The 57,671-nt window shown below is 72.7% G+C and carries 45 protein-coding genes (2 of these 45 only partly in view); 29 read left to right on the top strand and 16 right to left on the bottom strand.

Annotation, left to right across the window (positions count from 1 at the left end):
• Positions 1-1,188 carry the 5' portion of a protein kinase gene (locus FOF48_RS15595; protein ID WP_143902396.1) on the bottom strand. It extends 1,278 nt beyond the left edge of the window, so 1,188 of the gene's 2,466 nt are visible here — the first part of the coding sequence; the start codon lies at positions 1,186-1,188; the stop codon falls past the left edge of the window.
• A 157-nt stretch (positions 1,189-1,345) separates the two neighbouring features.
• On the opposite strand from FOF48_RS15595, the gene FOF48_RS15590 reads away from it, so the two are divergent.
• The 14 genes from FOF48_RS15590 (at position 1,346) to FOF48_RS15525 (ending at position 24,018) form a co-directional block, all read left to right on the top strand.
• A complete protein-coding gene (locus FOF48_RS15590; RefSeq protein WP_143902394.1) occupies positions 1,346-10,885 on the top strand; it encodes a flagellar hook-length control protein FliK in 9,540 nt (3,179 codons plus the stop codon).
• A 13-nt stretch (positions 10,886-10,898) separates the two neighbouring features.
• Entirely contained in the window at positions 10,899-11,507 is a 609-nt protein-coding gene (locus tag FOF48_RS15585) for a hypothetical protein (RefSeq protein ID WP_143902392.1), read from the top strand.
• Between the two features lie 57 nt (positions 11,508-11,564).
• Positions 11,565-12,260: a 7-cyano-7-deazaguanine synthase QueC gene (gene queC, locus FOF48_RS15580; protein WP_143902390.1), complete on the top strand. Its 696-nt coding sequence runs from the start codon at positions 11,565-11,567 to the stop codon at positions 12,258-12,260.
• Positions 12,260-12,931, top strand: coding sequence for a D-alanyl-D-alanine dipeptidase (gene ddpX, locus FOF48_RS15575; RefSeq protein ID WP_186001928.1), 672 nt, complete (start codon positions 12,260-12,262; stop codon positions 12,929-12,931). Before queC ends, ddpX begins: the two co-directional genes overlap by 1 nt.
• Positions 12,932-13,029: 98 nt before the next feature.
• Complete coding sequence (locus FOF48_RS15570) at positions 13,030-14,265, top strand: serine/threonine-protein kinase (protein WP_143902388.1); 1,236 nt, start codon at positions 13,030-13,032, stop codon at positions 14,263-14,265.
• A 71-nt stretch (positions 14,266-14,336) separates the two neighbouring features.
• Positions 14,337-15,167: a dienelactone hydrolase family protein gene (locus FOF48_RS15565; RefSeq protein ID WP_143902386.1), complete on the top strand. Its 831-nt coding sequence runs from the start codon at positions 14,337-14,339 to the stop codon at positions 15,165-15,167.
• A 12-nt stretch (positions 15,168-15,179) separates the two neighbouring features.
• On the top strand, positions 15,180-15,992 hold the full coding sequence (locus tag FOF48_RS15560) for an alpha/beta hydrolase (protein ID WP_255442231.1): 813 nt from the start codon (positions 15,180-15,182) through the stop codon (positions 15,990-15,992).
• A gap of 124 nt (positions 15,993-16,116) precedes the next feature.
• Positions 16,117-16,746 (top strand): methylthioribulose 1-phosphate dehydratase, encoded by a 630-nt coding sequence (locus FOF48_RS15555; RefSeq protein ID WP_143902384.1) that lies wholly within the window; start codon positions 16,117-16,119, stop codon positions 16,744-16,746.
• Positions 16,743-17,288 (top strand): acireductone dioxygenase, encoded by a 546-nt coding sequence (locus FOF48_RS15550; protein ID WP_143902382.1) that lies wholly within the window; start codon positions 16,743-16,745, stop codon positions 17,286-17,288. The genes FOF48_RS15555 and FOF48_RS15550 overlap by 4 nt, the downstream gene beginning before the upstream one ends.
• Entirely contained in the window at positions 17,285-17,986 is a 702-nt protein-coding gene (mtnC, locus tag FOF48_RS15545) for an acireductone synthase (protein ID WP_143902380.1), read from the top strand. Before FOF48_RS15550 ends, mtnC begins: the two co-directional genes overlap by 4 nt.
• Positions 17,987-18,020: 34 nt before the next feature.
• Complete coding sequence (locus FOF48_RS15540; protein ID WP_143902378.1) at positions 18,021-18,905, top strand: S-methyl-5'-thioadenosine phosphorylase; 885 nt, start codon at positions 18,021-18,023, stop codon at positions 18,903-18,905.
• Positions 18,906-18,923: 18 nt separating this feature from the next.
• Positions 18,924-20,039, top strand: coding sequence for an S-methyl-5-thioribose-1-phosphate isomerase (gene mtnA / locus FOF48_RS15535; protein ID WP_143902375.1), 1,116 nt, complete (start codon positions 18,924-18,926; stop codon positions 20,037-20,039).
• Positions 20,036-20,680 carry a class II aldolase/adducin family protein gene (locus FOF48_RS15530; protein ID WP_143902373.1) on the top strand — a complete coding sequence of 215 codons (645 nt, stop codon included), beginning with the start codon at positions 20,036-20,038 and terminating at the stop codon, positions 20,678-20,680. The genes mtnA and FOF48_RS15530 overlap by 4 nt, the downstream gene beginning before the upstream one ends.
• Before the next feature lie 104 nt (positions 20,681-20,784).
• Entirely contained in the window at positions 20,785-24,018 is a 3,234-nt protein-coding gene (locus FOF48_RS15525; RefSeq protein WP_143902371.1) for a CHAT domain-containing tetratricopeptide repeat protein, read from the top strand.
• A gap of 114 nt (positions 24,019-24,132) precedes the next feature.
• Here the strand turns inward: FOF48_RS15525 and FOF48_RS37080 are convergent, their stop codons facing one another.
• The 5 genes from FOF48_RS37080 to FOF48_RS15500 all read right to left on the bottom strand — a co-directional run bounded on the left by FOF48_RS37080 (position 24,133) and on the right by FOF48_RS15500 (position 29,949).
• Positions 24,133-25,128: a hypothetical protein gene (locus tag FOF48_RS37080; protein ID WP_255442230.1), complete on the bottom strand. Its 996-nt coding sequence runs from the start codon at positions 25,126-25,128 to the stop codon at positions 24,133-24,135.
• A gap of 134 nt (positions 25,129-25,262) precedes the next feature.
• Positions 25,263-26,435: a metallophosphoesterase gene (locus FOF48_RS15515; protein ID WP_143902369.1), complete on the bottom strand. Its 1,173-nt coding sequence runs from the start codon at positions 26,433-26,435 to the stop codon at positions 25,263-25,265.
• 127 nt (positions 26,436-26,562) lie between these two features.
• Entirely contained in the window at positions 26,563-27,099 is a 537-nt protein-coding gene (locus tag FOF48_RS15510) for an FHA domain-containing protein (RefSeq protein WP_143902367.1), read from the bottom strand.
• 72 nt (positions 27,100-27,171) lie between these two features.
• A complete protein-coding gene (locus FOF48_RS15505; protein WP_143902365.1) occupies positions 27,172-28,806 on the bottom strand; it encodes a long-chain fatty acid--CoA ligase in 1,635 nt (544 codons plus the stop codon).
• Between the two features lie 105 nt (positions 28,807-28,911).
• The gene (locus FOF48_RS15500) at positions 28,912-29,949 is read right to left on the bottom strand and encodes a 6-phosphofructokinase (RefSeq protein ID WP_143902363.1); all 1,038 of its coding nucleotides are present in this window, start codon (positions 29,947-29,949) and stop codon (positions 28,912-28,914) included.
• A 229-nt stretch (positions 29,950-30,178) separates the two neighbouring features.
• On the opposite strand from FOF48_RS15500, the gene FOF48_RS15495 reads away from it, so the two are divergent.
• Positions 30,179-30,925, top strand: coding sequence for a glucosamine-6-phosphate deaminase (locus FOF48_RS15495; protein WP_143902361.1), 747 nt, complete (start codon positions 30,179-30,181; stop codon positions 30,923-30,925).
• Positions 30,926-30,988: 63 nt separating this feature from the next.
• Here the strand turns inward: FOF48_RS15495 and FOF48_RS15490 are convergent, their stop codons facing one another.
• Positions 30,989-31,870, bottom strand: coding sequence for a lytic transglycosylase domain-containing protein (locus tag FOF48_RS15490; RefSeq protein WP_255442229.1), 882 nt, complete (start codon positions 31,868-31,870; stop codon positions 30,989-30,991).
• A 202-nt stretch (positions 31,871-32,072) separates the two neighbouring features.
• On the opposite strand from FOF48_RS15490, the gene FOF48_RS15485 reads away from it, so the two are divergent.
• A complete protein-coding gene (locus FOF48_RS15485) occupies positions 32,073-32,537 on the top strand; it encodes a hypothetical protein (RefSeq protein ID WP_143902360.1) in 465 nt (154 codons plus the stop codon).
• Between the two features lie 23 nt (positions 32,538-32,560).
• Here FOF48_RS15485 and FOF48_RS15480 read toward each other — a convergent pair whose 3' ends face one another.
• A complete protein-coding gene (locus FOF48_RS15480) occupies positions 32,561-33,112 on the bottom strand; it encodes a hypothetical protein (RefSeq protein ID WP_143902358.1) in 552 nt (183 codons plus the stop codon).
• An 18-nt stretch (positions 33,113-33,130) separates the two neighbouring features.
• Complete coding sequence (locus FOF48_RS15475) at positions 33,131-33,730, bottom strand: hypothetical protein (protein WP_255442228.1); 600 nt, start codon at positions 33,728-33,730, stop codon at positions 33,131-33,133.
• 326 nt (positions 33,731-34,056) lie between these two features.
• On the opposite strand from FOF48_RS15475, the gene FOF48_RS15470 reads away from it, so the two are divergent.
• From FOF48_RS15470 to FOF48_RS15450, 5 genes are all read left to right on the top strand, one after another.
• Entirely contained in the window at positions 34,057-34,734 is a 678-nt protein-coding gene (locus FOF48_RS15470; RefSeq protein ID WP_143902355.1) for a carboxypeptidase-like regulatory domain-containing protein, read from the top strand.
• Positions 34,735-34,736: 2 nt separating this feature from the next.
• Positions 34,737-35,522, top strand: coding sequence for a hypothetical protein (locus FOF48_RS15465; RefSeq protein ID WP_143902353.1), 786 nt, complete (start codon positions 34,737-34,739; stop codon positions 35,520-35,522).
• Between the two features lie 72 nt (positions 35,523-35,594).
• Positions 35,595-36,896, top strand: coding sequence for a hypothetical protein (locus FOF48_RS15460; RefSeq protein ID WP_143902351.1), 1,302 nt, complete (start codon positions 35,595-35,597; stop codon positions 36,894-36,896).
• A 122-nt stretch (positions 36,897-37,018) separates the two neighbouring features.
• The gene (locus tag FOF48_RS15455; RefSeq protein ID WP_143902349.1) at positions 37,019-37,894 is read left to right on the top strand and encodes an alpha/beta fold hydrolase; all 876 of its coding nucleotides are present in this window, start codon (positions 37,019-37,021) and stop codon (positions 37,892-37,894) included.
• Positions 37,895-37,954: 60 nt separating this feature from the next.
• Positions 37,955-39,358, top strand: a complete 1,404-nt coding sequence (locus FOF48_RS15450; protein WP_143902347.1) for an FAD-binding oxidoreductase — start codon at positions 37,955-37,957, stop codon at positions 39,356-39,358.
• Between the two features lie 21 nt (positions 39,359-39,379).
• Here the strand turns inward: FOF48_RS15450 and dapB are convergent, their stop codons facing one another.
• The 5 genes from dapB to FOF48_RS15425 all read right to left on the bottom strand — a co-directional run bounded on the left by dapB (position 39,380) and on the right by FOF48_RS15425 (position 45,465).
• Entirely contained in the window at positions 39,380-40,183 is an 804-nt protein-coding gene (dapB, locus tag FOF48_RS15445) for a 4-hydroxy-tetrahydrodipicolinate reductase (protein WP_143902345.1), read from the bottom strand.
• A 35-nt stretch (positions 40,184-40,218) separates the two neighbouring features.
• Positions 40,219-41,472, bottom strand: coding sequence for a phosphoglycerate dehydrogenase (serA, locus tag FOF48_RS15440; RefSeq protein WP_143902343.1), 1,254 nt, complete (start codon positions 41,470-41,472; stop codon positions 40,219-40,221).
• An 11-nt stretch (positions 41,473-41,483) separates the two neighbouring features.
• Positions 41,484-43,136, bottom strand: a complete 1,653-nt coding sequence (locus FOF48_RS15435; RefSeq protein ID WP_143902341.1) for a HAMP domain-containing sensor histidine kinase — start codon at positions 43,134-43,136, stop codon at positions 41,484-41,486.
• A gap of 195 nt (positions 43,137-43,331) precedes the next feature.
• Positions 43,332-44,966, bottom strand: a complete 1,635-nt coding sequence (locus FOF48_RS15430; protein ID WP_143902339.1) for a serine protease — start codon at positions 44,964-44,966, stop codon at positions 43,332-43,334.
• Between the two features lie 121 nt (positions 44,967-45,087).
• Positions 45,088-45,465: an STAS/SEC14 domain-containing protein gene (locus FOF48_RS15425; RefSeq protein ID WP_143902337.1), complete on the bottom strand. Its 378-nt coding sequence runs from the start codon at positions 45,463-45,465 to the stop codon at positions 45,088-45,090.
• A gap of 202 nt (positions 45,466-45,667) precedes the next feature.
• On the opposite strand from FOF48_RS15425, the gene FOF48_RS15420 reads away from it, so the two are divergent.
• Together FOF48_RS15420 and FOF48_RS15415 are read left to right on the top strand one after the other, a co-directional pair.
• Complete coding sequence (locus tag FOF48_RS15420; RefSeq protein WP_143902335.1) at positions 45,668-45,970, top strand: hypothetical protein; 303 nt, start codon at positions 45,668-45,670, stop codon at positions 45,968-45,970.
• 129 nt (positions 45,971-46,099) lie between these two features.
• The gene (locus FOF48_RS15415; RefSeq protein ID WP_143902333.1) at positions 46,100-47,128 is read left to right on the top strand and encodes a class I SAM-dependent methyltransferase; all 1,029 of its coding nucleotides are present in this window, start codon (positions 46,100-46,102) and stop codon (positions 47,126-47,128) included.
• A 7-nt stretch (positions 47,129-47,135) separates the two neighbouring features.
• Here the strand turns inward: FOF48_RS15415 and FOF48_RS15410 are convergent, their stop codons facing one another.
• The gene (locus FOF48_RS15410) at positions 47,136-52,097 is read right to left on the bottom strand and encodes an ATP-binding protein (protein ID WP_143902331.1); all 4,962 of its coding nucleotides are present in this window, start codon (positions 52,095-52,097) and stop codon (positions 47,136-47,138) included.
• A 486-nt stretch (positions 52,098-52,583) separates the two neighbouring features.
• Between FOF48_RS15410 and FOF48_RS15405 the strand changes: the two genes are divergently transcribed.
• The 6 genes from FOF48_RS15405 (at position 52,584) to FOF48_RS15380 (ending at position 56,702) form a co-directional block, all read left to right on the top strand.
• Positions 52,584-53,564 carry a fumarylacetoacetate hydrolase family protein gene (locus tag FOF48_RS15405; protein WP_143902329.1) on the top strand — a complete coding sequence of 327 codons (981 nt, stop codon included), beginning with the start codon at positions 52,584-52,586 and terminating at the stop codon, positions 53,562-53,564.
• The gene (gene maiA, locus FOF48_RS15400) at positions 53,561-54,220 is read left to right on the top strand and encodes a maleylacetoacetate isomerase (protein ID WP_143902326.1); all 660 of its coding nucleotides are present in this window, start codon (positions 53,561-53,563) and stop codon (positions 54,218-54,220) included. The genes FOF48_RS15405 and maiA overlap by 4 nt, the downstream gene beginning before the upstream one ends.
• Positions 54,221-54,256: 36 nt before the next feature.
• Positions 54,257-55,420, top strand: coding sequence for a 4-hydroxyphenylpyruvate dioxygenase (hppD, locus tag FOF48_RS15395; RefSeq protein WP_143902324.1), 1,164 nt, complete (start codon positions 54,257-54,259; stop codon positions 55,418-55,420).
• Between the two features lie 211 nt (positions 55,421-55,631).
• On the top strand, positions 55,632-55,916 hold the full coding sequence (locus FOF48_RS15390) for a hypothetical protein (protein WP_143902322.1): 285 nt from the start codon (positions 55,632-55,634) through the stop codon (positions 55,914-55,916).
• On the top strand, positions 55,913-56,143 hold the full coding sequence (locus FOF48_RS15385; protein ID WP_143902320.1) for a hypothetical protein: 231 nt from the start codon (positions 55,913-55,915) through the stop codon (positions 56,141-56,143). The genes FOF48_RS15390 and FOF48_RS15385 overlap by 4 nt, the downstream gene beginning before the upstream one ends.
• A 286-nt stretch (positions 56,144-56,429) precedes the next feature.
• On the top strand, positions 56,430-56,702 hold the full coding sequence (locus tag FOF48_RS15380; RefSeq protein ID WP_143902318.1) for a hypothetical protein: 273 nt from the start codon (positions 56,430-56,432) through the stop codon (positions 56,700-56,702).
• A gap of 431 nt (positions 56,703-57,133) precedes the next feature.
• Here the strand turns inward: FOF48_RS15380 and FOF48_RS15375 are convergent, their stop codons facing one another.
• Positions 57,134-57,671, bottom strand: partial view of an aminomethyltransferase family protein gene (locus FOF48_RS15375; RefSeq protein ID WP_143902316.1) — the end only. The gene runs 542 nt beyond the window's last position; only the last 538 of its 1,080 coding nucleotides appear in the window; its start codon lies beyond the right edge, outside the window; the stop codon is at positions 57,134-57,136.

Below are 57,671 nucleotides of genomic sequence, written 5' to 3'. Positions count from 1 at the left end.
GTCCGTGAGCATCACCGTCACGTTCTGCGCCTTCGCCACCGCCGCGCCACCCGTCACCGTCCCCAGCGGGCCCGTCACCCGGGCCGCCGTGCCGAACGCCGCCGTGCCCGTGCGGGGCTGCGCCGGAGGGGCCATCGCCGCGGGCGCTCCTCCCTGCGCCGGGGTCACGCCGAACGCGGACGTCCCCGAGCCGGAGACCGCTGGCGCCGGGGCCACGCCGAACGCGGACGTCCCCGAGCCGGAGACCGCTGGCGCCGTGTTCACCCCGAAGGCCGCCGTCCCACTGGAGGGCGTCGCCGCGTGGACGATGGGCGTGCCCTGGCTCGGCGTGAACGCCATCAGCGCCGCGTGCGCCAGCCCCAGCGCGTCCGCCAGCTCGTTCGCCGACTGGGGCCGCTTCGCCGGGTCCTTGTCCAGCAGCCGCATCACCAGCGACAACAGCCCCACGTAGCGAGACAGCTGCGGGGCCGCGCGCTCCAGCGGCAGCGGCGCGGACGAGGCGTGCTGGGACAGGAAGTGGCGCGGCGACGGCCCGTCGAACGGCAGCCTCCCGGAGAGGACGCGGTAGGCCAGCACTCCGAAGGAGTACAGGTCGCTGCGCGTGTCCACCTTCGCGCCCAGGGCCTGCTCCGGGGACAGGTACTCCGGCGTGCCCAGCACCACGCCCACCTGGCTGAGGGCGCTGTTCGCGTCCGGCTCCACCAGCCGCGCGATGCCGAAGTCCAACAGGCGCGCCTGCTCGCCCCGGACGGATGGTGAAATGAGGACGTTCTCCGGCTTCAGGTCGCGGTGGATGATCCCCTTGTCGTGGATGGCCGCCAGCCCTTCCGCCAGCTGCTGGAGCAGCGCCAGCGCCCGGGGCGCGACCAGCGGGCCGTGCTGGAGCGCGTCGTGGAGGCTCTGCCCCTCCACGAACTCCATCACCAGACACGCGGCGTCACCGGACTGGCCGAAGTCCACGATGCGCACCACCGCCGGGTGCTCCACGGCCGACAGCAGGCGGGCTTCGCGCTTGAAGCGCTCGGCCATGCCGGCCTGCGTGTGCAGGTCGTGGTGCAGGACCTTGATGGCGACCTTGCGGCCCAGGGAGACCTGCTCACCCAGGTACACCTCGCCCATGCCCCCAGAGCCCAAGGGCCCGAGGACCCGGAAACGACCGTCGAGGACCAGTGCGTCGGGGGCCAGCACGACGCGGCATCTTGCACGGCTTCCGCTCGGGGCGCATGACGTTCCTCCAAGACAGAATGCCCTGGGTACATCCCGCCCCGCCGCTTGCCTGCCAAGCGGGGGATTGCCCAAAAATTCCAGGGCTTAGGGGTCATGGTAGCCTCCCCACCCTTCGACGATGGCCACCGATAGCGAGTCCCCCAAGCCCGTCGCGCCCGCCGCGGGCGCAGCCCCCGAGCTTCGCCTGTTGGATCGGCGCGCGTTCGTGGGCTTTCCGGCCTTGGAGGTCCAGCCCGGGCTGCGCATCTCCGACTTCGCGCTCCAGATTCCGGACGTCAGCTTCCCGTTCAACGTCAGCGCGGGGGCCACGCGCTACCAGCGCAAGAAGCTGCTCTTCGGCTTCCTGGAGCTGGCGGTCGACGCGGACCTCGTCACGCGCAAGGTGGCGGAGCTGGCCGGGCGGCTCGCGGGCGTGGAGGAGCTGCGGCTGCACTTCCGCCCCGGCTACCTGGAGGGCCAGGGCCGGCTGCCCGCGCCGGAGCGCACGCCGTTCACGTTCAAGATCGCCTTCGACGCGGACGGGGACCGGCTGGCCGTCTACGTCTACGACGTGCGCCTGTATGGCTTCTCCGCCACGCCGTCGGTGCAGCTGCCGGGGCTCCTGTCGGAGGCGGTGGGCGCGCTGGGCCTGTTGCCGGACGTGGAGGTGCGCGGCGCCACCGGCTTCTCCACGCGCGTGCTGCCCGCGCTGTGCGAGCGCGCCGCGCTGAGCCGTGGCTACAAGGTGCCCACGCTGGACACCGCGCGCCTGTCCGCGGCGGAGGTGTCCAGCACGGGCCTGCGCCTGCGCTTCGCCGCCGGGGGGCTGCCGCCGCCCGCCGCGCCGGACGAGGAGCTGATGCTGGCGCTGGAGGGTGCCCGGGCCTTCGCGGACGCGGAAGGGCTGGTCGCGCAGGGACGGCTGGCCGAGGCGCGGCAGGCCTACCTCCAGGCCGGGGACGCGCAGGACGCGCACCCCTTCGCCGCGGAGCGGCTGCTGGCGCTGCTGGTGGCGGATCCGCAGGCGCATGATCTGGCCCTGGACGTGGCGGCCACGCTGTCGCGCCGTCGCGACCGCAGCCCCGCGGCGCTGTGGGGCGAGGCCGTGGTGCGCGAGCGGCGAGGCGAGGGGGCCCGCGCGGCGGAGCGCTACCTGGCGCTGTGCGCGCTGGCCCGCCGCACGTCGGAGGAGGCCGCCGCGTTCTTCGCCGCCGAGGCCGCCGCGCGCTCCTCGCGCGACACCGCGCCGCAGGTGGCGGTGAAGGCGCTGCACGAGCTGCTGGGCCTCAAGCCGGACCACCTGCCGTCGCTGAAGGCCCTGGCGCGCGCGTCGGATCAGGCGCGGGATCGGGCGGGCGCGGTGCGGGCGTACCGTCGGCTCGCGGCCCTGGCGCGCGACCCGCTGGAGGCCGCGGACGCGCACGTGCACCTGGCGCGGTTGTGCGCGCAGACGGAGGACGACATCGCGGGGGCCCGGCTGCACTGCGAGGCCGCGCTGCGCCTGTCGCCGGACCAGCCGGACGCGCTGCTGCTGCTGGGCGAGCTGTGCCACCGCGGCGGCGAGCATCTGCGCGCGCTGAAGGCGCTGGACCGGCTGCGCGAAGTGTCCATGGCGCGCCACGAGCTGGACCGCGTGGGACAGGCGGACCTGCTCGCGGGCCGGGTGTGGGAAGAGGGCCTGAAGCAGCCGGAGAATGCGCTGCTGCGCTACCGCGAGGCGGTGTCGCTGCTGCCCGGCGAGCCCGAGCCGCTGTTCGCCTCCGCGCGCGTGGCGGAGGGGCTGGGCCGGTTGCAGGAGGCCCTGAGCGGCTACCAGCAGGCGCTGGAGCTGGCGGGGCCGGCGCCCCGCTCGGAGGGCGTCCGCCACGCCGCGCACGAGAGCCACCACGCGCTGGCGCGGCTGTCGCGCACGAAGCTGGGCGACCCGGCGCGCGCTCGCGAGCACCTGGAGGCCGCGCTCGCGTTGGATCCCCGCGACGCGGTGGCGCTGGACGAGCTGCTTCCGTACTTCCGCGTCACCGGCCGCTCGCAGGAGCTGGCCGAGGCGCTGGAGAAGGCCGCGGCCCTCAAGGAGGAGCCGAAGGCCCGCGCGGCGCTGTGGGCGGAGGCGGGCGAGCTGTACCGCGGCAAGCTCCAGCAGGCGGACAAGGCCGACAAGCTGCTCACGCTGGCGCTGGAGGCGGATGGCGACCACCGCCCCGCGCTGGAGTCGCTGCTCGCGCTGGCCGAGGCCCGCCGCGACGGCGCGCAGCTCACGCGGTGCCTCGCGTCGCTGGCGCGGCTGACGTCGGAGCCCAAGGAGCGCGCGCAGAAGTACCGCCGCCTCGCGGTGGCCGCGCGCGACCTCGCCTTCGACCTGGACCTGGCCGTGCACGCGCTGCAGGAGGTGCTGCGCGCGGAGCCGGACGACCTGCCCGCGCTGGGTGAGCTGTGCGCCTTGCAGCGCAAGCGCTCGGATATGGCGGGGCTCGCGACCGCGCTGGAGGACCGCGCGCGCGTGGCCGAGGCGCAGGGCGACAAGCGGCTGGCGGCGGCGGCGCTGCGAGAGCTGGCGGGCGTGCTGGAGGCCCGGCTGGGGCGGGTGGGCGACGCGCTGGTGGCGCTGGAGAAGGCGGCGCGGCTCGCTCCCGACGCGGCGGTGCTGTTGGACCTCGCGGACCTGAGCCTGCGCTGCGAGCGGCCCGAACACGCGCGGCGCGCGCTGGAGTCGCTGCTGGCGATGCTGCCGCGCACCGCGGCGCCGGAGAAGCTGGCGGACGTGCGCGCGCGGCTGGGACGGGCATGTGAGCTCTTGGGGGACCGCGAGGGCGCCATCGCCGCCTATGCGCAGGCCTTCCCGCTGCGCCGGCTGGATGACGCGCTGGCCACGCGGCTGGAGGCCCTCTACACGGAGGCCGGCGAGACGCAGGCGCTGGCGGAGCTGTGGGCCACGCGCGCGCAGGCCCTGGCGGGCGCGGACCGGGCGGAGGAAGCCGCGCCGCTGTTCCTCCAGAGCGCGCGCGCGCTGCTGGAGCGCGGGGAGCGGTCCGCCGCCCTGATGCGGCTGGCCTCCGCGCTGGAGGCGAGCCCCGAGGGCCCGCTCGCCGCGGAGGTGCTGGAGGCGCTGGCCGAGCTGGAGCTGGAGCGCGGCGAGAAGCTGGAGGCGGCGCGGCTGTACGCGCGGCGGGCCACGCTGGTGCCGGAGGCGCGCGCCGGCGCGAAGCTGCTCTTCCGCGCGTCGCTGCTGGCCGCGGGCACGAGCCGCGAGGAGGCCTTCCTCGCGGACGCGCTGGAGCGCGACGCGACGTTCGCGCCCGCGCGCATCCGCCGGGGTGAGCTGCGGCTGACCCTGGATGCCCGCGCCGCCCTGGAGGACTTCGAGGCGGTGCTGGCGCTGCCGCCCGCGGACGTGGACGCGCCTCGCGAGGCGGAGCGCGTGGCCCTCACGCGCAAGGCCGCCACCGCCGCCGTGCGCGCGAACCGCACGGACGCGGCCCGGCGCCTGCTCGCGGAGTTCTGCGCGCGCACGCCGGAGGACCTGGACGCGCGGCTGGAGCTGGCCGCGCTGCACCGCAAGGCCGGCGCACGCGAGGCCCTGGCGGACCTGCTGGTGGAGCTGTGGCCGCGCCTGTCGGGCGACGCCCGCCGTCAGGCCCGCCGCGAGCTGGCGGAGCTGTGCCTCTCCCTGGGCCGCGCGAGCGCGGCGGCGGATTCGCTGCGCAGCCTGTTGGCGGAGGAGTCGCAGGACGCCTGGGCGGCGCAGGCGCTGCTGGAGCTGCTGCCCCCGCCCGGCACGGGCACCACCGAGGAGGAGGCCGAGCGGCTGGAGCTGCTGGGCACGCTGGTGTCCGCCGCGTCGGGTGAGGCTCGCGCCGAGCTGCTCGCGCGCCGGGCCGCGCTGCACCGGAGCGCCGGCCGCATGGGCCCCGCGCGGGACGACTGCGCCCAGGCCGCGAAGCTGTCGCGCCGGCCCGCGCCGCTGCTGCTGATGCTGGCGGAGCTGGCGCGCGAGGCGTCGGATGCCCCCGCGGAGCTGGATGCGTGGCGACGCGCGGTGGCCGCGGATGCCACCCTGGGCGCCCGCGCCCGCGAGCGGCTGTTGGCCCTGGCCACCGTGCTCCTGGAGAAGGACGAGCGCGAGTCCGCCGGGGATGCGCTGCGCGCTGGTATCGCGCTGGAGCCGCCCGCCGACGCGCGGTGCGACGCCTTCTTCGCGCTCGCCGAGCTGGCCCGCCGCGACGGCAAGCCCGCGGACGAAGCCGCCGCGCTCGCGGAGGCCGCGCGCCAGGGCCCCATCCCCCGCCGCGTGGAGGCGCTCCTCCTGCGCGCCGCGCTGCTGGAAGGCGGGGGCGAGCGCGAGGCCGCCGCGAACGACCTGGAGGCCGCGCTCCTGCTGGCGCCGCGCCACGAGGAGGCCACGCTCGCGTTGCAGCGCGTGCTGCGCGACCTGGAGGACTGGGCCCGGCTCGCGGAGCTGCTCGCCGCCGAAGCACCCCATGCCGCGCCCGCCGTCGCGGCGTCGCTGTACTCGGAGCTCGCGGGGCTCTACCTGGACCGGCTGGGCCAGAGCGCGCCCGCGGAGGCCGCGCTGCGACAGGCGCTGCGGCTGACCCCGGCTGACGCGGCGGTGCGCCGCCGGCTGGTGTCGCTGGTGGCCGGCCGCGGGGAGCTGCTGGAGGCCGCGGGGCTGCTGGAGGCCGCGGCGGAAGACGCGGACGCCTCCGAGGCCGCGGCGCTGCTGCGCGAAGGCGTCGCGTACGCCCGGCAGGCCCAGGAGCTGGATCGCGCGCTGGCCCTGGCCCGTCGCGCCCATGCGCGGGTGCCCGCGAAGGGCGAGGACCTGGCCACGCTGGCGGACCTGCTCTACCTGCGCGGCGCGGTGCGCGAAGCCCTGCCGCTGCAGGAGGCCCTGGTCCAGGCGGCGGACTTCCGCGCGGCCCCGGAGGAGGCGGAGGCCACGTCGCTGCGCCTGGGCGACCTGGCGGAGCAGGCCGGCGAGGTGAAGCGCGCGGTGGCCGCGTACCGGCACCTGCTCGCGGAGCGTCCGCTGTGCGAGCGCGCGGTGGACCGGCTCGCCGCGCTGCTGGAGCGCGAGGATCCGCGCGGCGCCTTCGAGGTGCGCGTCACCCACGCGCGCGCGCTGGCGCCGTCCGAGGCCACCGTGACGCGGCTGGTGTCGCTGGCGGAGCGGGCGCGCGAGGCGCTGGCGGACGCGGCCATCGCGGCGTCGCTGCTGTCGCACGCGGCGAGGATGGCGAAGGAGCCCCTGCCGCTGCGCCGCCGGCTCGTCGCGCTGTACCGTGAAACAGGCCGCACGTCGGAGCTGCTGGCGGAGCTCCAGCCGGTGGCCGCGCTCAGCCTCCAGGCGGGGGACGTGGACGCGGCGCTCGCGGCCTACGACGAGGAGGCCCGGCTCGCGGAGGTGCTGGGCCGCGCGGACGACGCGCTGCGCTCGCTGGCGAACGCCCGCGACCTCCTGGCCGAAGAGGACCGGCTCGCGGAGGCCGCCGCGTGCGAGCGCCGCCGCGCGGAGCTGCTGCGCGACGTGAAGCTGGACCTGAACGCGGCGGAGGCCTCGCTGGAGCGCGCCTTCGAGTTCGCCGCGGAGCTGGACACCGCCCGCATGGGCGCGGCCCTGGCCGAGCGCCGCGACGACGCCGCCGCCGAGGCGCGCTGGTGGGAGCGCGGGCTGCCCCGGATGACGGGCACGCGGGAGGGCGCGGCGGTGCTGCTGCGGCTCGCGCGCCTGAACCTGGGCGAGCTGGCGGACGCGCCGAAGGCCGAGGGCTTCCTGCGTCAGGCGCTGCGCCAGGACCGCGGGCTCGCGGACGCCGAGCGCCTGCTGGCGGAGCTGCTGGAGCGCGACGGGCGGCTGGCGGAGCTGGCCGCCTGGTACGAGGAGTGCGCGGAAGCGGAGACGGACGTCGACCGTCACGCGGCGCTGCTCTACCGGGCCGCGGTCCTCTACCGCGACCGCGCGAACAAGCCGGAGGCCGCCGCCGCCGCGCTCATCGCCGCGCGCGCCGCGAAGCCGGACGACCTGGACCTGACCGCGCAGGCGGCGGAGCTGCTCCATCAGGTGCGCCGCCCCGCGGACGCCGCGGAGTTCGACGCCATCCTCCTGGAGGCGGATCCCTTCCGGGAGCCCGTCTTCACGCGCCACCGCGCCTTCCTGGAGGAGACCGGCGAGCGGCAGTCCCTGGCCGAGCTGATGCTCCGCCGCGCCGAGCGCCAGACGCCCGCCGAGGCCGCCGTCAGCTACCTCGCCGCCGCGAGCGCCTTCCGCGATGGCGGTGCCCGCGAGCGCGCCATCCTGTGCGAGGACCGCGCGTTCGAGCTGGACCCCGCGAACGCGGAGGCCTTCCTCCACGTGCGCGAGCGCGCGGCCGGAGACGTGCGCCGGCTGGCGGACCTGCTGGGCCAGCGCGCGGAGGCCGTGGCCCCCGCGGAGGCGCTGCCCTTGCTGCGGGAGCGGGCCCAGCGCCTGCTGGACGCGGGCGAGGCCCTGAAGGCCGCGGAGGCCTTCGACGACTACCTGGGCCGCGCGAACGGGGACGTGGAGGCGCTCTGCGCCCGCGCCGAGCTCGCCGCCCAGGGCGGAGGCCCCGCGGCCGCGCAGCCCTACGACCGCCGGGTGCTGGCGCTGGGCGGAGACACGCTGCCGGTCCCGGTGCGCGTGCGCACGTGGCTGCGCCTGGGCCACGCGTCGCTCGCGTCGGGGGCGTTCCACGACGCGGCGGACGCCTTCGAGGCGGTGGTGTCGCTGGAGCCGGAGGGCGAGCGCGGCGGTGAGGCGCTGTCGCTGCTCGCGGAGGTCCATGCGCGCACGGGCAATGGCCCGGGCCTGTACCGGGCCTCGCTGCAGCTCGCACGGCGCGCGCGGGACACGGCGACGGAGGAGGTGCTGCTGCGCCGCGCGGCCGACCTCTTCGAGGACCCGCGAGAATCCATCGACGCGCTGGTGCCCCTGGCGCGGCTGCGTCCCGCGGACGCGGGCGTCATCGACCGGGCGGTGGAGGGCCTGCGCGCCCTGGGCCGCCATGGGGACCTGCTGGACATCTACGAAGCGGGCGCGGAGGCCGCGGGCGGTGCGCGCGCCGCCGAGCTGCTGCTCGCCGCCGCGTCCCTGGCCCACGAGTCGCTGTCGGACGCGGACACGGCGTGGTCCCTCACGCGGCGCGCGGCGGAGGCGGATCCAGGCAACCCTGCGGCCCTGCGCGCGCTGGTGGACGGCCTGCGCGCGCGCAAGGAGCTGGAAGGGCTGCTCGCCGCGCTGGAGCGGCTGATCCCCCTCACGGAGGACGCGGACGACGCGGCCGTGCTGCGGCTGGAGTTCGCGGGGCTGGCGAAGGACGCGGGCCGCGAGGAGGCCGCCCGCGACGCGCTGGAGGCCGTGGTGGCGCGAGGCGCTTCCGGCGCGGGTTACGCCGACGCGCTGGAGACGCTGGAGCCGCTGCTGGGGGATGCGCACGCGCGCCGCGCGGAGGTGCGCGTGGCCCGCGCAGAGCTCGCGTCCGGCGAACAGCGGGTGTCGCTGCTGGTGGCCGCCGCGCGCGCCTTCGAGAAGGCCGGCCTGCTGGAGGATGCGCTCAAGGCCGCGAAGGCCGCCGTCTCCACCGAGCCGGACCTGCGCGCCGCGCTGCTGGTCGCGCACCTGCACCGCGCCTCGGGAGACGCGCCTCGCGCGGCCCGCGCGCTGCTGCAGGCGGCGCGGCTCGCCGCCCCGGAGGAGCGTCCGCCGCTGCTGCTGGAGGCCGCGGGCCTCTGGGAGAAGGCGGGCGAGATGGGCGAGGCGCTGGAGGTCATCGAGCGCATCGCCACCGACGCGCCGGACATGCTCTCCCCGGCGGAGCTGGCCGAGCGCTTCGGCCGCCTGGGCGCCTTCGCGCGCGCCCTGGACGTGGGCTTCGCGCCCGCCATGGCCGCGGGGGAGTACACCGACGCGCTGGCTATGGCCGCGCAGGCGGGGGACGCCCCCCGTGAGCGCGTGGCCCTCTGGGCCCTGGTCGCGATGCCGGACGCGGATCCGGCGCACGCGGCCGCGCTGGCGGACGGCCTGCGCGAGGACGCGGAATGGGAAGGCCTGCTGGAGCTGGCGGCCCTGTCCCAGGATCGCGACGCGGCCTTCGCCATGTCCCTGCGCGACGAGGTGCTGCGCGCCCGCCCGGCCACCGCCATCGCGCGCCTGCGCGCCCTGGAGGAGCTGAGCCCGGAGCCCGGCCTCGCCGCGCGCCTGATGCTGCTGTTGCCGGAGCTGGGGCTGGAGCCCGAGTCGGTGGCCGAGGCGGTGCTCGTCCGGGTGCGCGCGCTGCCAGAGCCCGCGCGCCTGGAGTCGCTGGCCTTCGCGGCGGACGGCTGGCCCGCGCGCCGCGCGGAGCTGCTGCGCGAGCGGTATGCCCTGGAGCGCAAGCTGGAGCACCTGGAGGCCGCGGAGCGCACGCTGGCGCTCATCGCGCAGGACACGGCGGACGCGAAGGCGCGCGCGCTGCTGCACCTGGAGCGCGGGGAGCTCCTCCAGGGCCCCCTGGCGCAGCCCGCCGAGGCGCGCGAGGCCTTCGAGGAGGCCCTCTCCGACGACGCGGACAGCCTCGCCGCCGTGCGCGCCCTGCTCGCGCTGGTGGACGAGGCGCGCGAGTCCACGGTGTTCCTCGCGCTGGCGGACACCCTCGCGAAGCTCGCGGGCCCCGACGCGTGGACGCCGTACCGCGAGCGGCTGTCGGACGCCTACGAAGCCCAGCGGCGCTGGGCCGACGCCGCCGCGCAGCTGGAGCAGCTCCCGGACACGGACGAGCGGCTCGCCCGCCGCGTGCGCTTCGCCGAGGCGCGGGGCCTGGTGGGCGAAGCGCTGCGGCTGCGCGAGCGCCTCACGAACGAACCCGCGGAGCTGGAAGTCATCCTGCGCGGCTACCTGGACGCGCAGCTGGTGGGCCCCGCGGTGCGCCTGGCCGAACGGCTCGCGGACGGTGCCCAGCTCACGCCCGCGCTGACGCGGTGGGTGACCGAGCGCTTCTCCGCGACCCCGGACGGCGCCGTGCTCGCGGTCCGCTTCTGGCCCGCGCTCCTGCGCGAGAAGTGGCCGGACGTGGACGGCTGGACGCTGTACGCGGAGGCGCTGCGCGCCCTGGGCCGCGCGGAGGCCGAGCGCACGGACGGCATCGGCGCCGCGCTGGTGGGGAGCGACGCCCCCGCGCCGCGCGCGCCGGTGTCCCGGCTGGAGCGTCCCACGCAGGACTTCCAGCACCCGGAGCCGGAGGGCCTGGTGCCGGTGACGGACCAGAGCCTGGCGCGGGTGTACGTCGCGCTGAAGCCGGTGCTCACGTCGCTGGGCGCGGAGCACGTGCGCCTGGCCGTGGATCCGCGGGGCGGCGTGGAGGCGTACCTCACGTCGCGGGACGCGCTGGTGCTGGGCGCGGGCGCGCTGGGCTGCTTCGGCGCGGTGGAGCTGGGCTGGCTGTGCGCGCTGGCGCTGGCGCTGGGCGACCAGGGCGTGGAGCTCACCCGCCCCGGCGCGGCGCTGGCATGGGAGTCCGCGGCGGTGGCGGCCTGGCGCGCGATGCCGGCGTCGCTGGCGGCGGGGCGCGTGCTGGCGCAGCTGGACGCGGACTCGCGCGGCGGGGACCCGGGGGCGGTGGATGTGGGCGCGGTGCTGGCCCGCAGCGAGGCCTTCCGCCAATTGGCCCTGGCGTCGCTGGACGTCTAACCTGGAGCGCGTCATGCACTGGAAGCGACTGGCAGCGGCGCTCTTCCCCGCGGCGGCCCTGGCCGTGGCGGTGGGTTGTTTCTCCGACCCCGTGTACCCGGGCAACCAGGTGCTGGGGACCTTCCGCTTCCAGGCGAAGCTGGACGCGGCGCGCACCACGTGCGACGCGGGCTCGCGCGACTTCGCGCAGCTCGACGACGCGGGCACCTTCATCTTCGAGGGGACCTTCTCGCGAGACACCGACGCGGGCACGGGCTTCCTCACCGTGCAGGGCTTCTCCCGCGACGCGGGCTACAACGGCCAGAGCGTGTCCTCCACCCACCGCGCCACCGCGCGCCGCGACTCGTGCGGCACCGGCTGCGAGGACTCCGAAATCGAGGAAGCGCTGAACGTCGTGCTCTTGAGCGACAGCCAGGCGCGCAACGTGGCGCGCGACTGCAAGGCGCTGGATGGCGGCATCCCGGACGGCTCCGTCCCGGCGCCCACGGAGAACGGCTACGACGTGTCGCTCGCGTGCGGCACGCTCACGGACGTGTTCCTGCCGGGCAAGGGGGCGAGCTGCAATTGCAAGCCGTCCACGTGCACCACCGTGTACACGGTGAGCGGCGACCGCGTGGACTGAAACACCCCGGGCTTCTTCCCGTCGTGTAACGTGCGCCGCCCCGAAGTGGAGGATGGAATGGCGAAGCGTGCGGTGGTGCTCCTGTCCGGAGGTCTGGATTCAACGACGTGTCTGGCGATGGCGAAGGCGGACGGCTTCGAGCCGGTGTGCCTGTGCATCGCCTACGGACAGCGCCACGCGGTGGAGCTGGACCGCGCGCGCAAGGTGGCCGCGGCCATGGGCGTGCGCGACGTGCGCGTGGTGTCGGTGGACCTGAGGCAGGTGGGCGGCTCGGCCCTCACGGATGACATCCCGGTGCCCAAGGACCGCTCGGAGGACGCCATGTCCCACGACGTCCCGGTGACGTACGTGCCCGCGCGCAACGCGCTGTTCCTCTCCCTGGCGCTGGGGCTGGCGGAGGTGGTGGACGCCACGGACCTCTACATCGGCGTCAACGCGGTGGACTACAGCGGCTATCCCGACTGCCGTCCGGAGTTCATCCGCTCCTTCGAGGCGATGGCCCAGCTGGCCACCAAGGCCGGCGTGGAGGGCGCGCGCTTCCAGGTGCACGCGCCGCTCTCCGGGCTCACCAAGGCGCAGATCATCCAGGCCGGCGTGAAGCTGGGCGTGGACTACGGGATGACGCACTCCTGCTACGACCCGGACGCCCAGGGCCGCGCGTGTGGCCGCTGCGACAGCTGCGTGCTCCGCGCGAAGGGCTTCCAGGAGGCGGGCGTGCCGGACCCCACGCCGTACACGGACGGGGTGCGCTGATGCGCGCGGCGGCGGGCCTCACGCTGACCCTGGCGCTCCTGGGAGGCGCCCCGGCCCTGTCGGAGGACGCGAAGGCCGCGAAGCCGTCCCCGAAGCCCGAGGCGAAGGCCCCCGCCCCGAAGGTGGAGCTGGTGGACGCGGCCACCGTCATCCCGGACCTGGTGCTGGACCTGCGCTACGCGACGAAGGACAACTTCCTCAAGCGGCAGGTGTATCCGGACGGCGCGCGGTGTCTGTTGTTGCCGGACTCGGTGAAGCGCCTGACGCAGGCCGCGGACGCGCTGCGCCCCCAGGGCTACCGGCTGAAGGTGTATGACTGCTACCGGCCGCGCGCGGTGCAGTACGAGATGTGGAAGATCCTCCCCAAGCCCGGCTACGTGGCGGACCCCCACAAGGGCTCCAACCACAACCGGGGCGGGGCGGTGGACCTGACCCTGGTGACGGCGGCGGGGGCGGAGGTGGAGATGCCCACCCCCTTCGATGACTTCACCCCCGCGGCGCACCACGGCTACACGGGCGGCACGCCCGCCTCGCGCGAACACCGGGAGGTGCTGCGCAAGGCCATGGAGGGCGCCGGCTTCCAGCGCAACCGGATGGAGTGGTGGCACTACGACCTGCCCGGCGCTACGAAATTGCCGGTGCTGGACGTGCCCTTCACCCCGGCCGGCTGACGCCAGGCGGGCCGCCAGCCCTGTGGTTTCGCGCGGTTGCGTCATGGACTGCGCGTAGGTGGGCGCGCGCGCGGAGTGCCTGCTATTCCTGGCCTCCCATGAGTCAATCGCTGGCGGCCGGCCTGGAAAACACGCTCATCACTCCCTCCACGGGGGCGCAGCTGGCGCCCACGCTCGTGCCCGCCGGCGCGGCGACCCAGCGGCGCAACACCGTGCTCCCACGGGTGGAGTGGACGGGCCAGCAGCCCAGCGTGGTGCCCCTGCAGCGCGAGCGCTTCGAGGAAGTGCGCCCGCTGGGCCAGGGCGGCATGGGCGAGGTGGTGCTCATCCGCGACCACGACATCGAGCGGGAGGTGGCGCTCAAGCGGCTCCCCCCGGGCGCGGAGCTGGACCGGGTGCTGCGCTTCGTGGAGGAGATTCGCACCGTGGGCACGCTGGACCACCCGAACATCGTGCCGGTGCACGACGTGGGCGTGGATGACCAGGGCCGCTACTTCTTCATGATGAAGCACCTGAAGGGCGAGACGCTGGAGTCCATCATCGCCCGGCTGCGCCGCTCGGAGCTGGATGCGCTGGTGCGCTACCCGTTCCAGGTGCGGGTGCAGATCTTCCTGGGCGTGCTGCACGCGCTGTCGTACGCGCACGGCAAGGGCTTCATCCACCGCGACCTCAAGCCCGCGAACATCATGGTGGGCCCCTTCGGAGAGGTGACGGTGCTGGACTGGGGGCTCGCGCGCCGCGTGGGTTCACCGACCGCCCCGGTGCTCCCGGGCACCCCGACGGAGGCCATCGTCCCGGCCCGGCCGCTCCAGACGGAGCTGGGCTCCGTGGTGGGCACGCCGCTCTACATGTCCCCGGAGCAGGCGCGCGGCGAGCACGACGCGATGGACGCGCGCAGCGACATCTACAGCCTGTCGGTGCTCTTCCACGAGCTGCTGTCCCTGACGCACTACCTGGACGGCCTCCAGTCCGTGCCGGACATCATGAAGGCGGTGCAGACGCGCACGCTGGACATGGCCTCCATGCACGTGAACAGCGCGCAGGGCCCGGTGCCCGCGGAGCTGATGTGGTTCGTGAAGATGGGCATGAGCAAGGACCCCCAGGAGCGCTTCGCCTCCGTGGATGAGATGGTGTCGCAGCTGCACGCCGCGCTGGAGGGCCGCATCCACGTGCACTGCCAGCGCACGCTCCTGAAGCGGACCTTCCATCAGGGCCTGCGCGCCGCGGACCGCCACCCCATGGCCCTGACGTTGGCGGGGCTGGTGGGCGTGGGGCTGGTGGTCGCGTCGGCGGTGCACCTGGGCCTGTCGTTCCTCGCTTCGATGCCGCACTGACGGCCGCGCGGGGCGTGGCGCGGGGCGCTACGCTGCCGCGTGCACACGCGACACGCTCCGGAGGACGACCGATGAAACTTCAATCCGAATGGGTGGACTTCGACGCGGGGGGCAAGCCCGCGCAGGGCTACTCCACGCGCCCGGCGATGGCGAAGGGGCCGCTGCCCGGCCTCGTGGTCATCCAGGAGGTCTTCGGCGTGGATCCGCACATCCAGGACATCGCGAACCGGCTGGCGATGGCGGGCTACGCCGTCTTCGCGCCGGACCTCTACACCTACGGCGGGCGTCGCCCGGAGCTGGCCCCCCAGCGCATCGAGGACGTGAAGGCCTTCCTGGACACGATGCCCACGCCCTCGTGGTTCGACAACGCGAAGCTGGAGGAGGGGCTCGCGAGGTACCCCGAAGCCCAGGCCCGGAGCTTCCGCGAGACCCTGGGCACGCTGCTCGACCCGAACCGCCCCTGGCCGGACTACCTGGCCACCGTGAAGGGCGGCCGTGAGTGGCTGTCCCATGGCCCGGCGAAGGGCCGCGAGGTGGGCGCCCTGGGCTTCTGCATGGGGGGCTCGCTGGCCCTGCGGCTCGCGAGCGCGGATGCACAGGTCGCGGCCGTCGCGACCTGCTACGGCTTCACGCCTCCCCAGGAGACGCTGACGCACCTGAAGGCCCCGGTGCTCGGCCTCTACGCGGAGGATGACGCGCGCGTCAACGGAAGCGTCCCGGCGCTGGTGGACCTCACGAAAGAGAAGGGCGTGCCCTATGAGCGGCACACCTTCGCGGGCGCGAAGCACGCCTTCCTCAACGACACGCGCTCCAACTACGATGCGGAGGCCGCGCGCGGCGCCTGGGCGAAGCTGCTCACGTTCTTCGACGCGCGGCTGTCGCCCCGGGAGCGAGCGGTGTGATGGAGTGGCGGCGTGCACCGCTTCCGCCGCCAGCTCATGGCCCTCCTCCTCGTCACCGGCATGCTGTACCTCGCGCTGTGCGCACTCGCCTTCGCCGCGCAGCGCTCCCTCATCTACCCCGCGCCGCGCTCGTCGCCGGAGGCGCTGCGGGCGCGGCCTGGGTTCGGCACGGTGCCGCTGGCGACGGGCCTCCAGGTGGATCGCTTCTACCTGCCCGCGCCGCCGGGAGCGCCCACGGTGGTGCACTTCCACGGCAACGGTGAACAGCTCCTGGGACAGCAGGGGATGGGCCAGATGCTGGGGGACGCGGGCCTGGGCTTCCTCGCGGTGGAGTACCCGGGCTACGGCGCGTCGCCGGGCAGTCCGTCGGAGGCGGGCCTGTACGCCTCCGCGGAGGCCGCGCTCCAGCTCCTGCGCGACGAGGGCGTGAAGCCGGAGGACATCGTGCTCAGCGGGCGCAGCCTGGGCACGGGCGTCGCGGTGGAGATGGCGCGGCGCGGGTACGGGGCCCGCATGGTGCTGGTGTCGCCGTACACGTCCATGGTGGCCATGGGCCAGCGCACGGTGCCCTTCCTTCCGGCCACGCTGCTCATGCGCGACCGCTACCAGTCCCAGGACAAGGCCCCCGGCATTCCCATCCCCGTGCTCATCATCCATGGCGAGGACGACGACGTCGTGCCCGTGGCCATGGGCCGGGAGCTGGGGCAGCGCTTCCCCCACGCCACGGTGGTCACGGTGCCGGGCGCGGGCCACAACGACGTGCTGGAGCAAGACGGGCAGAAGGAGTTCGCGCGGCTGGCCACCTTCGCGCTGGAGGGCGGCTGAGCCGTCCCCAGGGATGGGTGACGTCCTGCGTCGCGTTCCCTTGCGCCTACCGGTCAGCGCCGGATTATGCTCCGTGTCATCAGCGCGATGTTTCATCGCGTCCTCACGCCCCCCCGAGGGATGGATGAGCATCAGCCCGGCCCCCGCCGCCACGCTGTCCGAAGCGGCCCGTGAAATCGTCGAAGTGGGCCGCTTCCTCAGCGTGCGCAACTTCGTGCCCGCCACCAGCGGCAACTTCTCCCGCAGGCTGGATGCCCGCACGGCCGCCGTCACGCGCTCCGGCGTGGACAAGGGGGAGCTGGTGGAGGCGGACGTGCTGGTGGCGGACATCCACGCGCCGCCGCCGAAGGGCTCCTCCGCGGAGACGCCCCTGCACCTCCAGCTCTACCGCGACCGGCCGGAGGCCCAGGCCGTGCTGCACACGCACTCCGTGGTGGCCGCGCTCCTGTCCAACCTGCGGCTGCCCGAGGGCGAGCTGGTGCTCCAGGACTTCGAGCTGCTCAAGGCCCTGGGCGACACCCGCACGCACGAGGCGGCGGTGTCCATCCCCATCTTCCCCAACGACCAGGACATCCCCCGGCTGGCCGGGAAGGTGACCGCGCTGCTGGAGAAGCGCACGGACCTGGTCGCGTATCTCATCGCCGGCCACGGGCTCTACACCTGGGGCCGGAGCATGGCCGAGGCGCGGCGCCACGTGGTGGCGCTGGAACACCTGCTGACGTACGAACTCGAGAAGATGAAGGTGCGGCGATGAGCAACCTGATTGTCTACAAGGACCACCAGCCGGAGGCACCGCTGGGCGTCTTCACCGACGTGGCGGACATCGGCCGGGAGCTGAAGACCATTGGCGTGCGCTTCGAGCGCGTGGACGCGTCCGTGGAGCTGCCGGACAACGCGGGCCAGGAGGAAGTGCTCGCGGCCTACCAGCACGTGGTGGACGCGGAGAAGAAGGCCCACGGGTACAACACCGTGGACGTGGCGCGCATCAAGCCGGACGCGCCCAACGTGGAGGCGGCCCGCCAGAAGTTCCTCTCCGAGCACTCCCACACGGAGGACGAGGCGCGCATCATGGTGGAGGGCAGCGGCTGCTTCTACCTGCACGCCGGCGACAAGGTGTTCCAGGTGGAGTGCACCCGGGGCGACCTCATCAGCGTGCCGGAGGGCATGAAGCACTGGTTCGACATGGGGCCCCGGCCCCGCTTCGCCGCCATCCGCTTCTTCATCCGCCCCGACGGCTGGGTGGGCCACTTCACCGGCGAGACCATCGCCGACCGCTTCCCGAAGTACGCGCCGTGAGCGCCCCGGTCGCCATCGTCACCGACATCGAAGGCACCACCAGCTCCATCGCCTTCGTGAAGGACGTGCTCTTCCCCTTCGCCCGGAGGCACCTGGCGGAGTACGTCGCGACGCACGGCCAGGACGCCGCCGTGCGCCAGTGCCTGTCCGACGCGCGCACGCTCGCGGGCGAGCCCGGGCTGGACGACGTGGGCACCGTCGCGCTGCTCCAGCGCTGGCTGGACGAGGACCGCAAGGCCACGCCGCTCAAGACGCTCCAGGGCCTCCTCTGGGCGGATGGCTACGCGCGCGGCGAGCTGAAGGGCCACGTGCACGCGGACGCGGCCCGGGCGCTGCGCGAGTGGCACGGCGCGGGCCTGCGCCTGTATGTCTATTCCTCCGGCAGCATCGCCGCGCAGAAGCTGATCTTCGGCTACAGCGTGGAGGGGGACCTGTCGCCGCTGTTCTCCGGCTACTTCGACACCACCACCGGGCCCAAGGTGGAGGCCGCGTCGTACACGCGAATCGCCCAGGCGCTGGCGCTGCCGCCGAAGGACCTCCTGTTCCTCTCCGACAACGTGTTGGAGCTGGACGCGGCCCGGCAGGCGGGCTTCTGCACGGCGTGCCTGGACCGGGGCGAGGTGGCCATCCCCCCGGGCCACGGGCACCCGGTGTTCCACGACTTCACGTCGCTCGACCCGTTCGCGCGCGTGTCCTGAAGCGTTCGTCCCTCCGGAGCGGAGCCTTTCCACCATGTCGAGTTCCAACAAGCCCGTGCTGGGCATCATCGGCGGCAGCGGCCTGTATCAGATTGATGGCCTGACGGATGTCTCGTGGCGCCGGGTGTCGTCGCCCTTCGGTGAGACGTCGGACGAGTTCTGCTTCGGGCGCATCGGCGACCAGCCGGTGGTGTTCCTGCCGCGCCACGGCCGGGGGCACCGCATCCCGCCGTCGGAGCTGAACTTCCGGGCCAACATCGACGCGCTCAAGCGCAGCGGCGTGACGGACATCCTGTCCGTCTCCGCGGTGGGCAGCCTGCGCGAGGACCTGCCCCCGGGCACCTTCGTGGTGGTGGATCAGTTCGTGGACCGGACCTTCGCGCGCGTGAAGAGCTTCTTCTCCGCGGGGCTGGTGGCGCACGTGTCGATGGCCAGGCCCGTGTGCTCGCGCCTGGGCGACGCGGTGATGGCGGCGTGCGAGGGCCTGGACCTCAAGGTCGTGCGCGGCGGCACGTACCTGGTGATGGAGGGGCCGCAGTTCTCCACGCTGGCGGAGAGCAAGCTGTACCGGCAGTGGGGCTGTGATGTGATTGGCATGACGAACATGCCGGAGGCCAAGCTCGCCCGGGAAGCGGAGATCTGCTACGCGAGCGTGTCGATGGTCACGGACTACGACTGCTGGCATCCGGACCACGACGCGGTGACGGTGGACCAGGTGGTGGCGGTGCTCCTGGGCAACGCGGGCAAGGCGCGCGGGCTGGTGAAGAACATCGCGCCGCTCGTGGGCCAGCATGCGGGCCCGTGCCGGAGCGGCTGCCAGACGGCGCTGGACCACGCCATCATGACCTCGCCCGACGTGCGCGACCCGGCCCTGGTGGACAAGCTCTCCGCGGTGGCGGGCCGCGTCCTCAAGCGCTGAACAAGGAAAGACACGGCGATGAAAGTCCAAGGCGAGCCGATGCGCTCCATCTGGGTCGAGCCCGACGGCTGGAGCGTCGGCGTCATCGACCAGACGCGCCTGCCGCATGCGTTCGTGAAGGTGAAGCTGACCACGGCGGACGCGGCGGGCCACGCCATCCGCAGCATGCTGGTGCGGGGCGCGCCGCTCATCGGCGCCACGGCGGCCTATGGCGTGTGTCTGGCCATGCGGGGGGATGCGTCCGACGCTGCGCTGGAGCAGGCGCTCACGATGCTGCGGGCCACGCGGCCCACGGCGGTGAACCTGCACTGGGCGCTGGACGGGATGCGCCAGGTGCTCGCGCCGCTGAAGCCCCAGGAGCGGGCGGCGGCGGCGTACCGGCACGCGGCCGCGCTGTGCGACGAGGACGTGGCCATCAACCGCGCCATCGGCGAGCACGCGCTGAAGCTGTTCCAGGAGGCGTGGGACAAGAAGGGCCGCAAGGGCCGGCTCAACGTGCTCACGCACTGCAACGCCGGGTGGCTGGCGACGGTGGACTGGGGCACGGCGCTGGCGCCCATGTACCTGGCGCACGACGCGGGCCTGCCGCTCCACGTCTGGGTGGATGAGACGCGCCCGCGCAACCAGGGCGCGGTGCTCACGGCCTGGGAGCTGGGGCAGCACGGCGTCGCGCACACCGTCATCGCGGACAACGTGGGCGGCCACCTGATGCAGCACGGGGAGGTGGACCTGTGCATCGTCGGGACGGACCGCACCACGGCGCACGGGGACGTGGCGAACAAGATCGGCACCTACCTGAAGGCGCTGGCGGCGAAGGACAACGGCGTGCCGTTCTACGTGGCGCTGCCCTCGCCCACGGTGGACTGGACGATTCAGGACGGGGTGAAGCAGATCCCCATCGAACAGCGCGACGGCGCGGAGCTCAGCGACGTGACGGGCCGGCTGCCTTCGGGGGACATCGCCACGGTGCGCATCACCCCGCCCGGGAGCCCCGCGGCCAACTACGCGTTCGACGTGACGCCCGCGCGGCTCGTGACGGCGCTCATCACCGAGCGGGGCGTGTGTCCGGCGACGGAGGAGGGGCTGCTGTCGCTCTTCCCGGAGCGGCGCGCGGAGCGGAGCCCGGCGACGTGAGCGCGGCCGGGGGACATCCGGCGCTGCGCGAGGCGATGGTGGCCACCGCGCGGCGGATGAACACGTCCGGGCTGAACCAGGGCACGTCCGGCAACCTGAGCCAGCGGGTGGAGGAGGGCTTCCTCCTCACGCCCTCCGGGATGAACTACGAGGCGATGACGCCGGAGGACGTGGTCCTCATGCGCTTCGACGGCACGCACGAGGGCCGGCGCAGGCCGTCCACGGAGTGGCAGCTGCACCGGGACATCCTCGCGGCGCGGCCGGAGGTGGGCGCGGTGCTGCATGCGCACAGCATGTTCAGCACCACGCTCGCGTGCCTCCGCCGGGGCATCCCGGCCTTCCATTACATGGTGTCCGCGGCGGGCGGCACGGACGTGCGGTGCGCGGAGTACGCCACCTTCGGCACGCCGGAGCTGGCGCGGCACATGATGGCGGCGCTGGAGGGCCGCAAGGCGTGCCTGCTGGCCAATCACGGCATGGTGGCGGTGGGCGCGGACCTGCCCGCCGCCTGGAAGCTGGCGGTGGAGGTGGAGACGCTGGCCGCCATGTACTGGCGCGCGCTCCAGGTCGGGGAACCGGTTTTGCTGGATGACGCGGAAATGGCGCGGGTGTTCGAGCAGTTTCGGGGCTACGGGCAGTAGCTCCGCCCTCGTCACCGCCGCGCCTTCCTGCATGATTCTCCGGGTCCCTGCCTCTCTCACGGGGGGGACGGGATGGGCCACCCTTCGGACCCCAAGGAGGAGGCATGCGGTGGATTCTCGGGTGGATGGTGGTGCTGGCCCTGGGGTGCGCCGCGAGGATGCCGGCCGGCGTGGAGGGCCAGCTGCTGGAGGCCCAGCGCACCTACGACGCGGCGCTGGCGCTCTACGATGCGGGCCGGTACGCCGAGGCCGTCGCGCCGGGTGAGCGCTCCCTCGCGCTGCGGGAGGCCGTGTTTGGCGGCGCGCACCGGGAGGTCGCCACCTGCCTGAACCTGCTCGGCGAGGCGTACCGGCTCCAGGGGGACTTCGCGCGGGCCGGGGTGGTGCACGAGCGCGCGTTGGCCATCCGGGAAGCCGCGGTGAGCGACGACGCCGTGGACTCCGTCGTCGTGAGCTCCCTGCTCGCCTTCGCGGCCTCCCCGGTGATGGAGCCGGACCGGCAGCCCGGGGGCTATTATTCGCACGAGCACGCCCTGTCCCGGCGGCAGAACAACCTGTTCAGCCTGGACAAGCGCCGCCGCACGGGCGCGATGGCCAGCCAGGAGGCGGTCCTCAGCGAGAACCAGTTCGCCTACGCCCAGTCCCTCAACAACCTGGCCATGCTCTACCAGGACCAGGGCCTCTACAGCCGGGCGGAGCCGCTCTACGTGCGCGCGCTCGAGCTCCGGGAGACGGTGCTGGGCATGTCCCACCTCACCGTCGCGGACTCGCTCAACAACCTGGCGCTGCTCTACCGGGAGCAGGGGCTGTACGGCCGGGCGGAGCCGCTCTACGTGCGCGCGCTGTCCATCCGGGAGTCGGCCCTCGGCAAGGCGCATCCGTCGGTCGCGGACTCGCTCGACACCCTGGCCACGCTCTACCAGGACCAGGGGCAGTACGGCCGGGCGGAGCCGCTCTACGAGCGCGCGCGCTCCATCCGCGAGGAGTCCCTGGGCAAGCGGCATCCCCGGGTCGCGGACTCCCTCAACAACCTGGCCAACCTCTACCAGGACCAGGGGCTGTATGACCGGGCGGAGCCGCTGTACACGCGGGCCCTCTCCATCCGGGAGGCGGCGCCGGACGGCAACCCCTCCGACCTCGCGGCGTCGCTCAACAACCTGGCCACGCTCTATCAGGCGCAGGGGTTGATCGACCGGGCGGAGCCGCTGTTCGCGCGCGCGCTCGTCCTCTGGGAGACGTCGCTCGGCAAGCGCCATCCCCACGTCGCCGCGCTGCTCAACAACCTGGCCACCCTGTATCGCAAGCAGGGCCGGTACGACCGGGCGGAGCCGCTCTATGTGCGCGCGCTCTCCATCTGGGAGGAGGTGCTTGGCAGGAACCATCCGGATGTCGCCGGCGCGCTCAGCAACCTGGCCAACCTCTACCGGGACCAGGGGCAGTACGGCCGGGCGGAGCCGCTCTACGAGCGCGCGCTCGCCATCCGTGAGGCCGTCCTGGGCCGCAACCACCCGGACCTCGCGGCGTCGCTCAACAACCTGGCTCTGCTGCGGCTGGCCCAGCGGCGCCTGGACGCGGCGGTGCCGCTGTTCACGCGGGCCTTCGCCGTCTCCGAGCAGCGCCTTCGCCGGGAGGCGCTGGAGTTCTCCGAGGCGCGGCTGGCCAGCTTCCTCCAGCTGCTGCGCGTCGACGAGGAGCACCTGTACGCGCTGCTGCGCGCGCACCCCGAATCCGCGGAGGTCCGGCGTCTGGCATTGAGCGCCGCGCTGCTGCTCAAGGGTCGCTCCGTGGAGGAGACCGCGGACATCTCCCGGGCGGTCTACCGGAGCCTGGGGGACGAGGAGCGCGGCACCTTCGCGCGGCTGCGCGGGCTGCGCAGCCAGCTGGCGAGCCTGTCGCTCCACGGGCCCGGTGCGCTCCCGCCCTCCGCCTACCAGCGGCAGCTCGAGGCCCTGGCCACGCAGGGCGATGCGCTGGAGGCCACCCTCGCCCGGCGCTCGGCGCCCCTGCGCGCGCTGGCCGCGCTGCCCGCGCCCGAGGACATCGTCGACCGCGTCGCCGCGGCCCTGCCGGAGGACGGGGCGCTCGTGGAGTTCATCACGTACGAGGATCGCCCCCTCGTTCCGGGCGCGCGCACCTCCTCGGCCCAGCTGCGCTGCATGGCGCTGGTGCTGCTGCCCGACGCGAGCATCCGGACGCTCGACCTGGGCCTGGCGGAGCCCATCGAGGCCGCCGCCTCGCGCATGCGGGACGCGCTGGCCCGCCGGGATGCCGCCTTCGACGCGTCCTCCCAGGCGCTCTACCAGCTCGCCTTCCAGCCGCTGCTGCCGCTCTTGGGGAAGGCCCACCGCCTCTTCCTGTCGCCGGATGGTCAGCTGGCCCTGGTCCCCTTCGCGGCGCTGCACGACGGCCAGCGGTTCCTGGTCGACACCTACGACTTCACCTACCTCACGTCCGGCAAGGACCTGCTGCCCCGTCCCCAGCCGCCCCGCTCCGCGTCATCCGTGGTCGTCCTGGCGGACCCGGCCTTCCGCCCCGGACTCCAGGCCACGGCCGAGGCTCCGGCGAGCGCGGACGCGTGGGCCGAGCGCTCCGCTCCCACGCGCCCCGAGGACCTGCGGATGCGTGACTGGGCCCCGGTGCCCCTGCCGGGCTCCCGTGAGGAGGCGGAGGCCATCCAACGCCTCTTTCCCCAGGCCCAGCTCTACCTGGGGCCCAAGGCGACCAAGGAGCGGCTGCTGCGGATGACCACGCCCGGCATCCTCCACCTGGCCACGCACGGCTTCTTCCTGGAGGACGCCGCCACCCAGGAGAACACCCGCGCCATCGCCCACTTCGGCGCGCTGGGCGAGGATGCCCGGGCGCCGCGCCCTCCGGACCCCCTGTTGCGTTCGGGCTTGCTCCTCGCGGGGGAGCGCGCGCAAGCGGCGTCCAGCGCCAGTGACTCGGGAGCCTCCCCCGACAGCTCGCTGGTGACGGCCCTGGAGCTGGCGGGGCTGGACCTGTGGGGCACCCAGCTGGTGGTCCTCTCCGCCTGCGACACCGGCCGGGGCGACGTCCGGCGGGGGCAGGGCGTCTACGGCTTGCGCCGGGCCTTCCTCGTCGCGGGCGCGGAGACGGTGGTGATGAGTCTCTGGAAGGTGGACGACGCGACGACGCGCACACTGATGGAGACCTACTACCGCCACCTGTTGGCGGGGCAGGGCCTGGCCACGGCGCTGCGCGAGGCGATGCGGGAGCTGCGACAGGCCCAGCCCCATCCCCACTACTGGGCGCCCTTCATCGCCATGGGACGGGACACGCCGCTGCGCCTGCTCGAAGCAGCGGCGCGTCAGCCGTAGGGCCGCGCTCACGCCCCTCGAGGGAAGGGGCTTCGGGGGACCGGGAGTGCGTCAGGCCGTGGGGCCCCGTCGCGCCAGCAAGGCGGAACGGGGCCCGGGCTGCTCGCGCGTCCGTCAGCGCGCGGCGTGCGCGTTGAGGACGATGACGCCCGCGTCGCGGATGATGACGCCCGCGTCGAACGGCGGGGGCCCCGCATCCACGGTGCCCGCGTCCACGCCCGCATCCGGACGGACCCCGCCGTCAGTGCCGGCGTCCACGGTGCCGGCGTCCACGGTGCCCGCGTCGACGCCCGCATCCGGACGGACCCCGCCGTCGGTGCCCGCGTCCACGGTGCCGGCGTCCACGCCCGCATCCGGACGGACCCCGCCGTCGGTGCCCGCGTCCACGCCCGCGTCCGGGGTGCACGTCGGGCACGTGTCGTTCGGCTTGCACCGGACGACGTCATTCGGCCCCGGCTCGCCGCGGACCTGCACGAAGTCCACGCCGCCCACCTTCTGGTCGCCAATGGCCTTGCCGTTGCCATCCACGATGGTGCCAAAGCACCGCATCGGGACGCCCGGGGCCACCGTGCCCGTGCACGCCATGATCTTCTCGGGCGGGACGTTGTAGTTCCCGCTGACGACCGCCGCGATGGGCTGGTAGCCGTTGGTGCCCTTCGCGCCGGAGTAGCAGACGCTCAGGATGAGCGGCTTGCCTCCGCACTCCGGGTGGTACTCGTTGTGGAAGATGGACTGGCTCGTGTCGTTGGGCAGGCCCTGCACCGACGTCTGCCCTCCACAGGTGGCCGGATTGCCTCCGTGCGCGCCGTAGATACAGCCGCCCCCATCCAGCGCCGCCGCGGCCTTCTTCTCCGCGTCGATGACGCCCTTGTCATTGGGGTTGCTGTTGTCGATGCCCGTGTAACCCCCCTGGTCCTGCACCCCCATGTCTCCCCAGTTGTTGTTGACGAAGTACTTGCCGCCATCCGCCAGCTTGTTGTCGCCCTTGCAGCTGTCCAGCTCCTGGAGGCCGCTCGTGGGGTCGTTCCACGGCGAGTCCTCCGGACCACAGCCCACCGCCAACACCGAGAGCGCACCCGCGACGCAGGCCCACTGCTTCAAGGTTCTCATTATTCCGCCCCTTCGTTCTAAACACGTTTTACATACTATAAAACATGTTCCACGTAAAATCGGTGAAACAAGGCGGCTGGGGTTGAGACCTTTGGCGGGGTGCGTTGGCGGAAGTCCGCACGCGTCGGGATGTTTCAGGCGCTGCGCAGCGTGAGCAGCGTCACCTCGGGGGGGATGCCGATGCGGAAGGGGAGCCAGTGCCCCGTGCCGCCGGAGACGTACAGGTGGCTGTCGCGGAAGCGGTAGCGGCCGAGCATGTGCTTGAAGACGAAGCCGAACAGCGGAATCCCCAGGAGGGCCACCTGGCCGCCGTGGGTGTGGCCGGCGAGCGTGAGGCGCGCGCCGCGCTCGGCGGCGTAGGAGAAGAAGTCCGGGTGGTGGGAGAGGCAGAGGACCACGTCGTCCGGGTGGCCGTCCGCGAAGGCCGTCTCCGCGGACTGCTTCCAGCGGCTGTCGCGCCCGGCGCGGCCGCGGCTGGAGATGGGGAAGTCCACGCCCACCACGCGCACGCGCTGGCCGCCGTGTTCCAGCACGTGGGCCTCGTCCACGAGCAGGCGCACCGGGGCTCCGCGCCGGGCCAGCTGCTCATAGCCGCCCAGGACCTCGTCGAGTCCGCGCCAGTGCTCGTGGTTGCCCAGGATGGCGAGCATGCCGTGGCGCGCCGTCGTGGAGGCGAGGGCGGCCATCGTCTCCTCGACCTGGTTCACGTCGTCGATGAGGTCGCCCGTCATCACCTGGAGGTCGACTCCGGCGGTGTTCATCGCCTCCACGGCGCCGCGCAGGTACTCCGGGGAGATGAAGGGGCCCACGTGGACGTCGGTGATCTGCCCGATGCGGAAGCCGTCGAGCGCGGCGGGGAGGCCGCGCAGCTTCACCTCCACCTCGCGCACGGTGAAGCCCAGGCTGCCGCCCACGACGCCCACGCCGCTCGCGCCCACGGCGAGCACGGGCACGGCCTGGCCGGCCTTCATCAGGAGGTCGCGTCGCCCCAGGTCGACGCCCGGGGGCGCGGCCTGCTGGCGGCGTTCGGCGCGCAGCTTCAGCACCAGGAAGGGCAGGCCCGCCAGCATCACCAGGAGCGCGGCGATGCTCCAGACGACGGCGAACAGCTTCAGCGGCGCCAGGAGCGGCGGCGTGTGGTGGAGGCCGTAGCCCGTCAGCGCGGGCACCAGCCAGGTCGCGAGCGCCACGCCCATCAGGCCCAGGAGCACGCCCTGGCGCCAGCCGCGGGTGACGGCGGGCCACAACCTGCGCAGCACGAGGTAAGCGCCCAGATAGACCCACAGCAGGACCAGCAGCCTTCCCATCGTGTGCGCGCTCTCGGTGTGAGGAGGCCCGAGGATAACGGACCCCCTGACAGCGCGCCGTCCTCCGTCGCTGGCTGCCTGCCTGGACCCGCCGGGTCTCAGCCGGGGATTCGCGGGGAGGCGCCCGTCACAGCCCGCCGCCGGGGCTGGCGAGCCGCAGGTGCGAGTGCAGCGTCTCCGCCCGGAGGTACAGGAACTGCGCGTCCCCGAAGGACAGCGCGTCCCCGTCCGTGAGCATCCGCACCTCGCCCTCGCCCAGCGCGCCGGCGTTCAGCCAGGTGCCGTTCATGGAGCCCAGGTCCATCACCGAGCACGACCCCTGCGCCGCGTGCCAGCGCAGCACCGCGTGCTGCTTCGACACCGACGGGTCGTGCACCAGCAGCGCGCACCCGTCCATGCGCCCCACCTTCATCTCCTGCCCGTCCCGCTCCGGCCCCAGGAAGTGGACCTCCAGCGCGTCGAACCCCTGGAGCATCACCAGCAGCCGGTCCACCAGCCGCGAGCGGTGCGCCATGCCCACCGTGCGCGCCTCCGCCAGCCGCAGCGCCACCTGCTGGAACACCGGCTCTGGCGGCTGCTGGATGAGCACCACCGGGCCGGAGGCTTGCAGGAAGGCCTGCACGGGCGCGTAGGCGAACGGGCGGAGCTGTTGGACGGAGGGCATCACACCCTGACGTTACCCCCAGCCCCGCCCCAGCGCGAGCCGCCAGCTCCCAGTGTCAGGTGGCCAGCGCTTTCAGGACGCGACAGGCGTCTTCAGCAGGTGGTCCCCGAAGTCCTCCCGCAGCTTCATCTTCAGGAACTTCCCCGTCGACGTGCGCGGAATCTGGGACACGAAGAGGAAGTCATCCGGCAGCCACCACTTCGCGAACTGCTTCTCCAGGTGCGCGGTCAGCTCCTCCTTCGTCGCCTGCTGCCCCGCCTTGAACACCACCGCCGCCAGCGGCCGTTCGTCCCACCTGGCGTGCCGGCCCGCGAACACCGCCGCCTCCAGCACGCTGGGGTGCGACATCAGCGCGTTCTCCAGCGCCACGGAGCTGATCCACTCGCCGCCTGACTTGATGACGTCCTTGCTGCGGTCGGTGATGTGCAGGTAGCCCGCCGGGTCGATGGTCACCACGTCGCCCGTCTTGAACCACCCGTCCTTCGTGAACCGGTCCTTGCCCTCGTCGCCGAAGTAGGACGCCGCCACCATGGGCCCGCGCACCTCCAGCTCGCCCATGGCCTGGCCGTCCCAGGGCAGCACCTCGCCGCTGTCGCTCACGTGGCGCGTCTCCACGAAGGGCACCGAATAGCCCTGCGACGCGTATGCCTCCAGCTGCGCCTCCGGCGAGGCGGTGCGCAGGTCCCCCTTGAGCCGCGCGAGCGTGCCCACCGGGTTCATCTCCGTCATGCCCCAGGCGTGCAGCACGTTCTGCCCGTGGCGCTTGCGGAACCCGTCGATGAGCGCCGGCGGCGCCGCGGAGCCGCCAATCACCATGTGCCGCATCGTGCTCAGGTCCCACCTGCCCGGCTCCCGGTCCAGCTGCGCCAGGATGCCCAGCCAGATGGTGGGCACGCCGCCCGCCACCGTGACCCGCTCGCCCTGCATCAGCTCCAGCAGCGACTGGGGATCCAGGTGCGGCCCGGGCAGCACCTGCTTCGAACCCGTGAGCAGCGCGTCGAACGGCAGGCCCCACGCCGCCGCGTGGAACATGGGCACCACCGCGAGCACCGTGTCCGACTCCCGCAGCCCCAGCACCTCCGGCAGGCAGCACACCAGCGTGTGCAGCACGATGGAGCGGTGGCTGTAGAGCACCCCCTTCGGGTTGCCCGTCGTCCCGGACGTGTAGCAGAGCATCGCCGCGCTGTTCTCATCCAGCCGGGGGAAGGCGAAGGTGCCTTCCGCCGCCGCCAGCAGCTGCTCGTAGTCCAGCCGCCCCTCCGGCACCGGGCCGTCATCCGGGATGACGATGACGTGCTTGATGCAGCCGGCCGCCTTCTCGAACTTCTCCACCAGCGGCAGGAGCGAGCGGTCCACCACCACCACCATGTCCTCCGCGTGGCGCGCGATGTAGGCCAGGTCGTTGGGGTGCAGCCGCAGGTTGAGCGTGTGCATCACCGCGCCCATCGCCGGCACCCCGATGTAGACCTCCAGGTGCTGGTGGTGGTTCCAGCTCAGCGACGCCACCCGGTCCCCTGGCTTCACCCCCAGCCGCGTCAGCGCGTTCGCCAGCTGGCTGACGCGCCGGTGGAAGTCCGCGTACGTGTAGCGGTGCAGGGACTTGTCCGGATTGCGGCTGACGATCTCCTGCGCCGCGTAGTACGTGCGCGCGCGCTCCAGGAAGTGCGTCAGGGTGAGAGGGAAGTCCATCATGCGACCGGTGAGCATCGGCACCATCCCTTCGCGTTCGGCGTTGAGGGGCGGATGCTACCGGATGCGCGGCGCCATGCCTGTCACTCCGGGTGGGAGCAGGCATGGCGCATCACGTCATCATCAGCCGAAGAAGACCTGCGCGACCTCGAAGAACTCCTTGGGGACGCGCTTGAGCTCGCGGGTGGCCTCGGAGAGGTGCTCGCTGACGATGTCGTTGCCGCGCAGGGCGGCCATCTTGCCGAACTCGCCGCGGGCGACCATGTCGCACGCATGCACGCCGAACCGGGTGGCGAGCACCCGGTCGTGCGCCGTGGGGGCGCCGCCGCGCTGGATGTGGCCCAGCACGGAGACGCGCGTCTCGAAGCCGGTGCGTCGTTCAATCTCCGCGGCGACGATGTTGCCCACGCCGCCCAGGCGCGGCCGGCCCGCTTCGTCCAGGGCGCCGGTGGTGACCAGCTGTTCGTTCTGCTCCGCGGACAGCTTGATGCGCGTGCCCTCCGCCACCACGACGATGGAGAAGGTGCGCCCCCCCGCGTTGCGGCGCTGGAGGTGCTGGGCGACGGCCTCCAGGTCGGCGGGAATCTCCGGGACGAGGATGACGTCCGCGCCGCCCGCGATGCCCGCGTAGGTGGCGATCCACCCGACGTGCCGGCCCATCACCTCGCAGACGATGACGCGCTTGTGCGACTCCGCGGTGGAGTGCAGCCGGTCCACCGCCTCCGTGGCGATGGACACCGCGGTGTCGAAGCCGAAGGTGAAGTCGGTGCCGTTGAGGTCGTTGTCGATGGTCTTGGGCACGCCGACGATGCGCACGCCCTCCTGGGACATGCGCGTGGCGGCGGACAGCGTGCCCTCGCCGCCAATGGCGATGACCGCGTGGATGCCATTGCGCTCGATGGCGCGCTTCACGCGCTCCAGGCCGTTCTCCACCTTGAACGGGTTGACCCGCGAGGTCCCCAGGATGGTGCCACCCCGGTGGAGGATGCCGGACGTCGTCTCCCGCGTGAGGCGGAAGTGGTTGTCGTCCAGCAGGCCCTTCCATCCATCGCGCAGGCCCATCATCTCGAAGCCGTGCTCGCTGGCACGGCGGACGATGGCGCGAATGACCGCATTGAGGCCGGGGCAATCCCCGCCACCGGTGAGCACGGCGACTTTCATGGGTTGGGTTCTAGCGCGACCCGGCCTCCACGCGTGAGGACGGATTGCACGGGATGCCCGTGGGAAACCCTTCCCGGCTCCCCGGCGTGCGGGGGACCGTGCTTGTCAATTCGCCACGGGGCTCGCGTGTCATTCGCGAAGACGGAGGGGCTTGCCGCGCGGCGGCACGCACGCTGGGGCTGGGGGGCGCGCGACCGGGGCAGGGAGGGCGGCGTATGCTGGCCGGCTCATGAACCTACGGCTGTTCGAAACGGAGCAGGAGGCGGCCACCACCTGCGCGGCGCGTATCGCCGAGGCCGTGAGGCACACGCCGGAGCTGGTGCTGGGGCTGGTCACGGGGCGCTCACCCCTCAACGTCTACCGGAGCCTCGTGGAGCTGGCGGCCCGGGGGGCGCTGGACCTGTCGCGGGCGACCACGTTCAACGTGGACGAGTTCCTGGGCCTGCCGCCGGAGGACGCGGGCAGCTTCCGCGCGTACATGGACCGGCACCTGTTCCGGCATGTGAATCTGTCAACGGAGCGGATCCACTTCCTCGACGGGTGCGCGCCGGACGCGGAGGGTGAGTGCGCGCGCTATGACGCGGCGCTCGCGGCGGCGGGCGGGTTGGACTTGCTGCTGCTGGGGGTGGGGCCCAATGGCCACATCGCGTTCAACGAACCCGGCGAGGTGCTGACGGCGATGAGCCACCGCGCGCGCCTGTCGCGGGAGACGCGGCTGTCGCACGTGCTGGCGTTCGGGGATGATCCGTCTCGCGTGCCCATGGCGGCGCTGACGCTGGGCATGGCGGCGGTGCTCCAGGCGCGCAAGGTGGTGGTGCTGGCGTTCGGGGTGAACAAGGCGGCGGCGGTGACGGCGATGGTGCACGGGCCGCTGACGCCCCGGTGCCCGGCGTCCTTCCTCCAGCTCCACCGCGACGTGGAGGTGTGGATGGACACGGGCGCGGCGGGCGGCCTCCAGGCTTCCCGGAAGGGCTGAGGCTGGCCCGTCCCCCGCGAAGGAGGCGTGCCATGGGGCCGGAGCGGACCCTTCGGGCCCGCGCTACTTCGTCGCGGACGCGATCCTCGCGGGGGGCTTGTCGCCGGTGGCCGGACGGGGCGCTGGCTTCTTCACGGGTGCCGTCACCTTCGGCGCGGCGGGCGGCTTCACGTCCGCGCCGGGCGGCCGGGCCTTCTTCGCGGCGGCCTGCGTGACGGCGGCGCGCTCCACTGCCTTGACCGGAGCCTCGACGGTGGGACGCTTCACGGGCGCTGGCGGTCTGGCTTGCGTGACGGCGGCGCGCTCCACTGCCTTGACCGGAGCCTCGACGGCGGGACGCTTCACCACCACTGGCGCTGGTGGCCTTGTGCGCGCGTAGGCCGCGAGCACCTTGGCGACGTAGAACTCCGTCTCCCCGTTGTGCGGCACGCGCCCGTTCACCGCGCCGGGCCCCGCGTTGTACGCGGCCACCGCCAGGGGCACGTTCCGGAACCTGCGCAGCTGCTCCGCCAGGTAGCGGCCGCTCGCGTCCACGGAAGGCGCGGGGTCGAAGGGGTCCTCCACCCGCATCAGCGCCGCCGTGTCCGGCATCAGCTGTCCGGGGCCCATCGCCCCCGCGGGCGAGATGCGGTGCACCCGCGTCTCGGATTCCACCTGGATGAGCGCCTTCAGGAGCCCTGGCGGAATCCCGTGGCGGCGCTCCGCCTCCGCGATGAGCGGCTCCAGCGGCGGGTGCTCGTCCAGCACGCACGCCGGCCGGTGCGCCACGTACGCCCCCAGGGCGCGGGCCTTCGTCTGGAGGAAGGAGAAGGACAGGGGCGACACCTGCGTTCCACCCAGCCAGGCCACGCCCAGGTTGAGCAGCACCACCGGCACCAGCGCGCACGGCACCAGCCACGCCCATCCCGGAATGTCGATGCCGCCCATGGCCCGCTTGCGTCCCACCGTCCCCACTTAAGGGCCCCTCGCGCCCCCGTCCAACTTCCAGCCTGTTCCTTGGGACACCTCCCCCGTGGGCCGGCCCCTGTCACCGGCCGCACCCGGACGCTTCGCGCTGTGCACTGGCACCCGCTTCCCGGTTGCCCCTGGGAGGGCCCGTGGCCACCCCCTTGCCGGTGTCACGCGGGCGGAGGCGGGAGGGGGCGTGATGATTGGCATCCCGTTGGGGTGGGCATATTCGAACTTCGCGGAGTGGGCCCTGCGCCGGTACCTGACGCCGGGCCGTCGCCACGCGTCCGCCCCGCCGCACGCGGCCTTCGCGGCGTCCCCGTGCGCGGATGCGTACCTGCGCTCGCTCTGGACGCGCGCCGCGGAGCTCAAGGAGCGGGCGGCGCTGACGGTGCTCGCGCTCGCGCACGCGCCCCTGTTCCCCCTGGCGCCGTTCTTCGTGGGCACCGTGTGGGCCTGCGCGTTCAACTACCACCGCGTGCACCGCCGCGCGCACCTGGACCCGGCGTGGGCTCGGGCGCAGGTGCCCTGGCTGTGCGACCACCACCTGGGGCGCGTGGCGGACGCGAACTGGTGCGTGACGCATCCGTTCTTCGACCACGTGCTGGGCACGCGCCACGAACACCTGGGCATCCAGCCCGCCGCGCCCGCCCCGGTGTCCTGACGCCGGGGCGGGACGGGGAGGTCTCAGAACAGCAGGTGGAAGTAGTTGGCGCTCGCCTTGGCGCCAATGCAGACGTCGATGTCCGCGCTCCACGACTGCGTGGGCAGGGAGCCGCTGGCCTCGAAGAGGAACTCCAGCTCCTGCTGCTTCGCCAGGTCCAGCACGTCCACGGCGCCGCTGCCGGTGAGCTCGAGCGTGTTCGTGGGACCGCTGGTGCCGGTGCGCCGGAACTCGCCCAGGAGCACGTAGTCCGTGGAGCCCGGCTTGCGCACGGAGACCTTCGCGCGCTCGATGCCGCTGATGTCGGTGGTGGCCGTGGCGTCGAAGAGCTTCAGCCGCAGCTCCGTGCGCACGTCGGCGTCGTCGGGCAGCGCGCTGGAGAAGTCGCCCAGCGGAATCTGGATGGACTGCTGGACGCTGGCGCTGCCCGGGAGGGCGGCCGGGAAGGACAGGTCCTTCTCCGTCTTGCAGATGCGCTCGGCCTCCACCTCGATGTTGAAGAGGGAGTCACAGCCCGTGCCGAAGAGGGACACGGCGCTGGCGAGCAGGAGGGTGCGGAAGGATGGCGTTCGCATGGTTGAAGGTCTCCTGGCTCAGAAGAAGTAGAGGATGAAGCCCAGCTTCACGGACGGGATGGTGGCGCGCAGGTGCATGGGCCCCGACGTCACGGTGTCGTCATTGGCCGCGTCCTGGAGGAGCGGCGTGGGGTCCGGCACGGTGAGCGCCACGTAGCTGAGGCCCACGTTCAGGAAGAAGTTGAAGCGGCTCTTCGTGCCCACCTCCAGGCCCACGCTGCCCGTGACGTAGTTGTAGGTGACGTCGCGGATGGCCTGCGCCGTGGCGCTGGGGTCGCGGCCCAGCCAGTCCAGCACCTCGCTGTACTCCGAACCGAAGTAGTGCCCGACCTCCGCGTTGAAGGACGGCGCGATGAAGGTGTCCATCGGGAGGATGCTCACCCCGCCGCGCACGCCGATGCTGAGCGTGTTGGTGGTGGGGCCCGCCTGGAGCCGCAGCCACGAGGCGGGCCGCACCACCGCGGACACGCCGATGCCGTGAGGGGCCCCCGCGTCCACCAGCAGGCCCACCTTGTAAGGCGTGTCCTCCTGCGCCAGCGCGGGGCTGGCCAGCCCCAGCACCGCCAGGCAGCCCAGCCCGAGGCTGGAGGAAGGAAGCGAGCTGCGTCGTCGTTTCAAAGAAGGGGAGTCCATCGTCATGATGAAAGTTCCACGGTGAATGCCGGCCCTGAGGTGCATCTTTCGCGGAAGGTGCCCTGGAAGAGAAGCTGATCGCGTGAATCCCGTACGGGGTTTCCGGGGTGCCAGGGTGCGCGGCGGTGGGAGTGCCCGATTCCCGACAGGTGGGATGCCGTCGCTGGGGCCGCGAGTCGGCGCAATGCCTGTCCAATCACTGACGTCCCGTTCGCTCCGCCGGGTGATGACAAGACATCCCTGGCGATGCGAGCGTATGATGAAAGCAAGAGGCGGCGAGGTCGGCGGGGCCGGAACCGGGGGGCCAAGGGATGATCGACGAAGTCGATCTACGCATGAAGGCGTGGGTGGGCCGTATTGCCACGGAGACCCCCGTGTATCTGGGCGTGCCCGATCGCGAGTCCCTGGACCGGGGTGTCTGCCTTTACCTGCTGGAGCTGGGGCCCGCGCCCCCGACCCGGGCCGGGAAGCGGGGGGTCCTGGGCTTCACGGTCTGCTACCTGGTGACGGTGGGGGCGGAGACGCCGGAGCGCGCGCACCGGCTGCTGGGCGATCTGGTCTTCGCCGCCATGAGTGACAAGGAATTGGAGGTGGACCTGAGTCCGGTGCCGGCCGCGCTCTGGGCGGGGCTCCGCTCCGTGCCGCGTCCCTCCTTCCGCCTGCGCGTGCAGGTGCGCAAGGAGCAACCCCTGGCGGGCGTGAGGTGTCTGTCGTTGGTGGATGCTCCGGAGGGGACCGCGCCGCTGCTGGGGCAGGTGGTGGGGCCGGGGAACGAGCCCATCGGGGGGGCGTGGGTGGCCTTGCCTGCCCTGCGATTGAGTACGCGCACGGATGCGCAGGGGCACTTCCGCTTCGCCAGCCTGCCCCCGGTGGAGTCATTGGGCAGCCTGGAGGTGCGGGCGGAGGGAGAGGTGCTGTCGGTGGCGTCGGAGGTGCTGGCCACGGAGCCGGCCCCGCTGGTCATCCGGATGCCGGTGAAGGAGGGGTGAGGATGTCTGGCGCCACGTCAGCCGAGGCCGAGGGAGCGCTGCCTCGCGCGCGGCGCCACGTGGCCTGGGTGCTGGCCCTGGCGCGGTGGTTGAAGGTCTGGGCGGAGCGGGTGCTGGCGGAGCATGCGGCGGCGCTCGCCATGGCGGCGGGGTTGGGTGGGGCGCGGGTGCGCTCACTGCCCCTGCGCGAGCCGGAGGTGACGCTGCTGCCGGTGCCTGCGTGGCCGCCAGGACTGACGCCCTCCGACATGGCGACGCGAGGGGCTTCCGTGGAGCGGGGGTTCTCCTGGCCTCCGCCGGCGTCCGTGAACCCCGAGGCGTCCACGCCCCGGCTCAACACGCTGCGGTGTCTGAGTGGCGTGGAGACGTTCGCCCTGGTGAGGCCGGAAGCAGGGAGCGGGGACGCGCCGCCGAGGGTGACGCCCCCCATCCCCTTCGGCTTCGATCCGGAGGATCTGCTGCCCGCGGAGCCCATGACGGTGGTGCGCTCGCCGTCGCCCGCGATGTTGCTCCGGGCCGCCGCCATCTCCTGTGAAGAGGCCGCGTCGGAGGCACCGGTCCTGGAGGAAGGCACGTCCTTCGCGCCACGCCCCGCGCAGGACGGGCCCGCGCTTCCCAGGGATCCGGCCCGGGAGCTGCTTGCGCTGCTGAAGGAATCGGAGGGAACGCCGCACCGGCCCTCCGTGCCGTGGCCCGAGGCCGTCCCGCCATCGCCCTCCGAAGCCTCGGAGGCCCTGGCGGTGCTGCTCCAGTGCGAGCGATTGGAGCTGGAGCCGGCGGGAGAGTAGCGGCGGTGGGAGCGCGGGCTCACCGCGCGGGTGCGAACGTCGCGTTCGCGCGGGACTATGCTCGCCGGCGTGATGTCCGAACGCCCCCGTTCCAGCACGGTCCTGCCGCGCGCCGCCGGGTCCGACGCCGAGCGCCAACTGGAAGGGCGCGCGGAGGTCCTCGAGGCGGCGCGGCGTTCGCATTCCGAGCTGGAGCAGGTGCTGTCCCACTGGCGGTGGCGGCGGCGGTTGCTGCGGCGGCCGGAGCTGGTGCCGGAGCTCCTGGCCCAGGAGGAGGCGCTGACGGAGGCGTTGGAGCGCGTGCGCCGTCGCGCGGCGTTGGAGTCCTGGGCCGAGGACACCCCGGTGTTGCGGGAGGCGCGGAAGCTGTTGGCGCGGCGTGAGCGGCTGACCCGGCTCGCGCGGCGCAGGTTGGGGGCGTGGGGGAGGGCCCACCCGGAGGTGTCGCTCGAGGAGGCGCTGACGCGGCTGGAGGACCAGGTGCGGCGGCCCGAGTCCTGGGCGCTGAAGCCGGGCGAGGTGCTGGTCTTCGAGGACGACACCTGGCGACGTCCAGGCCCGGGCCTCGCGACCGTGCCGACGACGTGGGAGCTGCCCCCGCGCCTGGTCATGGGGCTGGGGATCCTCTCCGCGCTCTGCTTCCTGCTCCTGCTCCTCGTGCCGGCTCGGGCCGAGCCGGCGGTGGCGGCGTTCTTCGTGCTGACCGCCCTGGCGCCCATGTCGACGCGGCTCCTGCGCTCGGGCCGGCTGCGGCTCACCAGTGAGCGGCTGCTGTGGGACCCGCTGTTCGGGGCGTTGCAGGGGGTGCGCCTGGGCTCCATCCCCGACGGCGGCGTCCGGCTGGAGTCGTCCGAGGAGCTGTTCGTGGAGGGCGACCGCGTGCTTCGCGCGCGCTCGGTGAAGGGGGCCACGGCGGTCGCCGTGCTGGTGGAGTTGCACCGTCAGCCGCCCCTGCGCGGAGCGGCCCGGTCGGGCGTGCGCTTGGAGCGCATGGCGCTCTTTCCCGCGAAGCTGGGGCGGCGTCGGGGCTTCTGCGTGCTGGGTCCCCAGGGGCTCTCCTTCATTCCAGAAGGGAAGGGCCCGCAGGCCCTGCGGGCCCTCACCGGGGAGCCGACGTCCCTGCGGAAGTTCGACTCCGACCTGGTGCTGGATGCCCTGCGCTGGCTGCCGGAGGCGGAGTTCGACGACTGCGTGATGCGCGTGGTGGAGGCCACCGGAGGCGCGGCCTGGACCCGCGTGGATTCGCGCCACCTGCCGGGGGCGTCGGCGCGGGGGCGGATCCGCATCGAGCACGCGGGCATGACGCTGACCGGCCGGGTGCCGTGGGACCGGCAGGAGACCGTCGAACGGCTCCTGCGGGACTGGCCCCGTTAGCGGTCGGCGGACCCCACTCCACTTCCGGACCCGGGGCTCGTCGAGCCGGGCAATGTCAGCCCCGCGCCGGGATGCATACCGTCGCGAGCGGTGGGCCTTCCTCGACAGCAAAGGACAGACACATGAACCCTGAAAACAAGCCGGGCGCCTCGCACGTGGGAAGAATCTCGGGCAGCTTCCTCACCACTCGGGATGGCACCCAGCTCTACTTCAAGGACTGGGGCCCCCGGAATGGCCAGCCCATTGTCTTCTCACACGGCTGGCCGCTCTCGTCCGACGCTTTCGAGGACCAGATGATGTTCCTGTCGGAACAGGGCTACCGCACCATCGCCCACGACCGCCGAGGGCACGGGCGCTCGTCACAGCCCTGGGGCGGGCACGACATGGACACCTATGCGGACGACCTCGCGGAGCTGACGGCCGCGCTGGACCTGCGCAAGGCCATCCACGTCGGCCACTCGACCGGCGGCGGCGAGGTGGCGCGCTACATCGGGCGCCACGGCACCTCGCGCGTGGCCAGGGCGGTGCTCATCAGCGCCGTGCCGCCCATCATGATCAAGACGGACTGGCACCCCAATGGACTGCCTTTGGAGGTCTTCGACGGCATCCGCGCGGGCGTGCGCAAGGACCGCTCCAGCTTCTTCAAGGAGCTGAGCCTGGCGTTCTACGGCTTCAACCGCCCCGGCGCGAAGGTGTCCGAGGGGCTCCGCGAGAGCTTCGTCCTCCAAGGCCTGATGGCGGGCCTCAAGGCCGAATACGACTGCGTCAAGGCCTTCTCGGAGACCGACTTCCGCGCGGACCTGGCCCGGTTCGACGTGCCCACGCTGGTGATGCATGGCGATGATGATCAGATCGTCCCCATCGACGGGGGCGGACGGCTGACGGCCACGCTCGTCAAGGGCTCGAAGCTCCAGGTCTACCCGGGCTTCAGCCACGGCATGTGCTCGGTCAACAAGGACGTCATCAACAAGGACCTGCTGGCCTTCATCAAGGGCTAGCGGCTCGCCGGCGCACCGCCGGGCTTGTCATGGCGGAGGGGGTGCAATACGTCTGGACCCATGTCCACCGTCGCGCTGCCCGCTGCCTTCCTCGGCGCCATCGCCGAAGCCTTTCCCGCGGACTTCCTCACCCGGGAGCCCGCGGAGCTCCAGGAGTACGGCCGCGACTGGACGCGCGTGTACGCCCCCGCGCCGGGGGCGGTGGTCTTCCCCCGCACCACGGAGGAGGTGGCCCGCTTCGTCGCGCTCTGCCACCAGCACCGCGTCGCGGTGGTGCCCTCCGGCGGGCGCACCGGACTGGCGGGCGGGGCGGTGGCCATGCACGGCGAGGTGGTGCTGTCCCTCAAGCGGATGACCCGCATGGCGCCGGTGGACCTGCTCGGCAACACGGTGCGCGTGCAGGCGGGCGCCGTCACGGAGGCGGTGCACCAGCACTGCGCGCCGCACGGGCTCACGTGGCCGGTGGACTTCGCCTCCAAGGGCAGCAGCACCGTGGGCGGCAACATCGCCACCAACGCGGGCGGCGTGAAGGTCATCCGCTACGGCCTCACCCGGCAGTGGGTGCTGGGGCTCCAGGTGGTGACGGCGGAGGGGCAGGTGCTGGAGCTCAACGGCGCGCTGGAGAAGAACAACACCGGCGTGGACCTGCGCCAGCTCTTCATCGGCAGCGAGGGCACGCTGGGCATCATCACGGAGGCCACCCTCAAGCTGACGCGCCTGCCGGGCAAGCAGGACGTCTTCCTCTTCGCCGTGCCGGACGTGGCCGCCGTGCTGCGGCTGTTCCGCGACGCGCGCCAGGCCCCGCTCGCGCTGTCCGCCTACGAGTTCTTCACCGACAGGTGTCTGGCCCGCGTGCAGCGCCACCGCAAGCTGCGCTCGCCCTTCGAGGCGCCCAGCGGCTGCTACGTGCTCCTGGAGTCCGAGGGCGGGGAGCCGGCGGCGGTGGAGGCGTGGCTGTCCTCCCTCTTCGAGCGCGGGCTCGTCACCGACGGCACCCAGGCGCAGGGCGCGGGGCAGGCCGCGGAGCTGTGGTCGCTGCGCGAGTCCATCAGCGAGAGCCTCTCCGCCACGGGGGTGCTGCACAAGAACGACATCTCCCTGCCGGTGGCGAACCTGGAGGCGTTCTGCGCGGAGCTGGACGCCGTGTTCGCCAGCCGCTACCCGGGCTGGGAGATCTGCCTCTTCGGCCACATTGGCGACGGCAACCTGCACGTGAACGTGATGAAGCCGGACGCGGTGGAGAAGGCGGACTTCTTCGCCCACGCGAAGCAGGCGGACCACGCGATGTTCGACCTCGTGCGCAAGCACGGCGGCAGCATCTCCGCGGAGCACGGCATCGGCCTGCTCAAGAAGGACTACCTGGGCTACACGCGCGCGCCCGGTGAGCTGGAGTTGCTGCGCACCCTCAAGCGCGCCCTGGACCCGGCAGGCATCCTCAACCCGGGGAAGATATTGGACGCCTGAGCGCCCCCCGCGCGCCTCGGGTCACAGGTCGAGGACCGCATCCAGGCCGCGGTGCACGCCGACGAGCGTGGACACCTTGCGGATCGCCAGCAGCGCGCCGTCCACGTAGGGCTTCGCGCTGCTGCCCGAGTTCTGGCGCAGGCTCAGCGTCTGGTCCGGCAGGCCGAAGAGCACCTCCGCGCCAATCACGAAGCCCGGCAGCCGCACGGAGTGCACCTGCGTCCCCGCCAGGGTGGTGCCCCGCGCCTCCCGCGCGCCCAGCGTGTCCTCCAGGGGCACGGCCAGCTCGGGTTGGCGCACCCGGCCCAGCCGCCCCGCCAGCTCGCGCGCGGTGCCGCTGGGGGCGTCCGGCTTGCCCGCGTAGGCGTAGTCGATGATCTCCCAGGTGGGGATGTACTTCGCCGCCAGCTCCGCGAACTTCTGGAGCAGCACCACCGTGAGCGCGAAGTTGCCGCACGCCAGCACGCCCCGCTGGCGCTCTTTCGCGACCGCGTCGACCTGCGCGTAGTCCTCGTCGCTCAGCCCCGACGCGCCCACCACGACGTGCGCCCCGTGCTCCAGCGCGGCGAGGATGTTCGCCTTGGCGCTGTCGGCCCGGGTGTATTCCACGAACACGTCGCAGGCGTGCGCGCTCAGGGCCTCCTTCGCGCTGGCGAACACCGGCGTCACGATGCGGCTGTCGCCCAGCGCGCCGCCCAGCGGCTTGCCGGCGTGACCGCGCGAGACGGCGCTGGTCAGCGACAGGTCCTCGACCGCCGCGATGCCCCGGGCCAGCTCGGAGCCAGCCCATCCCGTGGCCCCGGCGAGGCAGACCTTCAGCGTCATCTCCGGCTCCTTCCCCGGGGAGACCCCCGGCGGCTTCACGACACGATGCGCGTCTTGATGTCCGTCTCCAACCCCGCGATGGCCTCGCACACCTGCCGGGACACGTCCTGGTCCAGGTCCATCACCAGGTAGCCCACGTTGGCGTCGGTGCTCAGCACCTGCGCGTGGATGTTGGCGTTGAGGTCGGACACGATGCGGTTGATGTCACGCAGCACGCCCGGCGTGTTGCGGTGCACGTTGATGATGCGGTGGGTGCCCGGGTTGATGGGCGCCTCCACGTTGGGGAAGTTCACCGCGCCCGTCGTCGCGCCGCCCTTCACGAACTTGAGCAGCGACGTGGACACCTCCTTGCCGATGGACGCCTGCGCCTCCTCCGTGGAGCCGCCGATGTGCGGCGTGAGCACCACGTTGGGCAGCCCCTGCAGCTGCGTCACGAAGCCGTCCGAGTTGCCCTCCGGCTCCTCCGGGTACACGTCCACCGCCGCGCCCCCCAGGTGCTTGGAGCGCAGCGCCTCCGCCAGCGCCGGGATGTCCACCACCGTGCCCCGGCTGGCGTTGATGAGGCACGCGCCCGGCTTCATCGCGGCGAACTGCTCCGCGCCCATCATCAGGTGCGTGGAGGTCAGCGCCGGCACGTGCAGCGTCACGAAGTCCGACTCCGCCAGCAGCTCGTTCAGCGTCGCCACCGACCGCGAGTTGCCCAGGGGCAGCTTCGTCATCACGTCGAAGTAGAGCACGCGCATGCCCAGCGCCTCGGCCAGCACGCCCAGCTGCGAGCCGATGTGCCCATACCCGATGATGCCCAGCGTCTTGCCGCGCACCTCGTGGCTGCCGGTGGCCACCTTGCGCCACTGCCCCGCGTGCACCTCGCGGCTGCGGTCGAAGAGCTGGCGCGTCAGCACCACCACCTCCGCCAGCACCATCTCCGCCACGCTGCGCGTGTTGCTGAACGGCGCGTTGAACACCGGCACGCCGTGCACGCTGGAGGCCAGCAGGTCCACCTGGTTGGTGCCAATGCAGAACGCGCCAATCGCCAGCAGGTCGTCCGCGTGCCGCAGCGACTCCTCCGGCACCGTCGTCTTGCTGCGGATGCCCAGCAGGTGCACGCCCCGCAGCCGCTCCGCCAGGTCCTCCGGCTTGAGCGCCGAGGACAGCCGCTCCACCTGGAACCCCTCCGCCGTCAGCATCTCGTGGGCCGAGGCATGGATGTTCTCCAGCAGCAGGACACGCAGCGGGCCCTCGGTGCTGACCGGACGGCGGGGCGACGGCGGGAAGCGAGGTGTGCTCATGGCGCCTTGCGTTAGACGTGCCTCTCGGGGCTGTCAAGCCTCGGGTGGGCGGAGGGCGTATCCGGCAGGGTGAAGGTGAACGTCGTACCGCGTCCTTCGTCGCTGTCCACCCAGATGCGGCCCCCGTGGGCGGTGACGATACCGCTGGCGATGTAGAGGCCCAGGCCGCTGCCCTGGTGGGCGGTGTCGTGTGCCTGCCAGTGGCGTTGGAAGAGGTGGGCCTGGTCGGCCCGGGAGATGCCGGGGCCGGTGTCCCGCACGCTCACGCGCGCCATGCCCGCGTCGTGCGCGGCGGACACCGTCACGCGGCCTCCGGGCGGGGTGAACTTGAGGGCGTTGCCCAGCAGGTTGGCCAGCACCTGGAGGATGCGGGGCCGGTCGCAGCAGGCGCTCAGCCCCTCGGAGACCTGGAGCTCCAGGCGGATGCCCTTGCCCTGGGCCTGGGGCTCCACCAGGGCCAGCGCCTCCACGGCGAGCCCGTCCAGGAGCTCCCGCTTGAGGTCCATCACCAGGGACTGGCCCGCGTCCAGCCGCGCCGCGTCCAGCAGCCGGCTGATGAGGTCCTGCATGTGGCCCGCGGCCCGGTTGATGGCCGCCACCTGCCGTTGGAGCGCCGCGCCTTCGGGCGGAGCCGGGAGCCGCCGCGCCAGCATGGAGGCCCCCAGCCGCACGGTGGAGAGCGGATTCTTGAGGTCGTGCGACACGACGGCCAGGACGTCCTCGCGCGCGCGGGAGGCCTGCTCCGCCTGCCGGTAGAGCCGCGCGTTCTCCTCGGCGAGCCGGCGCTGGGCGCGTGCGTCCTCCCGCGCCCGCGCCTCCGCGCGCTGCTGTTCGGAGTCCAGGGCGTTGAGCCGGGTGGCCGCGCGCCAGACCACCCAGGCCAGCACGGCCGTCTGGGTCACCCCCAGCAGCGACCACGCCAGGCGGGGCTGGGCGTGCGTGTGGCTCAAGAGCTGGCTCATCCCCACCGTGCCCAGCAGCGGCACCAGCAGCGCGGGCAGCAGCCTCCGGGCCATCAGGCCCCCGGCGCCCGGCCGCAGCAGGTCCGCCACGAAGCCGCGCTCCGGGCGCAGCAGCAGGGCCCCCACCGACAGCATCAACAGGCCAATGGTGGTGTGCAGCGCGACGCCGGTGTCCTGGCCCGCGAACCAGTAGAAGCGGGGCTCCTGGAACGAGTAGGCCACCAGCAGGGTGAACGACGCCAGCAGGGCGCCCAGGGCCAGCGCTGGGGACAGCCACCGGCCCAGCCCCGGCGCGTCCCGGAACAGCAGCGCCAGGCCCAGCAGCAGCAACACCGACGCGGACTGGGGCGAGACGCGCCCTCCCAGCCCCTGGAACACGGCGTCGTCCGGGAGCCAGAGGTAGGTGCTCAGCAGGAAGCCGCTCGACAGCACGACCGCCAAGGCCAGCAGCCTCCCGAACCGGCGCCTCGCTTCCTGGCGCCTGCCCAGCGCCAGCTCCGAGCCCGCGGCGAGCATCAGGCCCAGGGCCGACAGCGGCACCATGGCGGGCAGGTCGTCCCAGAGCTGTGTCAGGGGCACGCTCTCCAGCGCCCAGCCGCAGAGCCCCAGGAACCCCAGGACGAGCGTCAGGCCCGCGGAGATCGCCGCCAGCGTGCGTGCCCGGCGCCAGAGTACCTGCTGTCGCGCGTCCGCTCCTTGCACGCGGTGCCTCGGAAAAAAGGGCTCGGGGTGGTTGAGCCTTCAAGGTAGGTCGCCGGTGGGCTCCCGACCGCCTCGGGCACCGGCCCCTGCCTGCCTTCTTGGACGGAGCCCGAGGCCCGAAACGACGGGCCCGCCACCTCCCCTGACTCCAGGGAGGGACGGGCCCGGGTACGGCTGGGGGAGACGGGAGGCCGACTACTGGATGGTCCAGGCCGCCGTGCCGCTGCACGCGCTGCTGCCGAAGCAGCCCACGCGAATCTGGTACGTGCCGCCCGCGCCCGTGGGCGCGGTGTAGGCCGCGTGGGACAGCGAGCCGCACGCGTCGTCGTTGAACGTCACCTGCTGGCCCGCGGCGTTGTACAGGCGCACCACCGTGTCGCCCGTGCCGGACGCGCCCGCCACGCCGCAGCTGCCGAAGGACAGCGTCTGGCCCGCGTTGAGGGTCACGTCGCGGTTCGCCGTGCCCTGCGTGGCGTTGGCGGTGTTGCTGACGTTGAAGTCGAAGGAGCCCTGCGTGGCCGTGCCGGCCTGGGCGATGGTCCAGGCCACGGTGCCGCCGCAGGCGCCGTTCTGGTAGCAGCCGGCGCGGACCACGTAGGTGCCCGCGACGGTGGCGGTGTACGTCACCTGGGAGCCGGTGCCGCCGCACGCGTCGTCGTTGAAGGCGACCTCCGTGCCGGACGGGCCGCGCAGGCGCACGTAGGTGTCACCGGTGAAGGCCGCGCCGGTGATGCCGCAGGTGCCCACGGTGATCTTCTGGCCGGCCGCGAGCGTCACCGCGCCGTCGATGGTGTTGCGCGTGGCGCTGGAGGTGTTGGACGCCTGGAAGTCGTACTTCGTCGCCGGCACCGGCGCGCACAGCCGCGCGCTGGTGGTGCGCGCGCACAGCTCGCTGATGGCCTGGTTCACGTAGATGATGCCCTCGCCGCCGCACGCGGTCTCCTTGCAGACGTTGACCACGTTGCAGCCCGCGCCCGGGCGCGGCACGTAGTCGTCGTCGCCGAACACCAGGATGCCCGCCACGGTGTTGTTCACCGTCTCGTACACGCCGGAGCCGGAGTTGCCCCCGAAGGTGTCCGTCGTGGCGATGAAGTAGTCCTTATACGCGGCGTTGTTCGTGCGCACGGAGCCGCCCGAGTCGATCTTGAACGGGATGCCGCTGCCGCTGCCGATGACGGCCACGTTCTGGCCCACCGCCAGCGCGTCGTTGCCCGGCCGGATGGGGGCGGGCGTGAAGCGCGGCGCGGCGGGACGGTCCAGCTTGATGATGGCGAAGTCCACGTAGCGGTCGCCGCTCTCCACCAGCTTGCGCGCCACGATGCTCTTGCAGGAGAAGATGTCCGCGCTGGTGATGTTCTCCAGCACGCCAGCCGCCGTCTTGTAGAACTTGAAGACGAAGCGCGTGTCCGCGCAGTCCGCCGCGGTCTCCACGCAGTGGCCCGCGGTCAGCACCAGGTCATCGTCGATGAGCGTGCCCGAGCACCAGGCCGGCGCCGGGTCGTCCCGGAAGCGCTGGTCGGTGCACAGGTTCTCGTAGTCATCCAGCGTCGTGCCGTCCAGGATGACGTGGTTCGGGTCCGAGGCGTCGATGGACTCCGGGTACATCAGGGCCACCGTGGACTGCCGCGCGCGGTCCTGCAGCGCCGCGCTGGGGTGCTCATAGACGTCCTTGCGGTCGTCGTTGCCGTAGACCACCGGCGCGGACGCCTCGGACAGCTGAGGCTCCTCGGGCGCGCCCGGCTGGGTGGCCGGCCCGCAGGCCAGGGCGGTGAGGGTACAGAACAGGGTGCCAAGCAGCTTCGCTCGGAAGGCAGGGGCGGACACGGACATGCGGGGTGACTCCTGACGGGTACGGCGACAGACACAGCGAAGGAATGGGGTGTTACTGGAAGACGAAGGCGGACCCGGGCGGTCGCAGGGCGGGGCCCCTGCCGGGGGACTTCAGGGGAGGTCAGTCGGCGTCGGGGGCCTCGAGCCAGCTGAGCGCCTCGGCGCGCGACTCGAAGGTCTTGGCGGGGATGGTGAGGCCGGCGTTCTTGGTCATGCGCCACGCCTGCAGGCCGCTGCCGGGGTCGCTGACCACGCGCGCGGAGCGCTTCATGCCGCGCTGCTGGGCGTAGGCGTTCAGCCGCGCCATCTCCCCCACCACCGTGGAGGGCATCACCCGCAGCCGGGACTGGTCCACCAGCGCGGACCACTCCGCGCCGCCCCGGGCCGTGATGTCCTTCTTCAGCTGGTCGACGTACTCGGTCACGTCCTTCGGGGTCACTTCCGACGGATAGATGATCTCGATGATGTCGTGGGGCAGGTGGGCGATTTCAATCTTCATGCGCGGCTTGCGGCTCTCTCCAGGCGGGGCGCGCCATCCTAGCCGCAGTGCCTGTCGTCGGATACCGGACGCCCGCATTCCCTTCCCGCCAGGGCCAGGGATTGTCAGACCTTGCTGGTAGAACCGTCCCTGCCAGCCCGACCGGACCCGGTGCGTAACGACTCACGCCCCGGTGGAACCGCGGTTGGCCAAGGGGGAAGTCATGAGAACCACGCTGTATGTCCTGGGCGCCGTGCTGGGCGCGGCCTCGGGTCCGCCGCCGGCGCTGTTCGCGGCGGGCGGAACACCGTCACTGGAAACCCGGCCAGAGGACGGGGGCACCGGCACGCCGCCGCGCCGCCCGCCCGACGCGCCGGACGCGGGCCACCGCACCCGCTCCACGGAGGCGCAGATGCACCCGTGCGAGCTCATCACCGTCGTGGCGGTGCCCTGCGATCCGGCGCGCGCCACCTGCGAGTACACGTATTGGGAGTGCCCGGAGACCGCCCGCCCGCTCAGGGTTTGAGTGGGGCGCCGGCGGGGCGCGTGCGTGGCCCCGCCGGGCCCCCGCCCGGCTGGCTGGGGGCGGGCCTGGCGAGGTGCGGGGGCGCGGGAAGTGGATGCCCCCCGCTCCCGGGTTGTCAGGATGATGTCCATGCGCCAGCCCATCCTGTCGGTCCACGGCGCGGCTCTCCCGGTCGCGCCCGAAACCAACGACCTCGTCCTGGTGAATCCGCCCCGGGACGAGGTCCCCCCAGAAGCGGTGTTCGTCGAGGCCCAGGAGTGGCTGGACGCGCTGCACGCGCGGATGGTGCAGGGGCCGGACGACACCCTGCACCACGGCATGACGGCCCTGCACGGGGGCCTCATCGCGCGGCGCAGGCAGTGGAGCCCGGAGGTGTGGAAGCGCTTCTGCCAGGAGCTGGCGCGCAAGCACCCGATGCGGCCCTTCCTGCACCAGTGCCCCTTCACGCGGCACGCCTTCGAACGGCCGCGCGGCTACGCGGGGGACGCGGCGCTCATCGACTACCTCTACATGGACCGCGCGGCGGACGAGCTGCACGCGGGCCGCGAAATCTACCGGTACATGCACGGGCAGCCCAGCGCGCGCAGCGTGCGCGAGCGCCGGGAGCTGCTCGCGCGGATGATGGACGAGACCGCGGCGCGCCGGCCCGACGGGCGCGTGCTGTCGGTGGCGTGCGGGCACCTGCGGGAGGCGGAGCAGTCGCGCGCGGTGGCGGAGCGCCGGCTCCAGGAGCTCATCGCGTTCGACCAGGACCCGGTCAGCCTGGCGGAGATTTCACGCCTGCACCCGGACGGCGTCGTGCGGCCGGTGTGCGGCTCCGTGCGCGCGCTGCTCGCGGGCAAGGCGACGTTCCACGACCTGGACTTCGCGTACTCGGCCGGGCTGTACGACTACCTGTCGGACTCCGTGGCCAGCCGCCTCACCGCGCTGCTCTTCCAGATGCTGCGGTCGGAGGGGCGGCTGCTGATGGCCAACTTCGCGGTGCACCCGCCGGAGACCGGCTACATGGAGGCCTTCATGGACTGGTGGCTCACCTACCGGGACGAGGACGGCATGCGCGGCCTGCTGTCGGAGACGCCGCTGGCGCAGGTCTCCAACGTGCGGCTGTTCCGCGACTCGCAGGACAACGTCATCTACCTGGAAGTGACGCGGCGCTAGCCGGCCGTCAGTGCACGGGGGCGCCGGAGCGGGGCAGGGTGACGGTGAAGGTGGAGCCCTGCTCCGGGGTGCTCTTCACGTCGATGGTGCCGCCCAGCGCCTGGACGACCTCGCGGACGATCCACAGCCCCAGCCCGAAGCCGCCGTAGTGGCGCACGGACACCGCGCGCTCGAAGCGCCCGAAGATGCGCGCCCGGTCCTCCTCCGCGATGCCGATGCCGTGGTCGCGCACCTCCAGCCGCACGCTGGACGCGTCCCCCTCCAGCGTCACCTCCACGGGCCTGCCCGCGCCGTACTTCATCGCGTTGGTCAGGAGGTTGCCCACCACCTGCTCCAGCCGGAGCGCGTCCCAGTGGCCCATGAGGCGCGGCGCGTTGACGTGGAAGCGCAGCTCGCACTCGGCGCGGGAGAGGGACTCGCGGCTGCGCTCCAGCTGGGCGCGCACCAGCGCCACCAGGTCCACGGCGTCGCGCTGGATGTGCAGCTGGCCCTGCGCGATGCGGGAGATGTCCAGCAGGTCGTTGACCAGCCTGCCCAGCCGCTGCGTCTGGGCGTAGGCGGACTCCAGCTTCGCGGTCAGCCTCTCCGGGGCCAGGGGCGCGCCCTTCGCCCTGGCCTGGAGCCCCTGGATGTGCAGCTGCAAGGAGGTGAGCGGCGTCTTCAGCTCGTGCGCGGCGATGGAGAGGAAGTCGTCGCGGCGGCGCACCGCCTCCTGCTCCTCGCGATAGAGGCGGCCCTGCTCCTCGGAGAGGGCGGCCACGCGCTCGAAGTTCTCTGTGTTCTCCAGCGCCGCGCCCGCGAGCACCGTCACGAAGGACGCCAGCCGCTCCTCGTCCTCGCCGAACAGCGCGCCCACCTTGCGGTGGCTGGCCACCAGGCACGCCACGGTCTTGCCGCGCACCTGCACCGGCGCGCACAGCAGGGAGCGCACGCCCAACAGCTCCAGGCTCTCGCTGATGCCGCCGGGCAGGCCCTGGCCCAGGACGGTGATGCCCCCCGTCTCCAGCGCGCGGGCGAGCGCGGTGCGGCCGAGGCCCTGCTGCTTCGCGTCCTCCTCCGACATCACCGCGCGCGGGTCCACCACCGCGCAGCGCTCCGCGCGCAGCAGCTCCAGCATGGACTGGCGCGCGGTCTCGAAGACGGCCTCGCGCGACAGGGCGGACGCGAGCCTGCGCCCCACCTCCAGCACGCGCGGGAAGCGATCCGCCAGCGACAGCGTCCCCACGCCGGCCACCGCTGATTCCGCCTCCGGGTGCAGGCCTTCCTCCATGGCGGCCAGCTCGCGCGTGGCCGCCTCCAGGTCGCGCGCGGCGTCGGGCCAGCCCTGGGCCCGGCCCACCTCGCCCCGGGCCTGGAGGCTCAGCGCGCGCTCCTGGCGCATCTGGAGCAGCTCGGCCACGCGCAGGGATTCATCCAGGTGTCCGCGGGCCCGCGCCGGGTGGCCGCGCAGCGCGCACAGCAGGCCTCGCTCGCGCAGGGCGTGGGGCAGGTTGTTGCGGTAGGTGCGCGCCACGGCGTGGGCCCGCTTCGCCGCGGCCTCCGCCGCGTCCAGGAGCGCGTCGCGCCGCCTCGGGTTCAGGGGGCTGGCCTGCTGCGCCAGCCGCCGTCGCGCGGTGGCGAGCCACGGCGTGATGGGCGCCACGTACTCCTGGCGCAGGTGCGCCTCCTCCACCAGGTGCTCGGCGCGCTCCAGCACCTCCGCGGCGCGCGCCGGCTCCTCCTCGCGCAGCAGGCGCAGGGCCTCCGCCTGGAGCACGCCCGCGAAGGACTGCGGGTCGGTGGCGGTGGGCGCCGCCAGCTCCGTCTCCAGCAGCGCCGAGGGGATGCGGCCCCCGGTGGACTTGGCCCACGCCTCCAGGCCCAGGCGCAGCGAGTACCGGTCCCCCAACTCCAGCGCCGCCGCGTGCAGCTTCTGGCTCACCGCCGCGGCCTCCTTCAGCCGGCCCAGGCGGTAGAGCGACATGGCGATCTGGAAGGTGGCGTTGTTCACCTCCCACGGGTCGCCGGTGCGCTCCAGCAGGCGCACCGCCTCGCGGCACTTCTCGATGCACTCGCGGAAGCGCGACGAGGCGTAGAGGGCCAGGCCGTAGAAGTGCAGCGACTGGCCCTGGCCCCACACGTCGCCCTGCTGCTGGCGCAGGGCCAGTGACTTCTCCGCGTACGCATACGCGCGCTGGAACCAGGGCAGGGTGGTGAGCGCGGGCGAGTGCGCGGAGTACGCCTGCGCCAGCTCCGGCGTGGGCGGGTAGCGCTCCGCCAGGTTCATGTCGCGCAGGTGGGCCCACAGCACCGCGGCGCGGCCCCGCTGGTACCAGTAGCCGTACGCGAGCCGGCTGTAGAGGTTGATCGCCAGCAGGTCCTCCTCTCCGCGCGCGAGCGACTTGCGGCCCAGCCACAGGCGCGGCGCGATGGTGTGCGCGGCCTGGGTGAGGATCTCCCACGCGGCGCTCGCGCCGGTGGTGAGCGCATCGGGTGGCACCCAGCGGCCCAGCAGCTTCAGGCCCTGCTCCAGGTACGCGTTCGCCTGCACCGTCTGGCCGCGCTTGAAGGCGAGCTCGCCCAGGTGGCCCAGCGTGCGGCCCTGGTCCAGCCGGTCGCCCGCCAACCGCTGCGCGGCCTCCAGCTGCCGCTGCGCCTCGTCGTAGCGGCCGCGCATCATCAGCGCGGTGCCCAGCCCGGACGCGATGCGGTAGCGGGTGGGGGTGTCCGCGCCCGCCGCGCCGCGCTCCGCGATGCGGTAGTTGAGCTCCGCGGTGTCCAGGGAGAAGCGCTGGCGCGCCTGCTCCGCGGCCACCAGCGCGTAGGGCAGGGCCAGCGCGGGCTCTCCCGCCGCGTCGAAGTGGTAGGCCAGCTCGAAGGGGTCCGTGGGCGAGGCCTGCTGGGCTGCGCGGGCGGCCAGCCGGTGCAGCTCCCGGCGCTCCTCGGGGGAGAGCAGGTCCAGCAGCGCCTCTCGCAGCTTGTCGTGCACGAAGGTGGAGCGCGTGCCCTGCGTCCACAGCATGTGCCGCCGGCGCGGGGGCTCCAGGGCGGTGTGGACGGCCTCCGGCGGCGTGCCGGACAGGGCCGCCACCGCCCGGGCGTCGAACGCCTTGCCCAGCACCGCGCCCACGCTGAGCACGTGCAGGGACTCCGGCGGCAGGAGGCGCAGGCGCCGCACGAGGAAGGTGGCCGCCTGTCGCGAGGAGCGCGCGTGCGCCATCGCCTCCGGCTGCACCCGCCAGCCCTCCGGTCCGGGGATGAGGACGCCGTCCTCCACCAGCCCGTGCAGCACCGCGGACGCCATGAACGGGTTGCCCTCCGCCAGCCGCGTCACCAGCTCCAGGGCCTCCGGGGGCAGCACGCCGGCCATGGACTCCGCCAGCCGCGCCACCTCGTCCGCGCCGAGGGTGGACAGCTTGAGGTGCGCGCCCGGCGTCAGCCGCCGCAGCACGTGGCCGGCGTGGAGGTCCTCGCTGCGAAAGGACACGATGAGCAGCACGCGCCCCTCGCCGGTGCGCCGGCCCTGGGACCACGCCTCCAGCGCGCGCAGGGTGAGGGCGTCCGCCCACTGGCAATCCTCCAGCACCACCACCGCGGGCGCGTCCGGCGTGCCCAGCGCGTGGAGCAGCGCGGTGAGGCTCCAGACGCTGCGGCTCTCACTCAGCGACTCCGGCCCCAGGGCCTTCGACTGGGGCGCCAGCGCGCCGGGGAGCAGCACCTCCTTGAGCGGGGGCAGCACCGCGCACAGGCCGGCCTCCTGTCCCGCGAGCCGCTCGCGCAACAGCGCGCCCAGCGCGGGCTGCTCGCGCGCCGTCGCGGCGATGCCCTCCGCCACGCCCGCGAAGAGCTGGAAGGGCCTCCGCGCGGCCTGATCCTGCGACTGCCCGTGCAGCACCCACGCGCGCTGGCCCGCGGCGCGCGCGGAGAACTCCTCCAGGAGCCGGCTCTTGCCCCCGCCGGACTCGCCCTCCACCACCACCGCGCGGGCGCCTCCTTCCCTCGCGTGTGACAGCGCTCGCTCCAGCGTCGCCAGCTCCTCGCGGCGGCCCACGAAAGATGGCTCGGTGAGGCTCTGGCGGTGGTCGTACGCGCCGGTGACGAGCGCGGGCTCCGCCTCGCCCCGCGACAGCGCGTCCTCCAGCGCGTCCAGGTCCGCGAGCGCGGCCTCCGCGGACTGGTAGCGGTCGCGCGGATCCGTCTGGCTCAGCCGCCCGATGAGCTCCTCCAGCGCGAGCGGCACCTCCACGCCCACCGGCCTCAGGCGCGGATGCGCGGTGAGGTGCAGGCGCAGCACCTCGCCCACCGACGCGCCCTCCAGCGCGGGGCGGCCCGACAGCGCCTCGAAGAGCACCAGGCCCACCGCGTACAGGTCCGACGGGGCCCCCACGGGCCGGTTGAGGAGCCCCGCCTGCTCCGGCGACAGGTAGCGCGCGGTGCCCACGGGCAGCTCGCGCAGGGAGGGATCCAACCGTTCGCTGCGCGACAGCCCGAAGTCGATGAGCCACGCGGCGGACAGCGGCGTGTCGCGCACCAGGATGTTGGAGGGCTTCACGTCGCGGTGCAGGACGCCCCCGCGGTGCGCCTCCGCGAGCGCCCCCAGCAGGCGCTGGCCCAGGGTGATGGCCTCCGGCAGCGACAGGGGACCGCGCCGCAGCCGCGCCTCCAGGGGCTCGGCTTCGATCCAGGGCGTGACGAGGTAGAGCAGGTCGTCGCAGGTGCCCAGGTCGCGCACGGGCACGAGCGCGGGCGCGCGCAGCCGCGACAGCACCTCCGCCTCGTGCTCCAGGCGGTGGCGGGCCGTGGGGACGAAGGCGGACAGGGAGGTGACCTTCACGGCCACGCGCTCGCGGGTGCGCAGGTCCAGCCCCTGCCAGGTGGAGATGCCCCGGCCGGTCTTCACCCGCTGGCGCAGCTCGTAGCGGTTGCCCAGCCGCTGGCCCGGGCGTGGCTCCCCAGGGGTGTCGCCGGCCTGTTGGAAGCCTTGCGCCATGCCGTACCCTCGCGAGCCCTCCACCCTGCCGCTCCCACGCGGCGCGGTCGGCCGGACGTCCCTTTCCACAAGCTGGGTTGCCGCCTGGGTCACCGCCAGGGGCCGCGCCCCATGCCCCGCGGGTGCTGCTTGGGATTTGAACAGTCGGAGCGTCCGCGCTCCGCCGCGGTCTTCCCCAGGGCCCCTGGTCCGTTCGTGGAGCAGCCAGCCTGCCGAGGCCTCGCTCTCCGTGCGGGCGTCAAGCGCGCACCCGGGCCTTCATGGACATCGTGGTTTTCCACCACGGCGGCCGTGAGGAAGTCCGCGCTCCGGTCGCGCGCCGACAGCCGCGCGAATGCGAGCGGCCAGCAGCGTTGCTGGAGGGAAACGGAATGCCGCGCCGCGTTCAATGGGCGCGCTTGACTCGCCTGAGGGCCCGGCGGAAAAGCCGATGGGTTCAGGCGGTCTCCGCTTCCTCCCCCTACAGACCGCCGAGGGAGCCCGGAATTGAAGCTCGCGACGCTCAAGGACGGAACCCGCGATGGGCGGCTCATCGTCGTCAAGCGGGACAACTCCGCTTACGCGCTGGCCACCAACGTGGCCCTCACGCTGCAAGCGGCGCTGGATGACTGGGACGCGAAGGAGCCGCAGCTGCGCGCCCTGGCGCAGCAGCTGGAGGCGGGCACGGTGCAGAGCCGCCCCCTGGACGTGAAGGCGCTCCACGCCCCGCTGCCGCGCGCCTACGAATGGGTGGACGGCAGCGCGTACATCAACCACGTGGTGCTGGTGCGCAAGGCGCGCAACGCGGAGCCGCCCGCCACGCTGCGCACGGATCCGCTGGTGTATCAGGGCGGCTCTGGCGACTTCCTGGCGCCCACCCAGGACATCCCCCTGCGCGACGAGGCGTGGGGCTTGGACTTCGAGAGCGAGGTCTGCGTCATCCTGGGGGACACGCCCATGGGCACGCAGGCCGCGGACGCGGGCCGGTACATCAAGCTGGTGATGATCGCCAACGACGTGTCCCTGCGGAACCTCATCCCGGAGGAGCTGGCCAAGGGCTTCGGCTTCTTCCAGAGCAAGCCCGCCACCGCCTTCGGTCCCTTCGCGCTGACGCCGGACGAGCTGGGCGCGGCGTGGCGGGACGGCCGGGTGCACCTGCGCATGCGCAGCACGCTCAACGGCCAGCTGGTGGGTGACACGGACGCGGGCCCGGAGATGCACTTCTCCTTCCTGGACCTCATCCAGCACCTGACGCGCACGCGCGCCTTCACCGCGGGCACCGTGCTGGGCAGCGGCACGGTGTCCAACGCGGACCGGGAGCGGGGCATCTCCTGCCTCGCGGAGCGCCGGATGATTGAAACCATCGACTCGGGCCAGCCCAGGACGCCCTTCATGAAACCCGGGGACACCATCGAGATCGAGATGCGGGATGGTGACGGGCACAGCCTCTTCGGCCGCATCTCCCAGACGGTGGTGAAGGCTCCATGAGAAACCTGCGGCTGCACAGCTATTGGCGCTCGTCCGCGTCCTGGCGCGCGCGCATCGCGCTGAACTGGAAGGGCCTCCCCTTCGAATACGTCGCGGTGCACCTGCTCAAGGACGGCGGGCAGCAGTTCTCGGAGGCCTACCGCGCCCTCAACCCCATGGCCCGCGTCCCCTCCCTGGAGTGGACGGAAGCGGACGGGCAGGCGCGCACGCTCTCCGAGTCCATGGCCATCCTGGAATATCTGGAAGAGCGCGTGCCCTCGCCTGCCCTCCTGCCCGCGGATGCGTACCTGCGCGCGAAGGCGCGGATGCTGGCGGAGATGGTGAACGCGGGGATGCAGCCCCTGCAGAACACGTCGGTGACGCTGCGTGTCAGGGACGTGTTGAAGAGCGACGAGAAGGCCTGGGCGGCGCACTGGAACGCGCACGGGCTGACGGCCCTGGAGGCGGCGGTGCAGGCGACGGTGGGGCGTTATTGTGTGGGGGACGCAGTGTCGTTCGCGGACGTCCTGCTGGTTCCCCAGCTCTACGGGGCCCGCCGCTTCGGTGTAGATCTGAAGCCCTATCCCACGCTGCTGCGCATCGAGGCGGCGTGCAACGAACTTCCCGCCTTCCAGGCGGCGCAGCCAGACCGGCAGCCCGACGCGCAGCCGGTGTAGTCCCCACCATCTTCTTCATCACGAGGAGTCAGCGACATGGGCAAGCAGGAATCGCTGGGCATCAAGGCCCTGGAGAGCATCCACTGGTACGTGCACGACCTGGAGCGCAGCCGCCAGTTCTACACGAAGGGGTTGGACTTCGCGGAGGTGGCGGTGTCCGGGCCGGAGCTGGACGCGCACGGCAAGCAGAAGTCGGCGCTGTTCCAGGCGGGTGAGATCGCGGTGGTGGTGAGCCAGCCGGTGGGCGAGGGCGGTCGGGCGTGGCGTTACCTGCGCAAGCACCCGGACGGGGTGGGGACGCTGAACTTCGAAGTGGAGGACGTGGAGAAGACGTTCAAGCTGCTGGAGTCGCGCGGCGCCACGTTCATCACGGACATCCAGCGCTTCACGGACCCCGCGGGCGGCAAGCTGGCGTTCTTCTCCATCACCACGCCGTTCGGTGACACGACGTTCCGCTTCCTGCAGCGGGACAACTACAAGTCCATCTACCCGGGCTTCCAGGTGCACGCGCAGCCCCAGGGTGGCCAGAACAAGTACGGCTTTGGCCGGGTGGACCACGTCACGTCGAACTTCCAGACGATGAAGCCGATGCTCCTGTGGATGGAGCACGTGATGGGCTTCGAGGCGTTCTGGCACATCGAGTTCCACACCGAGGACGTGGCGTCGCAGCAGAAGCGGGACCACGGCAGCGGCCTGAAGTCGGAGGTGATGTGGGACCCGAAGAGCGGGGTGAAGTTCGCGAACAACGAGCCCTACCGCCCGTTCTTCAAGGCCAGCCAGATCAACCTCTTCAACGAGGACCACCGCGGTGACGGCGTGCAGCACCTGGCCATCACGGTGAAGGACATCCTGACGTCGGTGAAGGACATGCGGGCGAACGCGGGCATCCAGTTCATGCCCACGCCGGGCTCGTACTACGACGCGCTGCCGGACCGCATCCAGCGCATGGGCATCAAGAAGATCGACGAGGACATCAGCGTCCTGCGCGACCTGGAGGTGCTCATCGACGGGGACAAGGAGCGCAGCTACCTGCTCCAGATCTTCATGAAGGACGCGGCGAGCCTCTACAAGCAGGCGGACGCGGGCCCGTTCTTCTACGAAATCATCCAGCGCAAGGGCGACCAGGGCTTTGGCGGCGGCAACTTCCGCGCCCTGTTCGAGAGCATCGAGCGCGCGCAGAAGGCGGAAGGGCGCGTCTAGCCTCGCGCCTCGCGTCGCGGGGGGCTGTCCTCCCGCGACGCATGCGGGCCTGCGGGCCATGGGTCGCGCTCGGGCTGCCCTGGGCTCCTGCCAGGGCTCGCACACTCGAAACGCGATTCGGTCACGTCTGTGATTCAGTCGCGTCTGTGTTTGTGGATTCATCCTGCGCCCCCTCTTTTCAGCGGGGTTTAGGGTCGTCTAGGGTCGCCCCATGCGGATGCTCTTGCCGCTGCTGCTGGCGGGCCTGTTGGGTTTGGGGTGTCAGACGGCTGAGAAGCGGCCGAAGGCGCTGGACTGCGGCGCCACCTACGTCGCCTGTGGCTGCGGCTGCTGCGGAGGGACGGAGCCGAAGGTGACCTGCCTGTCGTGCGCGAACGGCGACGACCTCCAGGCGCTCATTGAAGCGGACCAGAAGGCGGCGAAGGATCCGCAGTGCGCCACCGCGGGCTGCTCTCCCGGGACGAAGTACGTCTACTGCGACGCCAATCCCGGATGAACCTCATCGAACCCGTCATCCTCACGGGCGCCGTGGTCGGAGGCGTGATGGGCGCGGTGTGGGGCTTCGCGTCTGGAGTCGGGTGGGCGGTGGGCGGCCTGCTGGCGGGTGTCGTGTTGGGCGCTCTGACGGGTCCGTTGCTGCTGCTCCTCCTCGCGGGGGTGTTCTCGCTGGTGGAGCGGGGACGTCGCCGGGCACGCGAGGCCCCACCGGAGAAGCCTCGTTGACGGCGCCTTGGTATCCTGGCTCCTCATGACATCGCCAGAGCAGCCCCGGGACTGGGAGGAGCTGGAGCGCAAGGTTGCGCTGAGGGAGCCACTTCCCGACACGGTGCTTTGTCCGCGCTGTGGTGCACCGCTCCAGATTCAGTACACCCTCCATTCAGGACGGACCTCTGTCGGCATCCAGTGCGATGGATGTTCGGACGCTGTCCGGCTCTGTCGCATTACCGCCAGCGAGGTCGACGCCCCGACGCTCCGAGAGCCTCCGGCGCACGGGGCCCGCCTGCTGCTGGTGGTCGAGCAGTCCTTCGCCATCGAGCGGCGTGGACTCCTCGTTGTTCCCGACGTGGACCTGGGGGAGCGGTCGCAGGTGTCGCTCCACGTGGCGTTGCGGAGGCCAGAGGGTGGCGTGCTGCATGCCGACGCATTGGCTCAGGTCCCGCTTCTTTCGGGCGGGGCCCGGGTGCGGCATGTTCATCACGTGCTCTGCTTCCAGACGCTGTCGAAGCAGGATGTGCCCTTGGGCACGGAGGTCTGGCTGCTCGGGGAAGCGGAGGGCTCTTGATGGCTTCGGCCGGTGCATCAGGCTGAGCTATGTTTGAGTCGCCTATGCGAGATACCTTTAGCGTGCTTGATGAGGCTCGGAAATATCCGGAGCTGGTTTCTGCTGTGGATAATTCTCGGCGCGGTGATCAGCTGCGAAGCCTGGAGATTTTTCTGCGTGGCTATTCCATGGCGTTAAGCGATCAGGGGGTGCAAGGGATTGTTGCTGATTTCACTCAGCAGTTCGCGAGGTATCTCTACCGGACGCAAGGGTGGAGTGCGGCCTGTGGCCCGGTTTCCGCTGTCCTCAGGTCCACGAAAACCGAGGAGGAGGCGTGGGAGGTGTTTTGGAGGATGATGGATGGGTTTCGTGAGTCATTGTCGGTGCGGTAGACAATGACCGCGACGCGCCCGGGCTTGCTCCTCCCTGGGCGGTCGCTGCGAAGTCCCGCCCTACGGCGCGGCGGTGAAGGGCAGGGCGGCCACGGTGACGGTGCCCGCGTCCCCCGCCAGCGTCAGCTCCGTGCCCGGCTCCAGTGAGTCGCGGTGCACGTACCCCAGCGCCACCCGCTGGCCCTTCACCGGCGAGCGCACCACGCTCGTCACCCAACCCACCTTCTTCTCCCCCCGGCGCAGCTCCGTGCCGGGCGCCACGTCCGCCTCGCCCAGGAGCAGCCCCGCGAGCTTCCGGTTCATGTGCCCCCGGAAGGTGGCCCGGGCGATGACCTCCTGCCCGATGTAGCAACCCTTGTTGTACGCGATGGCGTTCGTGAGGTTCGCCTCCAGCGGAATGGTGGTGTCCACCATGTCCTGCCCGTAGCGCGGCACCCCCGCCTCCACCCGCACCAGCTCCAGCGCGTCGAACCCCAGCGGCTTCAGCCCGTGCGCCTCGCCCGCCTGTGCGAGCGCCGTCCACACCGCCTCCAACCCCGCGCGCGGCACCAGCACGTCCACCCCGGACAGCCCGCCCGGCAGCGCCGTCCCCACCAGC

Origin of the sequence: Corallococcus sp. Z5C101001 (genome assembly GCF_007352635.1) — a bacterium.
Taxonomy (GTDB): domain Bacteria; phylum Myxococcota; class Myxococcia; order Myxococcales; family Myxococcaceae; genus Corallococcus; species Corallococcus silvisoli.
The sequence above is the reverse complement of the archived record's forward strand: the minus strand, read 5'-3'. Positions and strand labels throughout refer to the sequence as shown.

Excerpts from the sequence above, each read along its gene's own strand:
- FOF48_RS15590 (WP_143902394.1), top strand. The coding sequence starts at position 1,346 with ATGGCCACCGATAGCGAGTCCCCCAAGCCCGTCGCGCCCGCCGCGGGC.
- FOF48_RS15585 (WP_143902392.1), top strand. The coding sequence starts at position 10,899 with ATGCACTGGAAGCGACTGGCAGCGGCGCTCTTCCCCGCGGCGGCCCTG.
- queC (WP_143902390.1), top strand. The coding sequence starts at position 11,565 with ATGGCGAAGCGTGCGGTGGTGCTCCTGTCCGGAGGTCTGGATTCAACG.
- ddpX (WP_186001928.1), top strand. The coding sequence starts at position 12,260 with ATGCGCGCGGCGGCGGGCCTCACGCTGACCCTGGCGCTCCTGGGAGGC.
- FOF48_RS15570 (WP_143902388.1), top strand. The coding sequence starts at position 13,030 with ATGAGTCAATCGCTGGCGGCCGGCCTGGAAAACACGCTCATCACTCCC.
- FOF48_RS15565 (WP_143902386.1), top strand. The coding sequence starts at position 14,337 with ATGAAACTTCAATCCGAATGGGTGGACTTCGACGCGGGGGGCAAGCCC.
- FOF48_RS15555 (WP_143902384.1), top strand. The coding sequence starts at position 16,117 with ATGAGCATCAGCCCGGCCCCCGCCGCCACGCTGTCCGAAGCGGCCCGT.
- FOF48_RS15550 (WP_143902382.1), top strand. The coding sequence starts at position 16,743 with ATGAGCAACCTGATTGTCTACAAGGACCACCAGCCGGAGGCACCGCTG.
- FOF48_RS15540 (WP_143902378.1), top strand. The coding sequence starts at position 18,021 with ATGTCGAGTTCCAACAAGCCCGTGCTGGGCATCATCGGCGGCAGCGGC.
- mtnA (WP_143902375.1), top strand. The coding sequence starts at position 18,924 with ATGAAAGTCCAAGGCGAGCCGATGCGCTCCATCTGGGTCGAGCCCGAC.
- FOF48_RS15525 (WP_143902371.1), top strand. The coding sequence starts at position 20,785 with ATGCGGTGGATTCTCGGGTGGATGGTGGTGCTGGCCCTGGGGTGCGCC.
- FOF48_RS37080 (WP_255442230.1), bottom strand. The coding sequence starts at position 25,128 with ATGAGAACCTTGAAGCAGTGGGCCTGCGTCGCGGGTGCGCTCTCGGTG.
- FOF48_RS15515 (WP_143902369.1), bottom strand. The coding sequence starts at position 26,435 with ATGGGAAGGCTGCTGGTCCTGCTGTGGGTCTATCTGGGCGCTTACCTC.
- FOF48_RS15510 (WP_143902367.1), bottom strand. The coding sequence starts at position 27,099 with ATGCCCTCCGTCCAACAGCTCCGCCCGTTCGCCTACGCGCCCGTGCAG.
- FOF48_RS15505 (WP_143902365.1), bottom strand. The coding sequence starts at position 28,806 with ATGCTCACCGGTCGCATGATGGACTTCCCTCTCACCCTGACGCACTTC.
- FOF48_RS15500 (WP_143902363.1), bottom strand. The coding sequence starts at position 29,949 with ATGAAAGTCGCCGTGCTCACCGGTGGCGGGGATTGCCCCGGCCTCAAT.
- FOF48_RS15495 (WP_143902361.1), top strand. The coding sequence starts at position 30,179 with ATGAACCTACGGCTGTTCGAAACGGAGCAGGAGGCGGCCACCACCTGC.
- FOF48_RS15485 (WP_143902360.1), top strand. The coding sequence starts at position 32,073 with ATGATTGGCATCCCGTTGGGGTGGGCATATTCGAACTTCGCGGAGTGG.
- FOF48_RS15480 (WP_143902358.1), bottom strand. The coding sequence starts at position 33,112 with ATGCGAACGCCATCCTTCCGCACCCTCCTGCTCGCCAGCGCCGTGTCC.
- FOF48_RS15470 (WP_143902355.1), top strand. The coding sequence starts at position 34,057 with ATGATCGACGAAGTCGATCTACGCATGAAGGCGTGGGTGGGCCGTATT.
- FOF48_RS15465 (WP_143902353.1), top strand. The coding sequence starts at position 34,737 with ATGTCTGGCGCCACGTCAGCCGAGGCCGAGGGAGCGCTGCCTCGCGCG.
- FOF48_RS15460 (WP_143902351.1), top strand. The coding sequence starts at position 35,595 with ATGTCCGAACGCCCCCGTTCCAGCACGGTCCTGCCGCGCGCCGCCGGG.
- FOF48_RS15455 (WP_143902349.1), top strand. The coding sequence starts at position 37,019 with ATGAACCCTGAAAACAAGCCGGGCGCCTCGCACGTGGGAAGAATCTCG.
- FOF48_RS15450 (WP_143902347.1), top strand. The coding sequence starts at position 37,955 with ATGTCCACCGTCGCGCTGCCCGCTGCCTTCCTCGGCGCCATCGCCGAA.
- dapB (WP_143902345.1), bottom strand. The coding sequence starts at position 40,183 with ATGACGCTGAAGGTCTGCCTCGCCGGGGCCACGGGATGGGCTGGCTCC.
- serA (WP_143902343.1), bottom strand. The coding sequence starts at position 41,472 with ATGAGCACACCTCGCTTCCCGCCGTCGCCCCGCCGTCCGGTCAGCACC.
- FOF48_RS15430 (WP_143902339.1), bottom strand. The coding sequence starts at position 44,966 with ATGTCCGTGTCCGCCCCTGCCTTCCGAGCGAAGCTGCTTGGCACCCTG.
- FOF48_RS15425 (WP_143902337.1), bottom strand. The coding sequence starts at position 45,465 with ATGAAGATTGAAATCGCCCACCTGCCCCACGACATCATCGAGATCATC.
- FOF48_RS15420 (WP_143902335.1), top strand. The coding sequence starts at position 45,668 with ATGAGAACCACGCTGTATGTCCTGGGCGCCGTGCTGGGCGCGGCCTCG.
- FOF48_RS15415 (WP_143902333.1), top strand. The coding sequence starts at position 46,100 with ATGCGCCAGCCCATCCTGTCGGTCCACGGCGCGGCTCTCCCGGTCGCG.
- FOF48_RS15410 (WP_143902331.1), bottom strand. The coding sequence starts at position 52,097 with ATGGCGCAAGGCTTCCAACAGGCCGGCGACACCCCTGGGGAGCCACGC.
- maiA (WP_143902326.1), top strand. The coding sequence starts at position 53,561 with ATGAGAAACCTGCGGCTGCACAGCTATTGGCGCTCGTCCGCGTCCTGG.
- hppD (WP_143902324.1), top strand. The coding sequence starts at position 54,257 with ATGGGCAAGCAGGAATCGCTGGGCATCAAGGCCCTGGAGAGCATCCAC.
- FOF48_RS15390 (WP_143902322.1), top strand. The coding sequence starts at position 55,632 with ATGCGGATGCTCTTGCCGCTGCTGCTGGCGGGCCTGTTGGGTTTGGGG.
- FOF48_RS15385 (WP_143902320.1), top strand. The coding sequence starts at position 55,913 with ATGAACCTCATCGAACCCGTCATCCTCACGGGCGCCGTGGTCGGAGGC.